We start from the raw sequence: 57187 nt of genomic DNA on the forward strand, positions 1-57187 counted from the left end.
ACTCACGCGGCGTTGCTCCATCAGACTTTCGTCCATTGTGGAAGATTCCCTACTGCTGCCTCCCGTAGGAGTCTGGGCCGTGTCTCAGTCCCAGTGTGGCCGATCACCCTCTCAGGTCGGCTATGCATCGTCGCCTTGGTGGGCCATTACCCCACCAACTAGCTAATGCACCGCAAGGCCATCCCAAGGTGACGCCGGAGCGCCTTTCATCATCAGACCATGCGGTCTGAAGAACTATTCGGTATTAGCTCCGATTTCTCGGAGTTATCCCAATCCTTGGGGCAGGTTCCTTACGTGTTACTCACCCGTCCGCCGCTCATTCCCCTCACTTCCCTCCGAAGAGTTCCGTGAGCTTCCTGCGCTCGACTTGCATGTATTAGGCACGCCGCCAGCGTTCGTCCTGAGCCAGGATCAAACTCTCCATAAAGTGTTTGACTTGCTCGTTTTTGTGACCGAAGTCACGTTGACGAAGCTTGCGCTTCATTCATTGTTTGTATCCGAAGATACGTTTTTTGCCTCATCGTTCAGTTTTCAAAGTTCGTCATTTCTTTTGCGTCGTGTTAGCGACTTCAATAGATTAACAGGTTCTTTCGATTATGTCAACCATGTTTTAGAAAAGATTTTTCAGCCCCAACAAACCGTTTATAAAAGGCGTCTCGCTGGAACATTTATTAATATACCAACAAAATTCGACAAACACAAGCATTATTTCAAAAAAACTTTACAAAGGATTTAAAAACCCTTTGTAAAGCCTTTAGAGTCTTAACATACTGATTGCGGTAAAGACGATGTTTGCCGGCCGTTCCGCCAAACGTTTCATCAAATACGTATACCAATCAACGCCATGCGGGACATAGATCACGACACGGTATCCCTCATCTACTAATTCCTTTTGCCGGTTCGGCCGCATCCCTTGAAGCATCTGAAATTCAAATTGTTCGGGTCCGATTCCCTGTCGATGCACGAAACGGATGATTTCTTGAATCATGTCTTCGTCATGTGTCGCCACCTGCGTATAACACCCTTGCAACAGGTTTTGTTTGACCAGCTGTAAATATGTCATATCAACGGTTTCTTTTCGTTCAATATAAATATCTTTTGGACCGGTATACGCCCCCTTGACGACACGAACGGTGGATTGCAAGCGTTCGAGATCAAAACGCGTTCGGTATAAATTGGCTTGCAACGCGATTCCGACATTTGAGAACCGCTGCCGCAACTGTTCAAAAACTTGGATGATCGTCTCACAAACGGCCTCTTCTTCCATATTAACCGTCACACGCATATCAAAACGTTCTGCCGTTTCTAAAATTCGGGTCATTTGTGTTACCGCGATTCGTGGATCGAGTCGTAAGCCGACTGATGTGAGTTTCAGTGAGACTTGAGCATTCAGTCCCTCCTCTGAAATCCGATGGATGACTTTAATGCATTCATTGGCGATTGCTGCCGCATCATGTTCCGATTCAATGAATTCACCTAGACAGTCAATTGTCACTGCCCGCCCGTCTCGATTTAATGTTTGAACGGTTTCAACTGTTTCGTCCAATGTCTGCCCGCCAACAAAAAATGTTCCACCTAAAGGCAAACCGACTTTTCGCGCCACCTGAATCAACCGTTTGTCTTCCGCCAAGTATTCAAAGACGGGACCTGTAATCTTTTCAATCATCGAAACACCTCCTCTTACTCCTCTTTCCCTCCCCCACAAAAAAAACGCCTTTCTTCTATATAGAAGAAAGACGTCATTACAACACGAAAACTTAGTGTAACCAGATGAAGTAAGCAAGGAATCCGAGTGACATCGCGTACATGATCGGATGGACTTCCTTCGCACGACCTTTTGCGATCATCGTGATTGGATAGAACAAGAATCCAAAGGCAATACCGGTTGCGATTGAGTACGTGAGCGGCATCATGATGACCGTCAAGAAGGCCGGAACCGCATATTCGAACTTCTTCCAATCAATCTGGAGAAGAGATGAAGCCATCAATACACCAACGATGATTAATGCCGGTGCTGTTACCGGTGCTGTAATAATCGCGAGGAGTGGCGAGAAGAACAATGCAAGTCCGAAGAATAAACCGGTTACGATCGCCGTCATTCCTGAACGACCGCCTGCTGCGACACCCGCACTTGATTCAATGTAAGAGACCGTAGTCGACGTTCCGAGAATTGAACCGGCGACCGTTGCTGTTGAATCTGCAATCAAGGCGCGACCGGCACGCGGGACTTTATTTTCTTTAATCAATCCTGCCTGGTTTGCGACCGCAACAAGTGTTCCGGCTGTGTCGAAGAAATCAACGAAGAAGAATGTCAGGATGACGACTGCCATCTGGACTGTGAAGATTTCATTAAAGTGTAAGAATGCTTGACCGAATGTCGGTGCGATGCTTGGTGGTGCTGAGACGATTTCACCGAGACTTGATGGGACCGGAATTAAACCAAAGATCATACCGGCAATGGCTGTGATAATCATTCCGAAGAAGATGGCCCCTTTAATTCCGCGTGTCATTAAGATGGCTGAGATGACTAAACCGAAGACAGCAAGTAATGTCGTTCCCTGCCCTAAGTTACCGAGCGACACGAGTGTTGCTTCGTTGGCGACAACGATACCGCCTGTTTTCAAACCGATGAAAGCAATGAATAAACCGATTCCGGCAGCTACTGCCATTTTAAGCGGTTCCGGAATCGCATTGATGATTGTTTCCCGAATACCAGACGCTGTTAACACCATGAAGACCAGACCGGATACTAAAACACCGGATAAAGCCGTTTGCCACGGGATACCCATTCCGATGACGACGCTGTAAGCGAAGAACGCATTCAGTCCCATGCCGGGTGCCAAAGCGATTGGGTAATTGGCGAGTAATCCCATCGTGACCGAACCGATGATGGCAACGAGTGCCGTGGCACCGAAGACCGCTCCCGCATCCATTCCCGCTTCTGCGAGTGTGTTCGGATTGACGAACAAGATGTAGGCCATCGCGAAGAACGTCGTCATACCGGCGATGAACTCTGTCCGCATATTCGTACCGAGTCCATTAAAATCGAAGTAACGCGCAATCGCATTCTCCTTTTGTTTCGATTGTTGCGGTTTCATCTGTGTGCTCATGATTGCCCTCTTTCCAAATAAGCCGTCTCAAGAAACGAAAAAAACGGCAGTTACCTAAGCGGTAAAAGCCGTTTCTTTAAGCGCACACCAGAATCAGTGCACGCCGTAGTAGGAACCTTTAAGGTGTTCCTGTAGAGACTTCCGGGCCATATCCCCAGAATTATACGGCATTATTTTTTGTTTTTTTAGTGGATGATTAAAATAAGAACAGACACATCGTAGCACGCTCTAAATCACCGGTCAACCATAAAAGCGAAATTTAGTCGTTCAAATAATCCGAACGTTCGGTTTTGGAAGCGTTTTTTCGATCAACTGACTTTCCCTAAGCTTTTCTGATTACGCTTATCGTTCTTTAAAATGAGCGGCGATAGCTGAAAGCGTACCGGTACTCTTCCTAAGACTATTACAAGAACTATCGCCAAAATCGGAAGGAGCAGTACTTTCCCTACGGTAAGCTCATTGAAATACGCAACGGCAACGAGTCCTTTGACGATGAATCCGTGAAGAATATAGATGGTCAACGTCTTTGTTCCAAGATGAGAAAATAAGGACGGCTTTCGCGGCAATAGTGTAAAGAACGCTACAATCATAACGCACTGTAACATATACAGAACAAGTCGTACGATTGGTCCTGTATCGGTTAATCCAATCTTGGAATACGAATTCGCTCCACTCAGCAAACCAAACTGAAAAAGGTTCGACCAAATCCACATCATCAGAGCAACGATCATCATGACACTTACAGCCACTTTACGATTCGGGAATGCTTGATAGATCGTCCAACTTTGACTCTTGAAATAATAACCGAGCACAAAAAACGGAAAGAAGACCAAAATCCGTGACAAACTGAACATCCAGCCGATCTGTTCAACGTAACCGGCAATTAAAGCAATCAGAACACTGATGACCACGATGTGTCCAACCCCAAATTTAGTGAATCGCGCCAACTGAAGAACTGCCGGCAACATTAAACTCCAAGCGAACATCGCAAACAAATACCAATAAATATAAGCTGGTTGGAAGGTCAAAAATTGATATTGATCCATTCCGATTCCTTTCATGACTGCCACAAATACGAGTTGAATGAGTACGAACAGCACGAGGTAATCCCCCAAAAGTTTTAGTCCGGTTCTGACAGTCAATTCCGCTTTTGAAAAATAACCGGAAATGAAGATGAAGGCCGGCATATGAAACAAGTAAATAAAATTAAAAACACCTTCTAGCATTCGGCTTTTCACAATAAAAGGTTCAATCAAGTGACCTAGAACCACCAAAAAAATTAATACTAATTTGGCGTGATCATAAACCGGATTTCGTCCGTTCATCGTCCTCTTCCAACTCCTCTTCTCATCTGTCCGTCTTCGGATCCTTTTTTACGTTACTAAAGTTTCCATCTAAAAACACAGGTTTCGAAAAAAAGAAATAAGAACGTTATATACACATCAAAAACGTTATATACACATTAAAGAAGAGAATAGCTGATCAGCTATTTAGTTCCATGTTTTGTTGAAAATTAACATGATCGTTAACCGAATACTTCTTTAAAATATTCCGATAACAGACCTTCGCCTTTAAATCGATCTTCTAAAACAGGTTGTATCTGCTTTAATTCATCCTTAAGTGTTCCATAGGTATTCGAGAAAGATCCTAAGTAAGAATATTTATATACAGGTTCCTCAGGATACAATTCATAAGCACGTTTTAACATAGAAATCCCCTTTTCTTCGCACTGTTCATAGTCTCCAAAGTAATACGGAAACATGGAAATCATATAACCAAAACACCAGAGAAAATCTTCCTCCGTCATAAAATGAGCCAAACCGAAAGTTGTCACTTCAGTCAACACAGACTCTAATTCATCCGTATCTATATCTGCATCTGTAATTCCCAGTGGCCCTTGTTCGACTACGACATACCAACAAAAAAAGCCAAGTCGTACAGTCTTTTTTAAGTCCATCGGATTTTGTTGCCATGCTTTTAAAAGATATTCTTTTGCTTCATTCCAATTCTCTTGATGCTCTAATCGATCAACTTCAGGCCATATCCAATCAATCATAGTGGTTCGCCACCTATTCCATTTCATTACTCACTTCATATTATATCAAGTGTCCGACACACAGCTCGATGTGTCTTATTTTCCTTCTTAGAATTTGTTGATTCAGTTTAACGTCACTCAACAGTCCCATGATTTTGGTCACGAAAAAAGCCCACCTTCATTCACAAATCATGCGAACAAAAGAGAGCTTCATTTTGAAATAACCTAATTATTACGTTCCCTCTACTATCAAATCATTCGATTCCTCAGGTTCTTTGTCTATAGATTTTTCATTCCTAATGTTCATTTGAATAGCATTAAGTATAAATAGACAAATTGTTGAAAGTAACGAGAAACCTGCTAATACAAAATAAGCTGTTGCTTGAGAAGCATTAATCATGTAATTGTAAGCATCGCCACCAACATATGCATTAACTGAGTCTTCTTCATCTGTAAATACGTATTCGTCATCCGAAGACGGATTTTCGTAAACAGTAAGTTTATGAAATCCAATTCCTAAAAAGATAATAAATGCTAATAAAAGCATAGAAATAGTAAAAACTAAATAATTTTTCATTTATACCTCCAAATATTTTTAAATTTAACTTATTATACTAAAATAAAAAATTAAATTCTACCACTTTCTGTTATTCATATCATTTTCTTTGACTAAATAAAAATACTCCCTTTTATTTGCGAAATAACACAAATAAAAGAGAGTATTTTTAGAAGTCAATAGTCGTAGGTGATAAGAAGTAAAATCAGCTCACAGCATCTAAACCATTGGTATATAAGGGTCTATAGCTACTTCCTAATTTTAAATTCCAATTTCACTCCCACTCAATCGTTGACGGTGGTTTCGACGTCACATCGTACAGGACGCGGTTGACGTTCTGAACTTCGTTGACGATCCGGACCGAAATCTTCTCGAGCACGTCCCACGGGATGCGTGCCCAGTCCGATGTCATACCGTCAATCGACGTAACGGCACGAATTCCGACTGCATAGTCGTATGTCCGCTCGTCACCCATGACACCAACTGAACGAAGTGGCGGCAAGACCGTGAAGTACTGCCAAATCTCGCGTTCAAGACCGGCTTTTTTAATCTCATCGCGGAGGATGAAATCGGATTCGCGGACGATTTCGAGCTTCTCGTCTGTGATTTCACCAAGAACACGGATTCCGAGACCCGGTCCCGGGAAAGGTTGACGCCAAACGATTTCGTCAGACAAACCAAGTTCTTTTCCGAGTGCACGGACTTCATCCTTGAACAACGTGTTGATTGGTTCAATCAACTTGAACTGCATGTCTTCCGGCAATCCACCGACATTGTGGTGTGATTTAATCGTTTGTGCTGTATCCGTTCCACTTTCGATGATATCCGTGTAGAGCGTTCCTTGCGCAAGGAAGTCCATATCCGTCAATTTCGACGCTTCTTCGTCGAAGACGTAAACGAATTCGTTTCCGATGATTTTACGTTTTTGCTCCGGATCCGAGATCCCTTTTAACTTGTTCAAGAAGCGGTCTTGCGCGTCAATCTTGATGACGTTCATGTGGAAGTGATCCGCAAATGTCTTCATGACACTTTCGGCTTCCCCTTTACGCAAGAGACCGTGGTCGACGAACATACATGTCAACTGGTCACCGATTGCCGCGTGAATGAGTGCTGCGACGACTGACGAGTCGACGCCTCCTGAAAGCGCACAAAGGACCTTTTTATCGCCGACTTCTTCTTTAATTTTTGCGATTTCGACTTCGATGAAGTTCCCCATCGACCAGTCGCCTGTACACTGACAGACTTCAAACAGGAAGTTCTTCAAGAGTTCTTTGCCGAACATCGTGTGGTTAACTTCCGGGTGATACTGGACGCCGTACATCTTCAGTTCTTCGTTTTTGATTGAAGCAATTGGGCACGAGACGTTTGTTCCATCGACGACGAAACCGTTTGGTACCGATGTGACGAGGTCACTGTGGCTCATCCAAACCGTTTGTTCGAGTGGGAGGTTCGCATACATAGGTGATGGATCATTGAGTGTCAATGTCGCTTTTCCGTACTCACGGTGTCCGGCACGTTCAACCGTTCCACCAAAGTGTTGCGACATCAATTGCATACCGTAACAAATTCCGAAAATCGGAATGCCGAGGTCAAAGATTTCCGGGTCACAGCGGTACGCGTCTTCTGCATAGACACTACGTGGTCCACCAGAGAAGATAATACCGGCTGGTGCGATGTCTTTTACTTCCGCTGCAGTGATCTTATGCGAATGCAGTTCACTGTAAACTCCGAGATCACGAATACGGCGTGTGATCAATTGATTGTACTGACCTCCAAAGTCGAGGACGAGGATCATTTCTTGGTCCAAATGTGCTTCCAAATCTATTCCCGCCTTTCCAATTTCATGCGTAACCCGATGAAAAAAGCCCACTCTTCCCCCATAGATAAATGGAAAAAGAGCAGGCCGCTTCACAAAAAAGTGTATACGAAGGGTCTGCTCCTTCATAGTCAGGTCGTTTAAGGTGACCCGGTAGAGACTCTCACGCCATATTCGCGAGTATATACAAAGGAGATGCATGTATGATTTACGTTGTTCCTATTGTAACTGTATCAATTCGAAAATATCAACCCTCTATCCGTCGAATGATATTTTCGAAATATTCACGTTTTTTATCAGCGGATAACGATTCGCCTCCGTAGACCATCCGTTCGTAGGCATCGGTCAACGGACGCATCGCATACGTTTCGTAATATCCGTCGACCTCATGCGCAAGTTCCGTCAGTGTGCGGCCGTCCTTGTAGTGGAATCCTTGTTTATCAAGGCGGCGCAATAAGAAACGGTACATCCGCTTGAATCCTTCCGGACGATGAAGCTGGTTGCGGAAGAATAAAACCGCTGCCGTCCGGATCAATGGTTTCCGGAAGAGATAGAGGAACAGCACTCCAACAATCAGACCGACAACCGGCCAAATCGGGAACGACTGTTGCTCGGTTTGCGCCGCTGTCGTCGTTTGTTCTTCATCGAGCAGATTTTCCTGCGGACGGTTCGGTGTTGCCGTTTCGGTATCCGTCTCCGTATCCCGCTGCGGATTGGCTTGTTCGGTTTCATTGTTCGTTTCCTGATCGATTGTATATTGCCCGGCTCCGTCAAAACTGACGGTCGGCTCAAGCGGTACCCAACCCGGTCCTTCGATATACACTTCGACCCACGAGTGAGCATTTTTATTGCGGACCGTATAACTCGTCACGGCTGCCCCGATGACATCGGAGTCGCCGCCCGTAAATCCTTTTACCCAACGGGCCGGCAGACCGGCAGCACGTAACAACACGGTTGCGGATGTCGAGAAATTATCACAGTAACCGAGTTTCGTCTCAAATAAAAATTGATCGACATAATCTTGATTTTCTTCCGGTACAGCGACTTCTTCCGTATTGTATTCAAAGTTTTCCTGTTCAAAATAACTTTCGATTGCCTTCGCTTTATCCCACGGACTGTCTTCATCCGCGACAATCTCTTCCGCGAGATCACGGACACGGTTCGGTAACGTATCCGGTAACTGTAAATACCGGTCCTGCTCCATCTCGGACAATGTGATCGGCTCATCCGTCTGAAGCAATTCTTCCGTAAACAACGGATACGTATATTGAATCTGATAATTTTGCTGACGCTCCGCGTCATCCAGGTACGAGACCTTTTGATTTTCCGGATCAATCAACAGATTTTGCCGTTGCTTGTCTACACTCAAACGGACGTTGTCCCCGTTATACGGCACAAACGGCAGCTCCCGTGACAGTTCAAATGTCGCCCGTTCTTCCCGTGTCTTGACATCATCTCCGAAGTGCGAGAAAAATCCCCGCGAATCGATTTCGGGTTCTGATTTCGACAGGACCCAGCCTTTGCCGGTATAGACGTCTTTTGTCTCGACACGCCAGTAACGGCTGCCTTCACTTTCGACCTGAAAGACTTCCCGATCGTCCATCTGGAACGGACCGCCCAACTGTTCGTCGTTGTTGCCGTAGCCGACTTTTTGAATCCGGCTCGACGATGTGCCCTCACTCTCGAAACCATCGGTCCAGTCATACCAGCTGTCCTGCCATGTCGCCGTGATGACCGGACTCTGAAATGCGGCAACCACTGTCGCTCCGATAATCAGCAACGCACTGAGTGGACGGACATAGGATGCTGTCGGCCGTTCACTGACTTCTGTCGCATATAACAAAAACAGCGCCAGGACGATCGGATAGATGATGAACTGTTCCCCTGAGTAATCCGTCCACGTGTCGCAGTAGGCAATGAAGCCGATGACACCGAGGGCCAGACCGAAGACAAAGCCGCGGTTTGGAAACGTCCGCCGTGCCAAATAGCCGATCAAGAAACTGATCAGTCCAATCGAGAAGGCAAATGCCGGACGTCCCGGTAATTCCCCGTTGATGACACGGTTGATGTCGCCCGCGATTTCACGGAACAGATTCCACGGTGCTTCTCCGGGAATCAAAATAAAGTAAAACGACACGAGCAGGGCGAGCAGGCTGCCGAGTAAAAACCAGCTGCGCCGCAGATGCGACAGCAGTAATGGTGTCAACAGGAGCGGCAAAAACGGAATGACACTCTCAAACGTCGTCAGTTCGAGTAACGGCGGCATGAAGCTCGCAAACAGCAATCCGGCGAGCAGATTCCAAATCAATCGTCGCATCATCCGGTCGTCCTCCTCTCTGGTGTATAGACATGAACGCTTGCTTCCTGCCGGACTTTCGAAATCCACATCTCATTGTTGGATTCGAGATCCGGTGTGATGAACAGGACGTTTCCGTTCAGCCGTAACGCTTTGGAAGAGTATTCCCACGATTCGATGAATGACCGGGTCCGGCTCGGTTGCGCCGTCATCAAGTAGTGGGTCAATTTTGCGCCTTCGAGCGGCAACGACAAGGACTGGACCCCGTGCCCGACAAGGTGAATCCGGTAGTTCAGATGGCGTTTATTCAGTTGATCCGTCGCGGCGGCCAGCATGGAAATACTTTTCTCGAAGTTCTCATCACTGACCGTTCCTTCGTCAAATACGATCGTCGTCTCGCGCTCCTGTTCCCGTTCAAACGTTTTCGTCATCAATCCTTGCCGTTTCGCGGTCGCTTTCCAGTCGATCTGGTTCATCCGGTCCCCACTGACGTATTCACGGACACCGACGACCGTAAAGGACGATTGCCGGAGATCAAGGGAGACGGGAGAAATCCCGCCGTCGCCACGGTCATCCTCGTGTGGCAGTTGAACCGCTAACCGGGCCGGTTCAACGGCGAGATATGTTTCGACCGGATAAAGTTTTTTCCGCATGAACAAGCCGAACGGATCGCGTATTTCCAGCACACATCCGGGAATTTGATACAGTCCACGGCGGATCGAAGGAATCAAATAGTCGATGTGTTCGACTTTGCGGTAATGCGCCCGCAGCGGATGCCGGATGTTCAGCGGTTCTTCGCTAAGTGCTGCCGGAACGGCTTCCGTCACGTCAACGGCACCGACGAGGAACGGATATTTCCGTCGTACTTGAAGCGACACCGGAATGTCGGTTCCGGCAATCAGCATTTTATTGGAGACTTCCCGCGTCGCAATCGCTTGTGTGACAGGCCAGATCAAAAACAGTGTCCAGTACACGGTCAATCCTGCCATGACATAAACCAGCAGCGATGCGACGTTCCCGCCGTCAATCCGGGCATATACCCATAAAGCTGTGAGTGTGATCAGCAAGACGGCGTAACGCCAACCGATTTGCCATCTTGTCATAAGGACTCCACGTCTTGCTGAATCGGTACGGCGACTTCTTTTTTCACTTGTTCGAGAACTCGTTCTGCCGTCTGTCCATGATAGCGCGCGTCCGCTGTTAAGATTAGCCGGTGCGAGAGCACGGGTGTCAACAGTTCTTTGACGTCATCCGGTAAGACGAATGACCGCCCTTCCATGTACGCCCAGGCTTGCGCCACTTTCATCAGGGCAATCGAAGACCGCGGACTGGCTCCGAGATAAAGTGATGCATGTGTCCGTGTCGCCTGGACCAGATGGACGATATATTTTTTCACCGGTTGCGAGACATGAACGTCTTTCACCGCCTCTTTCATCCGTAACAATTCGTCACGTGTGATGACGGACTCGAGCGTCTCAATCGGTTCATCCCGTTCGAACCGCGTCAATAGCTTCATTTCTTGTTGAAAGTCGGGATATCCCATCTTGACCTTAATCAAAAACCGGTCGAGTTGGGCTTCCGGAAGCGGATACGTTCCTTCGTGTTCAATCGGATTTTGAGTTGCCATGACAAAAAAGGGATTAGGAAGCGTGTGAATTTCTCCATCCACCGTTACATTCGCTTCCGCCATCCCTTCGAGTAATGCTGATTGTGTTTTCGGTGAGGTCCGGTTGATTTCATCTGCCAGGACGATGTTTCCCATCAAAGGACCCGGCCGGTATTCAAACTGACCCGTCTTTTGGTTATACATCGAAACCCCCGTCAAATCGGACGGCAGCAGATCAGGTGTGAATTGTACACGTTTAAATGTCAAACCAATCGAACGGCTGAAAGCCCGAACGAGCATCGTCTTCCCGACACCCGGTACGTCTTCGAGTAACACGTGACCTCCGGCAAGTAATGCTGCTAAAGATTGTGTAATCACATTTTCTTTTCCGATGATTACTTTTTCTACGTTGTCGATGATCGCTTGAATCTCCTTCGTATATGTTCGCATCGTCTGGCCCCTTGCTGTTTAGTAGTTGAATTTTCTGACTCTTTATATCTTCTCATATCTGTCGATGCTTTTAAAGGCATAGGGATAGTTGAATACGCACAAAAGGGGGCGCCGCTGTTCGCGACTCCCCCTTCCTGCTTTCAGGAACGATCACATATCGTAAACCGTTCTTGAGCCGTGCAATCTGCACGTAAAACACGAATCACTTCGTGTCTATTGTCATGTTGCGTCCGTCAAGTCCGGTGATCCTCTTCTTCTCGAAGCGACATGCGATCGTTCCCTATACATTGATAATCATTCATGTGCATCACCATCCTTTCATATACTGAATATTACCGATTCTATTCGAAGTTAAACCTCTTTTTTTAATTATTTTTTGAAACGGTAATAGGTCGAAGCCAAGGCAAGCGCCAAAACGGCACCTTTGATGATGTTCAGTGAATAATACGGTACCGATAACATGACGAGCCCGTTCTCAAGAATTCCGACGAGACAAGCACCAACCAGTGTCCCGAGCGCATTCGGCTTGCCTTGTCCGGCAAATGAAGAACCGATGAAGGCCGCTGCGACGGCCGGCATCAAATAACCGGATCCGGCATTGATTTGGGAGGAGCCGACTTGCGACGCCAGCAAGATTCCGCCGACAGCCGCCAGTAATCCGGCAATCAAATAAGCAACTGCCCGGTACCGGTTAACCCGAATCCCGGTCAGATGAGCCGCTTCCGGATTTCCGCCGATGATGTATAGAAAACGTCCATGCCGTGTGTGGTTCAAAAAGACATGCGTCACGGCGACGACGACGAGCATGATCAGAATAATCCACGGTGCTTGACTGATGGTTAGAAACGATTCCGGAATCATGCCGACCGTCGGTGTACCGTCGAGACGGGGCATCCCGGCACTGATTGACCCGCCACCGGTATAGGTCATCGCGACGCCTTCAAAAATGAACATCGTCGCAAGTGTGGCGAACAGATCCGGAATCTTGAACTGGACGATCAACAAAATATTAACGAGTGCGACCGCCAAGGCAATCAAGAGGGCCAGACCAATCGAGACGCCAAGCGGCAGACTGTACCACACAAAAAAAGATACGACGAGTGAACTGGCGAAGGTCGCAGTCGAGCCGACGGACAAGTCAAACCCGTTGACAGTCAACGAAACCGTTAACCCGATGGCGATGATCGTGACAATCGAGATACTTCGTAAAATGTTGACGAGGTTCGTCCCTTGTAAAAAATTCGGTGCCGTCATGGCAAAGAATAGAATAAGTGCGAGAATCGCGAGGACGATGCCCCAGTCATTCAAGAAACGCAACACCGGTTTTCCCGGTGCGGTTCGTGGTGTGTCCGGCTTTGCCGTCGGTTCGTGCAATACGTCATTCATTCTGTCGTCCTCCTGTTGCATACCACAATAATTGTTCTTCGGTCGTTTCCGCAGTGGTCGTCTCAAACACGATTTCCCCGTCATACATGACATAAATCCGGTCGGTTACAGCCAGCAGTTCATCCAGTTCACTCGACGCATAAATGACGGCTTTTTGTTCTGCAGCCAACCGGTCAATCACTTGGAAGATTTCCGCTTTCGCTCCGACATCGACACCTTTTGTCGGTTCATCCAACACTAAAACGGACGCGTCTGCCAGCAACCATTTTCCGATGGCGACTTTTTGTTGGTTGCCGCCCGATAAGTCGGCGGCACGTTGCTCGGTACTGCTGACTTTAATCGACAGTTGCTGAACGATTTTTTTTGTTGCGGTCCGCTCTTTCGTCTTTTGTACGAACCCGAACCGGTTGACGAATTGTTTGAGACTGGCTGCCGTCATGTTCTGATCAATCGGATCCGAAACTAAAATCCCTTCTTTCCGCCGTTCTTCCGGCACAAGTCCAATACCAAGCCGGACCGCATCATACGGCGAACGGACGCGGCGTGTTTCTCCGTGCAGACGAATCGATCCCGAAGTGACAGGAAGCGACCCGAAAATCGTTTTACACAATTCCGTCTTGCCAGCACCAACGAGTCCGGCAATGCCGATTACTTCTCCGGCACGGACCGTTAAGGAGACCTGGTTGAGGTGCCCGGTGACCGTGATCCGGTCGAGCTCAAGTGAGGCTACGCCTGCCGGACGCGTCTGTCGTTTCGATTGCCGCAGACGCCGGCCAAGCATCTGTTCGACGACGGTTTCTTTTGTTTGTCCGGCAAGAAGCTGCCGTGAGACCAGTTTCCCGTCACGCATGACGGAAATGGATTCACAAATCTCAAATAGTTCCTGCAGGCGGTGGGAAATGAAGATGACGCCCAGTTGTTCCGTCTCTGCCAGCTCACGAATGATGCGAAACAGTTGCTCCGTTTCCCGTCCGCTGAGCGGGGCAGTCGGCTCATCTAAAATCAGGAACCGACTCTCCTGCACCAGGGCGCGGGCAATCAAAACCAGTTGTTTTTCGGCCAGTCGCAGCTCACTGACCCGCTGCCTGACATCGATCGACGCCTTCAATTTCCGTAAAGCACGCTCGGCTATTTCTTCGTATCGCTGCCGTCTGATGAACCCTTTCAGCTGTCCGCTCGTCAGAACATCGAGACAGATATTCTCGGCGACGGTCAAATAACCGACCAGTGCCGTATCGACTTCCTGATAGACGATTTCAATCCCGGCCCGTTTCGCGGCACCCGGTGAATCAATCGTCAGCGGCAGACCGTCAAACCAAATCGTTCCGTCATATGAATCGTACGCCCCGGCCAACACTTTCATCAGCGTGGATTTACCGGCTCCGTTCGCTCCGACAAGCGCATGGATTTCCCCGCGGCGCACGGAAAAATCAACATCATCCAGCGCCTTGACGCCGGGAAATTCGATTGAAATCCCCTGCATCTCCAGTCGTTGTTCATTCACCGGACGGGTCATTTCCCGTCATTCGCTTTCCGCAGTTTTTCCATCCACGGTTCGTTGAATTTTTCGGATGTACTCCAGCCTTTGATGATCGTATCGAGATTGTACATCGTCGTGTCGGCTTTCAACGCTTTTTGCTCGACCAGTTTGGCGTCCAGGTCAAAACTGTCCGGTGTTGTTTCGCCGGCGAGCTTTTTCGCAAGCAGACGCATGTCCGTCTGCCCGATCAAATGCGGATCGACGGCACTCGTCGACACCCAATTACTGCCCTTCTCACGCATCAGATTGATGTCCTGATTCGAGACATCGATTGAAATAAGCGGAATTTCCTGTCGTTTGTTGTCTTTTAAGGATTTATACGCCCCTTTGGCGACTTCATCCCAGGCACCCCAGACGGCATCAATGCTTCCTTTCGGATACTTGGCGAGAATTGCGTTCATCTTCGTCGCGATATCGCCTTGGACATCCTGGAAGTTCGTCGGTCCGACTGTCTCGAGCGTCTTGATTTTCCCATCTGCTTCATACGTCTTGTAGATTTCCTGACGGCGGTCAAGCGGTGCAAAACCCGGACCGAACCACAGTTTGATGACTCGGACCGGCTTGTCGTCCTTCACTTTCGTCACTTCATCCAGCGAAAGCTGTGCCAGCTTGTGATCATCCTGGAATGTTTCCGTGATGCCTTTTAACGTCTGGTCTTTTTTCTTCGTCACCGTATCGAATGTGACGACCTTAATTCCTTTGTCAATCGCCGGCTTGATCATGTCGTAGGCATAATCCTCTTTTCCGTGCGAGATGATCAATCCGTCATAATCCTGCTGAACGGCTTGCGCGACGAGTTCCTTGAATTTAACGTCATTGCCTTCCGAAATGAACGTGTTGACCTGAAAACCAAGTGCTTCCCCTTCCGACCGGGCTCCGTCCAAAAACTGTTTCGTATGATCGTCGGATGCCAAATTGCGGATGACGGCAATCTTGACGTCACCCTGGACGCCTTCCGGTACACCACTGATTTTTTTCGCCGGTGTCGCTTCGCTATTGGCGCAAGCAGCCAGCAAGACCGCTGGTGCAAGTACCGCAAATGCTAATTTTTTCATCTCGATCTCCCCTGTCTGTTTAACGTATCTGTTGTCCGATTGTCTGCTCGATCGTCTCGACGGATGGATGTTCGATGACCCCGAGTTCCGTAATGATTGCCGTGATTAATTCGTGCGGTGTCACGTCAAACGCCGGATTAAAAACCGCTACTCCGGCTGGCGCCGTCACTTTTCCGGCCAGTTGCGTCACTTCACGGGCATCGCGTTCTTCAATCTCAATTTCGTCTCCCGATAAGCTCGTAAAATCAAAGGTCGAAAGTGGTGCGGCGACATAAAACGGAATCCCGAAAGCACGGGCCAGTAACGCCAGTTGGAACGTGCCGATTTTGTTCGCCGTATCGCCGTTTCGGGTAATCCGATCAGCACCAACGATGATGGCAGTTATGTTCTTTTCCTTGATCGTATGCGCGACCATGTTGTCCGTAATCAACGTCACGTCAATTCCGGCCCGTTGCAGTTCCCATGTCGTCAAACGTGCTCCCTGAAGTAACGGACGGGTTTCCGATGCATAAACGGAGAGTGGAATTCCCTGTTCTTTCGCGAGATAAAACGGAGCGAGTGCCGTCCCGTAAGCCGCTGTCGCAATCGATCCGGCATTACAAATCGTCAGAATCCGGTCACCGGACTGGAACAATTCCAGCGCATGAATACCGATTTGCCGGGATGTCTTGGCATCCGCCTCATAAAGCGCCAGTGCTTTTTGTTCCAACCGTTTTGGCAACTCGGCAAGCGTCGTGCTCGAGACGATCAGCTGATTCAGCTCATCTAGCACATTCCGCAGATTGACGGCGGTCGGTCGGGTCGAGAGTAGTTGTGCCGATACCGTCAACAAGTCTTGTTTCGCTTCAGGAAGCGACCCTGTCGTCCGAAATGCTTCCTGTACAAGGATGAAGCCGCCGAACAGGCTGATCGCCGGTGCACCACGGACTCGCAATTGTTTGATTGCGTCAATCGCTTGCGCTAAATCATGAATGATTTCATACCGTTCTTCTTCCGGGAGCCGGGTCTGATCCAAGATCGTCACCGTCCCATTTTCATAGATGATGCTTTGGACGAATTGGCTCATCGGCTGAGTTCCTCCGTCAAATCAAAGTTCCGTAAATCAGTGAACGTCTTGCATTCAGTCCGGCGTTTAATCAATGCCACTCCAAGACGTAACGCATGGCGTTTCCGCTCGAGTCGTTCCCCCGCGTCCGTGATGTTCTCAAGGTCGGCGACCGGTGCTAGTCCAATCGTCCGGCGGATCAATTCACATCCGGCAAAGCCAAGTGCGTCCTGCAAAATCGTGCTGAGGACATCGTCAACAAGCCCGTCCGCTGAACGGAACGGCTCCACCGCTTCCCGCTCCCATAATGCTTTGAACGTAGACGCAAAGGTCAGCCAAAATGTATCGATGTCTTTCACCCGTCCATTCCGTAACTCGGCATAGTTCGGATACGCGGCAAAGCAGAGATGGGCGATGAATTGTCCGACATCAAAACCAAACGGTCCGTAAAAGGCAAACTCGGGATCGATGACTTTTGTTTCATCGGCTGAAGCAAAAATACTTCCAGTATGTAAGTCCCCGTGTAATAACGCGTCGCCCTTCGTGATGAACAGAGTTTCGAGTTTCGCGACTTCGCGTTTCAGCGCTGCATCCTGCCACAACTGAGCCACTTCCGATTCCAGCCCGGCTTCAACCGCATTCGTTTCCGCGTCATAAAACGGATCCGTAAAGATTAATTTTTCCGTGATATCACAGAGATCCGGATTGTAGTAGTTCCGCGCCACTTGTTTTTTTGTGACCGGTCCAAGTGCAAAATCCGACGTGTAAAACAGTGTTCGCGCCAAGTAAGAACCGATATGTTCCGCAAGCAACGGATACTTCTCCCCTTCGAGCAAGCCGGTCCGGACAATCGTCAAGTGAGACAAATCCTCCATCACCGTAAATGCCTCTTCCTTACTTGCATGGTAGACGTGCGGGACGAACGGAACGGCGACTTTTGCAAATTCTTTTAAGGCGGACTGTTCAATCCAGGCCCGTTCAAGCGATAACGGCCAACTTTCGCCGACGACTTTCGCATACGGTAAAGCCTGTTTTAAAATCAATCGCTGATTCCCCGATTGAATCCGAAAGACAAGGTTTAAGTTCCCGTCCCCGATTTCCTCTGCCGTCACCGGTCCTTTGCCGATCAATCCGAGTGTCTGGACCCGTTCAATCGCGTCCTGTACTGTAAATGCTTGGTATCCCATTATGGTTTCCTCCTTGTTGATCACACGAAAAAACGCCTCTTTTCGTCAAAGAAAAGAGGCGCGGTAGAATACTCCGTCCTCTTATCTCTCAGACGAATGTCTGTTGGATGTAGCACCGTGCCGGATGGTCGGTTGCTGCGGCGTCTTCGGGCCAATTCCCTCTGCCAACTCACGATAAGAGTCATATGTAGTTGTCGTGTGGTTGATGTTGATTTGAATACTACGTGCGCGGTTGGTCGTCTGTCAATTCCAATTTTTAGTGAAACGGCTTAAAAAACGGAACCGTCTATAGAAGAAGTATTTTCAAAAAAATAAATTTTCAAAATATAGTTTGACAAGGGACCAATCTCGTGTAAAAATTGCAATTAGATTTCACAATTTCATCCAATTCTTATCAAGAGCAGACGGAGGGACGAGCCCTACGATGTCGCAGCAACCGACCACTTGGCACGGTGCTAATTCTTGCAGCTATTACGCTGACAGATAAGAGTCCACGCGCAATTTTTCATGGTCTCTTGTCATTGACGAGGGACCATTTTTGTATTTTTCAATAAGGGAGAGACGATTCATATGGCGTATATTACCGCAACGTACCAACTCGGGACGACCAATCAGTTGGCGAAACGAGCAGAACAAATCGCGCTCGGTCTGACGGTCGGTTCCTGGACCGATTTAAATCATTTGGAACAGCAGCAGCTGGAATCCTTCAAAGGACAGGTTGTTCATACCGAAGAACATGACGGCAAAGGTTACATCACGATCCGTTATCCGGAACACAACGTCTCACGCGACTTTTCCGCTATCTTAACGACGGTCTTCGGCAAACTGTCGCTCGACGGACAAATCAAGTTAACCGATCTACAGCTTCCCCCGTCGTTCACGAACGACTTCCCCGGTGCCAAATTCGGGATTGAAGGAATCCGTCAGTTGATTCAAGTCCATGACCGTCCCCTGTTGATGAGCATCTTTAAAGGGGTCATCGGACGAGACCTCGTCTTTTTACGGGAACAACTCGAAGCCCAGCTCGCGGGCGGCATCGATCTCGTCAAAGATGATGAGATATTGTACGACAATCCGTTGACGCCGGCACTCGACCGGGCACGGATTGGCCGGGAAGTCCTCGATGCCCATTATGAACGGACCGGCAAACGGGCGCTTTACGCGATTACGTTAAGCGGTCCCGTCTTCGGCTTGAAGGATCAAGCGAAACGTTTGATTGAAGCCGGCGCGACCGCCTTCCTGCTCAATACGTTTACATACGGACTCGACGTCCTGCGCGAGTTAGCGGCTGACCCGGACATTTCCGTTCCAATCTTCAATCATCCGGCCTTAAGCGGTGCCTTGATCGCAAGTCCCGAATACGGGATTGCGGCTCCTGTTCTGCTCGGAACGTTACCGCGACTGGCTGGTGCCGATTTGACGTTGTTCCCATCGCCGTACGGGAACGTGGCACTCGCCAAAGACTTGGCCCGCGGGATCGCCGTCGAAGCAACCCGGATCGGGGACACGAAGACAATTTTGCCGGTTCCCTCGGCCGGTATCCACCCCGGTCTCGTAGCCCAGCTCGTCCGTGATTTCGGTACCGACTCGGTCATCAATGCTGGAGGCGGCGTTCACGGTCATCCGCAAGGTGCCGCTGCCGGTGTCCTCGCATTCCGTCAGGCGCTCGACGCCGCACTGACCGGAGAATCGCTGACAAGTGCTGCGGTGCGGCAGGAAGAATTACGAATTGCCCTCGACGCTTGGGGGATCACGAAATGACAATCCGGATTTTATGTGACTTTGACGGGACCGTGACGGAACACGATAATATCATCGCCTTGATGAAGGAATTTGCCTCGCCGGCAGCGTTTGAACCGTTGAAAGAAGGTGTGCTCGACCGCTCGCTGTCGATTCAATCCGGGGTCGGACAGATGTTCCGGTTGCTCCCATCAGATCGAAAACAAGATTATGTTGATTTTTTGATTGATCGGGCTGTCATCCGTCCCGGCTTTGAGACCTTACTCGCTTTTGCTAAATTGAACGGAATCGACTTTGCCATCGTCAGCGGCGGGATCGACTTTTTTGTCGAACCGATTCTTGCCGATTTACTGACAGATGAAGCGATTTACTGTAACGGCAGTGACTTCAGTGAGGAGATAGTGCAGATTGAATGGCCGCATGCCTGTGACGCGGCCTGTACGAATCAATGCGGCTGTTGTAAAACGTCAATCGCCCGGAAGCTGAAGCAGGACGGTGACACGATCATCGCGATTGGTGACTCCGTGACGGATTTTGAACTGGCGAAACAGGCTGATCATGTCTACGCCCGTGATTATCTGATTACGCTATGCGAACAGCACGGTATTCCGTACACGCCGTTTGAAACGTTTTACGACATTGTGGATCATCTGCAGACAACGGGGGTGCATGCATGACATTTTTGAAACGATACGAAGAACTCCGAGCGATCAAGCAGGAGTTCGCTGCACGCGACTGGTTTCCCGGTACGAGCGGTAACCTCGCCATTCGGACGAACAGCAGTCCGACAGAATTTCTTGTGACGGCAAGCGGCAAAGATAAACGCCAGGACACGCCGGACGATTTCGTCCATGTTGACGCGACCGGTCAATTGATCGGCGAACAAAACGGACGTCCGTCTGCTGAGACCTTACTTCATGTCGAAGTGTTTAACCGGACGTCGGCCGGCTGCTCGCTTCACGTCCATACGGTCGACAACAATGTCATTTCGGAACTCTACGGAGACCTCGGGGAAATCCGATTTACCGGTCAGGAAATCATCAAGGCGCTTGGCCACTGGGAAGAAGATGCGGAAGTCGTCGTGCCGATTATCCCGAACCATGCGGATATCCCGACTCTTGCTGCAGTGTTTGCCAAGCATGTAAAAACGCAAAGCGGCGCCGTCCTGATTCGCAATCACGGGATTACAGTCTGGGCACCGACTGCCTTTGAAGCGAAAAAACAGTTGGAAGCCTTTGAATTTTTGTTCAGCTACACGTTAAAACTACAAACGTGCCGACAGGCGATTCATTAAAAGGAGGAATTTAAAATGGCAACAGTACTTTTCCAAAAGACAAACGAACGGTATACGGATCAAAACGAGGTGTCTTCATTCCTTGCTTCACGCGGCGTGCTATATGAACAATGGGATGTGTCGAAGCTTCCCGCAGAACTGGTCGACACCTATACGTTGACGGATGCGGACAAACAAACGATTCTCGATACGTTCCAATCGGAAATCACCGATGTCTCGGAACGTCGCGGCTATCAAACGGCCGATATCATCTCACTGTCCGATGCAACACCGAACTTGGATGAACTGCTCGTCAACTTCCAAAAGGAGCATCACCATACGGATGACGAAGTCCGGTTCATCGTCAGCGGTCACGGTGTGTTTGCGATCCAGGATGACGAAGTCGGCTATTACAACATCGAACTGAACCCCGGAGATTTGATTTCCGTTCCCGTCAATACACGTCATTACTTCACGCTCCAGGACGATCGCAAAGTCGTTGCCGTCCGGATTTTCGTGACGACGGATGGTTGGGTGCCGATTTATGAAAAAGATCCGATTGAAACAACGAACTGAGGAACATCCTGAAGACAGACGGTCCGGACCATCCGGCTGTCTGTTTTTTTCTGCTCCATTCCTATCCTACAAACATACCGCTTGTTTTCGTTTCCTCCTATATAATGAAGAAAAGACTCATTTGAATGGAGGTCACGTGTATGATGATTCGTCCTGTCCAAGAAGCTGATTTACAAGACATCCTCGCCATCTATAACGAAGGCATCGAAGACCGGATCGCGACGCTTGAAACGGATACTAAGGAATTGTCCTTTATGGAGGATTGGTATCAGGAACGAACACCCCGCTATGCCGGGTTTGTGGCGTATGAAGGAACAACGATTCTTGGTTTCATCTCACTTGACCCCTACAACCCGCGCCCCGTCTATCAATCGGTCGGTGAATTATCGGTCTACATCACCCGGACCCACCGCGGACAAGGCATCGGTCGTCAGTTGTTACAGGTCATCGAAGAACACGCGATTACGCACGGATTCCATAAGTTAATCCTGTTTACGTTTCCGTTCAATAAGATCGGTCAAAAGCTCTACATCCGGTCCGGTTTCCGGATTGTCGGAACATTTAAGGAACAGGGCATGCTCAACGGGTATTATGTCGATGTCCTGGCGATGGAAAAGTTGCTTCCGAAAACGATAGACGATCAAATATGATTAACACGGCGGCTGAATGGGAAATGAACGAACAGTGAAACATTCCCAACCCGAAAGGAAGACTGCCCGTGGATATTCAACAGATTCGTAATGCAACACTCGTCGTCACTTATGCTAACCAAGTTTTTTTAATCGATCCGTTTCTCGGTGAAAAAGGAACTTTGCCGCCGTTTGGTCAAACGCCAAACGCCGTCTCGAATCCGCTCGTCGACTTACCGGTCGATGTCTCGACATTACTTGATCCCGATGCAATTTTTGTTACCCACCTCCATGCCGATCATTTTGACGAGACGGCAAAAAAAGTCTTACCGAAACAGATTCCTCTTTATGCTCAAAATGAGTCAGATGCGGCTACGATCCGCGAAGCCGGATTCACGAACGTCTCATCGTTTGAGAACGGATTGTCACTCGGCGATATCCGCGTTTCTCATACATCGGGTCAACACGGTGTTGGCGAAATAGGCCAACGGATGGGCACCGTTTCCGGTATCGTCTTGACGCATCCCGACGAACCGACACTCTATATCACCGGTGATACGATTTGGTGTGATGATGTCGCAACTGCAATCGAGCAGCATGCACCCGACATCATCGTCGTCAACAGTGGTGCGGCACAATTCTTGACCGGAGAACCGATTACGATGTCCCAGCGCGATTTACTCGCCGTTCATCAAGCAGCTGCTGAGTCGACAATCATCGTCTCGCATCTCGAATCCGTCAATCATTGTCTTCTGCGCCGTGATATGATTGCTGATTTCTTGGCTGCCCATCATTTATCCGCTCATTTCCTCATTCCGGATGACGGCGAAACCATTTCCTTCTAAACGAAACGAAGTCCACTGTCCCGGTAGTACTCGGGATAGTGGACTTCGTTTTGTTGATCGTTAATCGTGACTTGGAATGACGAGTCCGAGTAACCGGGCAAACGTGATGGCCTGGCTTTCCGTGACGATGGCACCTGGTAAGAAGCGCGGATCAATCGTGATTCCGGATAAATCGGCTTGCCGCAGATCCAGTCCTTTTAATGCCGTCTCGACCCATTGACTTTCCGACAAATCGACTTCATGCAGCCGGAAATCGGTTGGCTTCATTTCAAAGAAATGACTTTCCCGCATCGTCGTCTGCTCCACTGCGACGTGACGTAACGCCGTCCGAATCAGTTGGGCATAATTGGCCTGACAGTTTTTGATCGTTACATGATCAACCGTATTCGATTCAAAGTGAATTCCGGTCAGGCGACAATCCTCAAAGACGACCCGGTGAAAACGACTGTCCTGGAACTGACAGCCCGTCAAGTCACATTGTTCAAACCGGACGTTCTCAAACGAGGCACGTTCAAAAACGAGACCAGCGAACGAGATGTTCCGAAAACAGACTTGATTGACATCCAGCCGTTCTGTCAACTCGATTGGGAGTGTCTCTTTTTCGTAAAGTGTTTGATACAGATACGGGTCATCGATTTCGACATCCGCAAAGGTTTCCGGTGTCAATTGGTGCGGTAACTCGGGTAATTGAATGATTTGTTTTTTCACGTACTTCCCCTTCTTTCCTTCTACGTCACTTTTCTCTTTTTTAGTGTAGCAAAGATTGACTCTTTTTTTGGTTTTTTGATTTGAGACCGACTGAGACCATGATATAGTCAAATCAAAAATAAGAACAAACGTTCTTTTATGTATCAAGGAGTGTTTCCGATGAACCCGACTATCTCTTTTCCCGATCGACGGATCTTTTGTGTCGACAGTGTTTCTTTTTATGCCAGTTGCGAATGTTGTTACCGAAACCTTCCTCCTTTGACGACGAAACTTGCTGTCGTATCAGACCTTCATCGGTCCGGATCCGTTGTTCTTGCTGCCAGTCCCGCCTTAAAACAACTTGGTATTAAGACAGCTAGTCGTCTTTATCAAATTGAACAGTTGCCTTATCGTGAACGGAAACAGATTGTGCTCGTCGAACCGCGGATGCTCGCATATATGAAAACATCAATCGAAGTACTGGATGTCTTGCATCAGTTTGCACCTCCCGACGCGATCCGGATCTATTCGATTGACGAAAACTTTATCGATATGACCGGAACGGAACGACTTTTCGGATCGGACACTGAAACGGCCCGGAAAATCCAGACGGCGATTTGGCATCAGACCGGCATTCCGGTCCGGATCGGGATTGGTCCGAACAATGTCATCGCAAAACTTGTCCTCGATTTACGGGGAAAACGCGAAGGCATTGCCCGATGCGGCTACGCCGATATTTCTCGGTTGCTGCACGATTTTCCGATTCGCAAAATGTGGGGCGTCGGACGGATGATGGAACAACACTTGTCAGTAATCGGCATCAACACCATTGGCGACCTTGCCGCAGCCCGGGTCGAAGATCTGCATGAACGGTTCGGAGTCCTTGGGGCAGAACTTTGGCACCATGCCTGGGGAATCGACAGTTCTCCGACCATCATCGATCCGATGACCTTATTTCAGACTGCACCGGATGCCAAAAGAACGATCGGACATGGCGTTACTTTAATGCGCGATTATTACCAGTACGAACAGATTCGTTTAGTTTTGGCCGAATTAGCAGGTGATGTCGCGGCACGAGTCCGGTTTTCTAATCAAGTCGGTTGGACGGTGCATCTCGGCGTTCGCTACTCCCGCCATGTCACCCGGGACGGCTTTTCGAAACAGCTCCGTCTGCCTTATCCGACAGCTGATGAACGGCTGTTGTTGCGTTACGTCCTGCAATTGTTCGAACCGAATTGGCTCGACGGTGAACCGGTCCGCTTTCTATCGGTCGCCCTCGGACAACTCACCCCGGATCAGGGAACACTTCAATTGTCCTTGTTTGAAGACAATACAAAGGTCTGGCGCAGAAAACGGTTATTAAAAGCCATCGACCATGTCAATTTACGTTACGGAAAAGGAACAATCCGGCTCGCTGTTTCCTTCCTCGATACAAGTGTCGCCAAACGCCGGCTCCGGTTCGTCGGCGGCCATCCCGGAGGTGAGCAGCATGACACGTTATCGTGACCGTGGAAACCTCAAATGGCTTCCCTTTTTGATGCCGGAACACATTCAACTGCTCAAAGCCTATTATCTCGAAAAACATCAAATCGACCTTCCTGCAATCGATGAACAATTGCAATATCCCTGGCAGTTCTTACTCGAACAAGCATTAATAGAAGGAACAGAGCTTGAAATCAAGTATTATAGTGAAAGAGGCTATGTCACGACATCCGGTTTCATCGAGCAGGTTCATCGTGAACGCGCCTATCTCGTGCTACGCGGATCATCATTGATTGAAATTCCATTCGGGCGAATCATTCGGATTGAAAACGGGTAGAAGAGACAGAAGCTGTTATGCCTCACGCACTTATCTTACGAATTGGGATTGAAAGAAGGAATGATCTGTATGATGGAATGGTTTACCGGACTTCCGGTCGTCGTGCAAGCGCTGCTTGCCGGCATGATGACTTGGGGATTAACGGCACTCGGAGCCGCACTTGTCTTCGTCTTTACAACGATTGAAAAACGGGTCATGAATATGATGCTCGGCTTTGCAGCCGGTGTTATGATTGCGGCTTCGTTTTGGTCATTGCTTGCTCCGGCAATTGAATTTACGGAAAAAGACGGCGGGATTGCCTGGTTGCCGGCCGCAATCGGCTTCCTGGCAGGCGGTTTCTTTGTCCGCCTTCTCGATTTTGTGACCCCTCACCTGCACTTATCCGCTCCACTCGAAACAGCCGAAGGTCCTTCGACCGGTCTGAAAAAGACGACATTGCTGTTTCTCGCGATTACGCTCCACAATATTCCGGAAGGACTCGCAATCGGGGTCGCTTTCGGTGCAGCCGCCTTGAACATGGACGGTGCGACCGTTGCCGGTGCCTTGACACTCGCACTTGGGATCGGGATTCAAAACATGCCGGAAGGGGCTGCCTTGTCGATTCCGCTCCGTGGAGAAGGCATGTCACGCCGGCGTGCCTTTAACTACGGACAATTGTCTGCAATCGTTGAACCGATTGCTGCCATGGTCGGTGCTGCTGCCGTCTTCTTCATTCAGCCGCTCTTGCCGTATGCCTTGGCGTTTGCTGCCGGCGCGATGATTTTCGTCGTCGTCGAAGAATTGATTCCCGAATCGCAGGCTGAAAACGGCTCAGACTTGGCAACACTTGGTCTGATGGTCGGTTTCACGGTCATGATGATTCTCGATGTGGCACTCGGATAATCCAGTATAGAATGGGACGACTCTAAAGTCAGTCTCTACAAAGAAAAGGGTGACAGATTATAATTCTGCCATCCTTTTCTCGTTTGAATTTAAATAAAAATCACTCTCTTCATGCTACTCCTACAGGAAAAAGCGCATTTTTACGCTGTCAGAGACAAACAAAACCCGCTTTCCTGCCTGAATGAGGCGGGAAAACGGGTTTGTGTCTCGCCTGAGGAACGGGCATGAAAAGATGAGTGACTCCTATCTGAGTCAGCCCCATCCATTCTTATTTCCGTAAAATCCGCATTGCATTTAAGACCGCGAGGACCGTCACACCGACATCGGCAAAAACGGCTTCCCACATCGTCGCAACACCAAAGGCACCAAGCAATAAGAAGATTCCTTTGACACCCAGTGCAAACGTGATGTTCTGATAGACGATCCGGCGTGTCGCCCGGGCAATCCGAATCGCTTCGACCAGTTGTTTCGGTTCATCCGTCATCAGGACGACATCCGCTGCTTCAATCGCGACATCACTTCCAAGTCCACCCATCGCAATCCCGACATCCGCCCGCGTCAATACCGGAGCGTCATTGATTCCGTCACCGACAAAAGCGACACGTCCTTTTGCTTGATCTAAGATCGCTTCGAGTTGTTCCACTTTTTGATCCGGCAACAGTTCTGCCTTTACTTGCGTTATCCCGATTTGCTGTCCGATCCGTTCCGCCGTTTCCCGACGGTCCCCGGTCAACATGATTGTTTGGCGAATCCCGAGTGTTTTTAGTTCGCGTAAGGCTTCTATCGTCGTATTTTTAATACGGTCGGCAATCCGGATATATCCAAGGTAGCTGTCGTTTCGGGCAACATGCACATAAGTCCCGTCTTCGGTCTGATCGAGTGGCGTCAAGCCGATTTCTTTGAACCACCGGGCATTTCCCGCCTGAATCTGATCCGTGCCGAACCGTCCGACGACGCCGGAACCGGCTACTTCCTGATAGTCTTGAACAGCGGTCGAAACAGAACCGCGCAGAGCGTACATCCGCTGAATCGATTTGGCAATCGGATGATTGGAATGTTGCTCAACGGTCGCTGCGACACGAAGCAATTCGTCTTCTGATCCATGCACGGCCTTCAGCTCGACGACTTCAAAAACACCTTCCGTCAATGTTCCCGTTTTATCGAAGACGACCGTATCCAGTTGTTGTAACGCTTCGAGATGATTTCCGCCTTTGACAAGAATACCGCGTTTGGAAGCGGCACCGATCCCGCTAAAGAAGCCCAGCGGAATCGAAATGACGAGCGCACAGGGACAACTGATGACAAGAAATACCAGTGCCCGGTAAATCCAGTCGTTCCACGTTGCTCCGTTCATGACAAGCGGAGGAACTATGGCAAGAAGTGTTGCAACCACGACGACAATCGGGGTGTAGACCCGTGCAAATCGTGTGATGAATTTTTCCGTCGGCGCTTTATGACGTGACGCATTTTCGACTAAATCGAGAATTTTAGCGACGGTCGACTCACTGTACCGTCGATCGACCTGGATCAACAGATGACCATCCGTATTGATCGTCCCGGCTAAAATCGGTTCGGTCGGACGGACACGCCGCGGGACTGATTCTCCGGTCAATGCAGTTGTATCGATGAATGCTTCTCCTTTCAGAACGGTTCCATCCAGTGGAACCTTCTCCCCTGCCCGGACAAGAATCCGTTGACCGATGTTCACCTGTTCCGGATTCACACGTCGTCCATCCTCAAGCGTCGCGACATCTGGCCGGATATCCATCAACGCAGCAATCGATTTTCGGGATTGGTCGACGGCACGATGCTGGAAAAACTCTCCGACTTGATAAAACAACATCACGGCGACTGCTTCCGGATACTCTCCGATCAAAAAGGCACCGGCTGTCGCAATGACCATCAGGAAGTTTTCATCAAACACTTGTCCGTGCCGGATATTCCGGACGGCGGTTCGAAGAACATCCCAACCGATTAGAAAGTAGGCAATTGCGAAAAATAGAAGGTCAATTGATCCCGGAACGAAAAAAGCACTGATGAACGATATCATCCCGATACTGTACTGTAATTTTTTCGTCCGGTTCAAAAATGGACCGTGGTCGTGCGAATGGCTGTGGTCATGGTCTTCCTGTTGATGCGGATCAACTGCTTCTGCGGATGCTGTCCGGACCAGACGGACATCCGGTTCAAGTTGCTGAATCCGTTCGACGACCGCTTGATACGTATCGTCGGATACAGCGTCCTTTTCATACGTCAGATAGAGTTTCTGACCGGCAAAATCCAAATCAGCCTGTTCGACGCCGGTTACGTTCGCGACACCCCGCTCTACCTTCGCCGCGCAGTTGGCACAATCAATTCCTGTAATTTGCAGACGTTCTGTTTTTGCTTCCATTCTCTCACCTCATTCAAACGATAGTTTGATTATAAGGATAGTTTACGCTCTTTTTGATTTTTCAACAAGTCACTTTTGTCTCAGACTTGCGCCCGATATTTTGATTAGTTCTATCTCAGAAGAATAAAACATGATATGTTTTTAATTAGAAAAATATAGAAGGAGAATAACATGACTATCATTGAATTACTTAAAGCACTTTTACTCGGTTTCGTCGAAGGCATGACGGAATTCGCTCCTGTATCTTCGACCGGACATATGATCATCGTCGATGATATGTGGCTCCAAACGACAGATTTTTTAGGTAAGTATTCAGCCAATACCTTTAAAATCGTCATCCAGCTCGGTTCGATTTTAGCCGTCATCGTCGTCTTTTGGAAACGGCTGTTCAGCTTAATCGGTCTTTACAAAATTGAAGGCGAACACGATGCGTCGGGTACACACAAATTAAAGTTACGCCACGTCCTGATCGGTTTACTTCCGGCAGCCGTTCTCGGTCTGTTGTTCGAAGACTTCATCGATGAAAACCTCTTCTCGATCGATACCGTCATCATCGGTCTTGCAGCCGGCGCTATCTTGATGATTGCGGCTGATAAATTAGGACCAAAAGAACCGAAAACAACGACGCTTGATCAAATTTCGTACCGCCAAGCAGCCCTTGTCGGTCTGTTCCAGTGCATCTCGCTTTGGCCGGGATTCTCACGGTCCGGTTCGACGATTTCCGGAGGGGTCTTCCTCGGGATGAATCACCGGACGGCAGCAGACTTTACGTTCATCATGGCTGTTCCAATCATGTTTGGTGCAAGTGCACTGTCGCTCGTCAAGAACTGGGAGTATATCAATGTCGGAGACCTTGGTTTTTATGCAGTCGGCTTCATCGCTTCGTTCGGTTTTGCGCTACTGTCGATTCGTTTCTTCCTGAAACTGATCAACAAAATCAAACTCGTTCCGTTTGCAATTTACCGCCTTGTTTTAGCAGCCATTCTTGCAGTCGTCGTTTACATGTAACCTTAAAATCATCAGCCATTCGCTGATGGTTTTTTTATTTCTTGAAACTTATTGCGACAGATTAGGGTATAGATAGTTGAGATACAGAAAAAAGGAGTGGTCATCGGTATGGCTCGTAGAAATCGTGGAGGTTCCAAGTTACCTCTCATCATCGGGATTGCAGTCGTCGTCCTGATTGCCTTTTTAGCAATCGGACAATACAACAGTCTCGTCAATGTGGAAGAAGATGTTTCAAATAAGTGGTCGCAAGTCGATAACCAAATCAAACGCCGGGCGGATTTAATTCCGAATCTCGTCGAAACCGTCAAAGGTGTCGCCGGTCAGGAACAAAAAGTCTACGGTGATATCGCTGAGGCGCAAGCAGGTCTTGCCCGTGCCGCGTCAACCGAACAACGGATTGAAGCCGATCAACAGGTCACGTCTTCGCTTCGCGGATTGATTGCCTTGCAAACGACGTATCCGGAACTGAAATCAAGTGAACGCTTCCAATCGTTGATGGATACACTTGAAGGAACGGAAAATCGTCTCGGTATTGCCCGTAAAGATTATAACGATGCCGTGACAGTCTACAATAAAAAACGTCGCAGTTTCCCAACTTCGCTTTATGCTTCGGCGTTTGGTTTCGAGAAAAAACCATATTATGAAATCTCAGAAAGTGACCGTGAAAATCCAACGGTCGACTTCAATAGTGACTCGAAATGATTTGGCGACGAACGCGCCTGCTTTTTACCGCGTTCCTCGTCTTCTTCCTTCTGACTCCGACTGCCGAAGCCGTGTCAGAACGCACGGGCGCAGCGTTCTTCATCCAAGATGATGCACAGCTGCTGACCGCGTCGGAAGAAGCGGAACTCGCTCGTCTCGGGCAAGAACTCGAACAATATACGACGGCACAGGTTGTGCTCAAGACTGTCCCTGATTTAAAAGGACAAGATTTAAGCACGTATGCCAATGAAACGTTCCGTGCTCAAGGTATCGGGCAGGCCGGAAAAGATAACGGAATTCTCGTCGTCGTAGCTCCAAACGAAAAAGACCGGAATTTCCGAATTGAAGTCGGCTATAAGCTCGAAGGCATTCTGACCGATATCACAGCCGGACGAATTCTCGACAAGTACGCTGTCCCCTACCGTGATCAAGGTGATTATGGGAAGGCAGCGTCAGAAACCTATAAAGCGGTCGTCAGTGTCGTTTCAAAAGAACAGTCGCTTGAATCGCAGGATCCGGTTAAGAAAAGTGCGGACGGCGGTTTGAGTACATGGGCAAAAGTCCTGATTGGTGCCGGTCTCGTTCTCTTATTATTCCTCGACATGAAGTTCACTGGCGGCATGTTCTTCTTTGCCATCATCAACATCTTTTCTGCCATCATGCGTGGTGGAGGCGGTGGCGGTGGGAGCCGGGGTGGCGGTGGAAGTTCCGGCGGCGGCGGCGCGGAAAGGTAAGGACTGACATGACTATTTTTTCAACTATCGTCGTATTTTACGGCATCATGACCGTCATTGGATTTGTTTCGATGTGGCGGGATAAACGTCAGGCGAAACAACGGGCCTGGCGGACACCGGAAGCGACCTTATTAACGATTGCTTTCCTTGGTGGGGCACTTGGTACACTGCTAGCGATGCAACTTGTCCGCCATAAAACCAGGACTGCTAAATTCCAACTTTTTGTCCCACTCGCGATTTTACTCCATGCGACGATCTGGATAGTATCGCTACGGTCGTAATGCTTTAGAATATGTAACAAACAGCCGATAAAAGAGACAGACTGATTCGTTATTAAACGAATTTGCCTGCCTCTTTTTTTACTTTGGTCAATGGAGAGGTAAATGGTTGATATCAGGTTTATAGATAGATTATCTTTGGGTAAAGATTTTAACTAATTTAATAAATACATCTTTTTCCCGTGTATTTGAAATAAGAGAGGTGGACACCTATTCATGTGGCATCCTTGCGCCGAATGTACAACAACAATCCGTTTTATCGAGACTGGTTCTCTACATATCCAGTCACCTGCATCCGAAGTGTTTTCCTACGCTTCTTTTGAAGAACTGGAACAATTACTGACAGCAACTTTACGAATCGCTGACTTCCCGGTAACATGTCGGCCAGTTGGATCACGTCTTACCACACCGGTTCTCGCTGCTTCTGCTTTACTGGAACAGTTACAGAACCGGCAAACGATCGATTTCATTCAAAATGGAATCATGACGAGTCATCTGCAACCGATTTTTAACATTCAGGACAACACCCTGTTTGCCAACGAAGCTCTGCTTCGGGCGGCGGATGAAAATGTCTCGATGTCACCCGGTCTGCTTTTTTCGACCGCTTCGAAGATGGGACTTCACTCGAGACTCGATCAACGGGCGCGCGAGGAAGCCATCCGCGCTACTCATTTGGTCGGCGGAACGGAAAAGACATTTATTAATTTCCTCCCCTCAACGATCTACAATCCGGAATATTGTCTGCGCCATACGTTCGAAATCGTCGAACGATACAATGTCGACCCTAGCCGACTGGTGTTCGAAGTTGTTGAGACGGAAAAAATCGAAGACGTCAATCACTTGAAACACGTTTTCGAACAGTATAAAAAACAAGGTATTCAAGTTGCACTTGACGATGTCGGTGCCGGATTCTCGACGCTTGATATGTTATCGTTGCTTCAACCGGATTACATTAAAATTGACCGTGCTTTCATCTCCCACTGTGATACGGTGGCGGAAAATGAAGCCTTCTTACGAAAAGCACGTCATCTGACAAAAGAGATGGGCATTCAAATTCTTGCAGAAGGCATCGAGCGCCAGGAGGAACTGGATCTCTGCCGTGAACTTGGATTTGACTTAGGACAAGGTTATCTTCTTGGTCGCCCTGCCCCGTATCAACAACTTGCTAAAGCACAATAACAAATCCTGCCCCGACAATCCGGGTGCAGGATTTTTTTAGCGTTTACTCAACGCGAGCAGACAGCTTGTTGATCATTTTTCATTAAAGTTTCCAAAATCGTACGGGGAGACAGGTCGGTCTCAATCAATTGACAGAGGGGTTCTTGACCAATTCGTTCCGCCAAGCTTTCTCGCTCCAACTCCGTCAAGCCGAGCTCTGTACTCGTCGTCGGTTGCTGATTGTCTCCTAAATATTGCTGTAACTCTTCGTAAGACTGCGTTTCACCAAGCAATAGTTCCTGTACCAGCAAGCCATATCCGACTTTGCTTCCATGCAGAATTGTTTTGGTTGAAGGAAACGGTGACAATGCGTTGTGGACACCATGCCCAATCGCTCCGCGTGTCGCTGCGTCACCGAATCCACCGACACTTCCGGCAAGGGGAATGACCGTCTCCACCAGATATTGAATCGATGACGGATAGTCCTTAAATTGTTCCGGACTGATCGGCGTCCGCAAAATCAGCTCTTTACAGTGTTCGGCCATCCGCAGTGCGGACTCGACAACCGGGTCATCTGCCGATGTGCCACTGAGAGCGCGTGCCTCATACCACTTGGCTAACGTATCAACGAGTCCGGCAACAAAATAATCATATGGACTGGCTGCTAAAATCCGGTGATCGAGCAATAATGCTTCGATGACGACAGGAATCGTATCGAAACGAAGATACTGCCCCCGTTCGTCGTACATGACACTAAGGGGTGTCCATGGGGCACAGTTCGAGACGATCGTCGGAATGACAATCAACGGACAATTTCGTTTAACAGCAACTTGTTTTGCCGTATCAATGACGGAACCGCCACCGAGAGCAATGATGATTTCATATGCTGCACATCGTTCTGTCAGCTCTGCTACCTGCTGATCGGTACAGTGTCCCGAAAACAACAGCTTCGGCAGTTCCGGCAAATACTGTTCGGACGACTTTAATGCCTGTTCGCCGTGAATCAGCACAGCTTTTCTTCCCCGTAACAATTCCGAAAGTCGATCGACGGCTTGTTCTTCGTGTATGTATTGTAAAACGGCTTGACGAATCATCCTGATCCCTCCCATTATTTGTTAACGCTCAGTATACGGATTTCCATGTACCAATTCAACCCCTCCTGTGATTCGATTTTCGAAAGGGAAAAGCGTAAACTGGGTAAGACAGGACTATCATTTTAAGGGGGAGTTCAAATGGAGTTTGTTACATTGAACAACGGACTGGTCATGCCGCAACTCGGGTATGGTGTGTTTAAAGTCCCGGAACAGGAAGTGTATGAAGCAGTACGGGAGGCTTTACGGGTCGGCTACCGTTCCATTGATACGGCGATGATTTATGAAAACGAAGCCGGTGTCGGACGTGCCTTAAAAGATTCGGGGATTCCACGGGAAGACATCTTTTTGACGACGAAGGTCTGGAACAAGGATCAGGGCTACGACCAGACACTTGCCGCATTTGAAACCAGTCTCCAAAAGCTCGGTGTCGATTATGTCGATTTGTACTTGATTCATTGGCCGATGCCGGACGAGGATTTGTATATCGAGACGTGGCGTGCTTTAGAACAGCTGTATCGAGACGGCAAAACGAAAGCCATCGGTGTATCGAATTTCCACATTCCGCATTTACAACGAGTACTGGAAGAGGGAACAATTGTCCCTGCCGTCAATCAAATCGAGTTGCATCCGTTTTTGAGTCAGGAAGCCATCCGCGAATTTTGTCAAACGAACGGGATTGTCGTCGAAGCGTGGAGTCCGTTGATGAAGGGACGCGATGCCTTAACGGAACCGGTCATCACGGACATCGCAGCACATCACGGCAAGACGCCGGCTCAAGTCGTTCTCCGCTGGCATCTGCAGCATGACATCATTGCGATTCCAAAATCCGTCACACCAAACCGGATTCAGGAAAACTTGGACATCTTTGATTTTGCCTTATCATCGGATGAGATGCGACAAATCGATCAGCTCAATCGGAATGAACGGACCGGATCGAATCCGGACGAAATGCATAAAAAATAAGACGAGGCTCACGTCAACGTGAACATCGTCTCATGTAAAGGGCTGACAATCATGTCAGCCTTTTTTTGTTGATTAACGATCCAAATCATTTCCATGATCTTGTTTCGCTAAATCATCGGAATAGTCCGCTGAACGGTTCGGACGGTGGATTTCGTCTTTTTTCTCGTTATTCTGTTCCTCGTGACGCGCCTTTTGTTCTTCCCACTCCGGACGTTTAAAATCATCATCCCGGCGCATCGCAATATCGGGTTCACGGTTACCGTCCAGTTTGGCGTGATTGATTGCTTTCTCGTCTTGCGGCATCTTGTCAGTGCCAGCACGGTGCAAATCAATCTCCGCGTGTTCTTCTTTAGAGTCTTTATCCACATCGAGCGGGTTGCCCGATCCAAGTTGCGCATTTGAATTGGCATCATCTGATGTATGCGTCTCTTCATAGCTGCCGTAACGTACTTTGACGTCCGGATGTGTATTGTCTGTATTTAGATGGGGATCAAACTGGATGTCCTGAACTTCCAGTAACAGAACGAATCTGCCGCCTTCCACTTCCGTTTTATGGACTTCGACTTGATCCGCTGGTAAATCGAGCGAACCAAACAAATCATTCACTTCTTGATCGCGTCCTTGATTCCCACGAATCCGGTCGATCCATGAAGGTTTTGTCGTCGCAATTTCCGCATCCATTTGACTGCGGACAAGTTGAAGGTTCGATTTCTCTTTAACGATGATATAAAAATCTTCTTCGCGATGACCTTGCTGATGCAACTCATCCATTTTCGAAATCAGCTCTTCTTCTTTATAAAACGTTCCGATATACTGTTTTGTCTTCATACCGATCCATCCCCTTATGCACGATTTTTATGACGTACTTGTCTTATAAGGAGTATTTCCTTTTTTCGGATAAAGTATGCCAACAAGTCGGCTCCGACAGGAAAAGTAATCTAAATGATATGTTTATTCTCCCGTCAGCTTTAAACCGATCGTCGCACTGAGAATTAAACCAATACAGACAATCCGCTTCCAGTCCTTTGCCTCGTTGTAAAAAATCATGCTGAGAATCGTACCGCCGGCTGCTCCAATTCCTGTCCAAACCGCATAGGCTGTTCCCATCGGTAGCCCATTCATCGCCAAGGTCAGGAATAAAAAACTGAGACCAAAACCGGCGAACATTAACAGCAGATTTTTAGCGTTTTTTTGCTGGTTAAACGTATTGATCAAGACGACACCCAGCATTTCAAACAGTCCTGCCAGAATTAAATACAACCAACTCATTGTTTTTCACCCTCCCCACTGACTAACTTCAGACCGATCACACCGATCAGCAGCACTGCAATCAACATCAACTTGATGATCGACGCGGATTGACCAAACAACAGGATGTCGGTCAACACCGTACCGGCTGTCCCCAGTCCGACGAAAACGGCATAGACGGTCCCAACCGGCAGATGATTACTGACCTTGATCAAAACAGTGAAACTGACGATGATGCTGATAATCGTCGCTCCCCACTCGAGTGGCGTCGCGGCATGTTTTAAACCGATGACCCAACCGACCTCAAAAAATGATGCCAAGATGATACTTAACCAATATTTTGTCATGTCACTTCCTCCTCACAGATGCTGGTTCAAACAAAAAAGCCCGGGAGTAAGCGTTAAAAACGCTTTACTCCCGGGCTTTTATCCCTCCGTTGCATGAGGTTCCCCTCATGTTCCTCCCTTGGTCCAGCCGAACGGAACCCTAGAGGATTACTCTTCTTTTCATTCGATACCCCGACTTTAGCACGCTTGATTTTACCTGTCAAACAGGAAAATCGCCAAAAGTAGCTAATAGGTATAGAGAGTCAACCATAGAGGAGGAGTCCATCATGCGCTATAAAATCAATGAGCAACTACGGATCCGTCGTTTCACTCCAGAAGATTTAGAAGCTGTCCATGCCTATGCCTCAAAACCCATCGTCAGTCAGTATCAATCGTGGGGACCCAACTCCGAAAGTGACAGTAAACAATTTATTCATGATGCACTTGAAAGCGAACTTGAAAATCCGCGCCGCCGGTATGTCTTCGCTGTCACCTTCCCAGATGATCGTGTCATCGGAGCCGGTGAACTGGTCATTACCGATACGGAACACAAAACGGCGGAGATCGGCTATATCCTGTCGCCGGATGAATGGGGAAACGGTTATGCGACATCCGTTGCCGCGTTTTTACTTGAATTCGGATTCGAGAAACTGGAGTTACACCGGATTACAGCAACGTGTGATCCGCGAAACGTCGCTTCCGAACGTGTCCTGCAGAAAGTCGGAATGACAAAAGAAGGACAACTTCGGGAAACGGTGTATCTCGAAGATCATTGGCGTGATTCCCTCATTTACGGCATGCTCGATTGGGAATGGCAAGTTGACCATGAAGATAATCCAAATTGAACTACTTCCATCTACGTTTCGCTTAGAGATGGGAGTATTCAGATAAACCAGACCGGTGCCTCTCACAAAGGAGGGACCGGTTTTTGCGTTTCCACGCTTCTTGTATCATTTGGGTGATGATTGACTTTTTTTGATATCTTTTTACACCATTAAAAATGAACATGGTAAACTTAGTTTTAATTGGATCAAAAATTAATTTTCTATAGAAATGGAGTTTTATATACGATGCCTCTTTCAAAAAAATGGTTCACGACACTTGCCGCTTCCGTCATGCTGTTCAGTTCTTTCCCGATCAATACGCTTGCAGAGGGTAATGTTTCGCAAACAGTCGCCGATGAGCAAACGGAAGTTGCGACCGGCAAACAGTTTACCCAAACCGATACTCCGGTCTTCGAAACGACTGAAAGTACAGAAGCGGTCGCTACCCTGCCCGCAGCAACTGAAGTCGAGACGTTTGGAGTCGAAGGTCTCTTCACGCGGATTTTGCTGGATGGAGTCTATCGCTTTGTGAAGACAGACCAATTGGCGGATACCCCTACCTATCCGAAAATCGACAGTCAGTATACGAATAAGGTTACAGTCCTTTATTCAACGGCGGATTCATCAACAGCGACAGCTCAGACATTCGCTCAAAATAAAAAGATTGATACATATGGTCAGGTCGGGCTCTTCACCCGCATCAAACAGGATACCGGCTATCTGTTCATCCTGACGGCGGATTTGAGTCCAACTCCTGTTTATTCGGCGACAGGAGAACGGTTCGTCCAACAAAAAACATCTGTTTATCCAACCGCTGATGCAATCGGAACACCGCTTACCACGTTGAAACAAAATGATTCCATCAAGACGTTCGGGACGTCAGGTGACTTCACCCGGATCGAGTTGAACGGCTCATATGCTTTCGTCTTAACGGCTCACCTTGGAACGAAACCAGTCGTCGCGTATGCAGCAACCGGCAAAAAGTATATTCAACAGCTTGCGACTGTCTACCCAACCGCTGCGACGACCGGGAAACCGCTTGGAACATTGTCACAAAATCAATTAGTCGATATCTACGGCGTATCCGGTGCCTATACACGCGTCCGGTTAAATGACGTCTACGGATTCGTCTTGACAACCCAGTTAGGAGATGTGGAGTTTTTTGCGCAAACAGCCCGGCTGTATGTCCAGTCCCCTACTCCGATCCGCCAAGCGCCAAACATGTCCAGTCCCGTCTTAAAAGAGCACCAGACGAATACCTTACTGACCGTATACGGAACGAGCGGCGCGTACAGCCGGATTTTATTCCGTGGACAATACGCGTACGTCTTGACGAGTACGCTCGCTCCTTTAAAGGTCTATCCACAGACGGCCCGTTTATATGTGCAGACACCGACGGCGATCCGTTCAGCACCTGACACTTCAAGCTCCGTCTTAACACAGCACCAGACGAACACCCTGCTGACGGTCTATGGAACGAGCGGTGCGTACAGCCGGATTTTGTTCCGCGGACAATATGCGTACGTCTTAACGAATACGCTCGCCACAACAAAAGTTTATGCAAAGACAGGCCTCCGGTATGCGAGTAAACCGACATCGATTTTTAAAGACACGACGGCAAAAACGATTGTCCGCACTATGAAACGAGCAGAACAGATTGACATCTATGGAACAAGCGGCTCGTACACACGGGTCAAAACCGGATCGGTATATGGCTACGTCAAGACAACGGATCTCGTGACGAAAAAGCCGGATTTGTATGATATCACCGGAATCCGTTATGTGCTCGATGATAAAGTGGTCGTTCATCCAAAGGCCAGTCTGACGGGAAAAATCGGTACACTCAAAAAGAATACCCAGCTGTCGGTTTACGGCAAAAGCGGCTACTACACCCGGGTCAAGATCGGGACGACGTTTGGCTTTGTCGACTCGAGCAGACTCGGCTTAAACAAACCGGTCGCACCGTCTAAAGTCGGAACGGTCTTTTATGTTCATTTTGATCAGACCCCGCTGTTTTCAGCTGATGTCGCGTACAGCCGTCCTGCCGGCTACTTAAGCAAAGGAACAAAGTTGATTGGTCTGAAGGCGATTGACGATGATTTCTGGCACGTCCGCCTGCCGAACGGGACGACAGGTTATGTCATCAATCCCTACATCGGAACGACAAAACCGGATATGCGCTACACCCAACAAACAATTAACCGTCAAAAAATCTACACAGTCAAAACAACGACGTCTTATTTTGCGACACCGGTCAGTCCGAAAAGTTCCGGGTTGATCGAGCAGGGAAAACGGGTCTATCCCCGGTACCGGGTCGGCAATTTTTATGTCATTCAGTCCGGCTGGTCCCCTGTCTATCTGCCGGTCAGTGCCGTCACCGTAAAAACGGATACACGGATTGCACAGAAAAACACATCGCGCGGTGAAAAGTTGATTCAAGCAGCGGCCAAACACTTAGGAACACCGTATACATGGGGTTCGCAAACAGCAGCCAACGGCGGGTTTGATTGTTCCGGACTGATTCATTACGCTACGAATGAAGCCGGGAAATACGGCGGGCGGACGAATGTCAGCGGCTACTGGTACGGTGCATTCTTTACGAATCGCCGGACGACGATCAGCAGTGGGAAACGGTCGGATATCGTCTTCTTCGAAAATACGTACACAGATGGACCATCACATATCGGTATCATGCTCGACAATGAATATTTCATTCATGCCGGCGGCTCACAGCTGCAAATCAACTCGATTTATGAACCACGCTGGCGGGAACACTTCCTCGGCTTTAAATCGATGTAAAAACGAAAAGAGGCGTATGGAATCCGAGAGGATCCCATACGCCCTTCTTTCCTTGTTTCAGAATGTCATCTCGACGTATTTCGTCACTTGACGGTCCTCAAGGTATAATTCGATTTGTTCGCGATAGGCTTTATAGTGGTCCGATGCAATGTGGGCCTCAAGTGCTGCCTCATCTTGGTAGACTTCATAGAGCATGAACTGATGTTCATTTTCAATTGATTGATGTAATGTATAACGCAAGCAACCCGGCTCGTTTTGCGCTGCTTTGTAGACCGTACTTAGAATCGGAAAGACTTGATCTGCTAACCCTGCTTTGACTGTAAGAACGGCATTGACGATGATTTCACCCATATGTTGATTCCTCCTCTAATTGATTACCTCTATCTGTACCCGTTTTTACTCAAGACATACCGAAAAGGATGATTTCGATGCAAGAAAATTTATTTACTGCTCTTGATCACTACGAATCCGAGATGATTCGTTTACGCCGTGACTTTCACCGCCATCCGGAACTATCGTTTCAAGAAGTCCGGACGCCTGCTAAAATCGCTGCTTTTTACGATGGACTCGGTATTCCTTACCGTACAAACGTCGGTGGCAACGGCATCGTCGCCACGCTGACCGGCACTCGTCCCGGAAAAACAATCGCCGTTCGGGCCGATTTTGACGCGTTGCCGTTACAGGAAGAAACAGAATTGTCGTTTCGTTCAATCCATCCCGGTGTCATGCATGCTTGCGGACACGACGGGCATACCGCCATCGTTCTTGGACTCGCCGCTGCTTTTCAGGGCATTCAAGATGAATTAACAGGAACTGTCGTCTTTATCCATCAACACGGCGAAGAAGTCTTTCCAGGTGGTGCCATTCAAATGATCGAGGACGGCTGTCTCGACGGCGTTGATGCGATTTTCGGTACTCACCTCGAAAACGAGCTGCCAGTCGGCTCAATCGGTTATCACAGCGGTCATACGTTATGTGCCATCGATGAATTTGAAATCGTCGTTCATGGTCAAGGCGGTCATGCCCAAGCCCCGCACCGGACGCAGGACGCGCTCGTCGCCGGTGCACAGCTTGTCTGTAATCTTCAGCACCTCGTCAGCCGACGTGTTGACCCGTTCGAACCGGCAATCGTTGCGATCGGTTCTTTCCATGCCGGAACAGCACCAAACATCGTGACCGGTGAAGCCCGGATTGTCGGAGAGATCCGGACGTTCAACGAACAACTCCGTCATCAGTTGCGTCAACAGGTGGATCTCGTCGCCCGGACGACCTGCGCCGGCATCGGCGCTGATTATTCGATTGATTTCACGACCGGTTATCCGTCGCTTTGGAATCATCCGGATGAAACACAGCTCGTCCGGGAAGCGGCCAGCTTTTTACCCGAAGCACAGGTTCGTGAGATGAAACCGATGATGGCAGCGGATGATTTTGCCTATTACCTCGAGCAGATCCCGGGCAGTTACTTCTTCACCGGATCTGCGAAAACAGATGGCCGAACAATCTACCCACAACACCATCCGAAGTACGAAATCGATGAGCGGGCCTTACTGATTGGGGCGAAAACATTAGGAGCCACGGTTCTTCGCGCTCTACAAACATAAGGATTGACTTTCCACTTTTATGAATGGTATTATCATCCCAATGATAACGAACTTACATCAACTTCATATAACACTTATCAAGAGTGGACCGAGAGATCTGGATCGATGACGTCCCAGCAACCTGCGCACAGCAAGGTGCTACGACCAGCAAAGCGAAAGCTTTGGTTGATAAAAAGCGGCGACTCCTTTTGCAACCAAGCAAAGGAGTCGTTTTCGTTTTCTCGCTGTCAGAAATGAGAGCACTACGGTTCAAGGAACCAAGGGAAAGGGAGAGATGACATGGAAAAAGCAACATTTGCAGGAGGATGTTTCTGGTGCATGGTGACACCATTTGAGGAATTACCGGGGATTCACAGTATCGTATCCGGTTATACAGGAGGACACGTCGACAACCCGACATATGAGCAGGTCAAAACAGGAACGACCGGACATTCCGAAGTCGTCGAGATTACATTTGATCCGGCACTGTTTTCGTACGAACGGTTACTCGAACTGTACTGGCCGCAGACGGATCCGACCGATGCCGGCGGACAATTCCAGGACCGCGGTACACAGTATGCACCGGCGATTTTTTATCATACGGAAGAACAGCGACTTGCAGCGATTGCATCACGTGATGCATTAGCCGCGACAAACCGTTTCAAACAACCAATCGTCACACGGATCGAACCGGCACATGCCTTCTATCCGGCGGAAGAGTACCATCAAAACTTCCACAAAAAAAATCCGGCGCACTACAAAAAAGACCGGAAAGCTTCCGGTCGCGACGCCTTTATTGATGTCGCCTGGAAAGAAGAAGTATCCGTCTGATTCAGCTTCAAAAAGAGGTCACCCTTTCACGCACTTTACTAGTAGAAGTGGCGTGAAAGAAATGATCTCTTTTTTTAATACCTTTTTTTCTTCAGGAAATGGCTTTAATGTCTTTCTCTTCCTCCACATCCTCCACGACTTGATACCGTTTCAAGACAAAAATGCCACTCAGCATGACGACCAGGCCGATGATCTGACCGAACGACAAATCGACTTTCGGTAAACCGAACCAGCCAAAGACGTCGACACAGAGCGCAAAACTGAGTTGCGAAATCAAGACGACGGAAATCGCAATTGACGGCCCCAGCAGTTGAATGCCGCGCATGACACAAAACACGACGCCGACGCCGACGAACCCGCCAAACAAATAAAGCGGTTTGACCTCGGTAAGTGCCGAGATCTCCCCGCCCCGAAAGAAGACCAGTGCAAGCAACGAACCGAGCAATCCTACCAAAAAGACTAACGTCGTCGTCGCCCAGGCACCAAACGCATGACTCATCCGTGCATTCAAAACCGTTTGCAAACTGATCATCATCCCTGCGACGATAGCACAAAACATACCTAATCCCATTCTATTTCCTCCTCACAAGTTCGACTCAGGCAAACGAAAAGATCAAGACGCCCGTCAACATCAAACCGATACCGATCCACTGTCCTTTATTACTGCTCTTTTTAATGACTCCAAACCAGCCGTTCAAATCAATCACAAAAGCGCACAAAATCTGTGCGACGAGCAACAGCGACATCGCCCATGTCATCCCGAGCAATTGAATCGACGTCAGTTCCGTGACGACGACTAAGACGCCGAGTAATCCGCCGCTTGCATACACAAGTGGCAACGTGCGAAACCCGCCGATTTTCCGGTCCCGAACAAATCCGTAGATCAACAAACAGCCGATTAAACCGACGAAATGGACAATGGTCACGGATAACCACGGACCTACCGCGTCACCGAGACGGGCATTAAAGATGCCTTGCAGCGCGATGAACAGTCCGCTAAATAAAGCAAAAATGATTCCTTGCATCTTCATCCTCCTTTTTCTCTAGTTATGAGTAGACCCTATTCTGCCATCTTTTTAAAGGACAAATGTCCTGAAATCAAAAAAAGCCGACCTCATCGGTCAGCTACGCTTGCATTCAAGCTACTGAAGTGCCCGGTACGTCCGTTCGATCCGTCCAAAGGCATCGTCCATCATCCGGTTAAACAGTTCCGCAACGGTCGGAACATCATCAATCAAACCGGAAATGAGACCGGCATTGACATATCCTGCTGTTTCGTCGCCTTCGAGTGCCCCTTTGATATGAAACGATTCGTTCGTCTGTTCCTGAAAGGCAACGAGTGATGTCGGCTGCAGCGCAGCGACATACGGCCCGTTCAACACCCGCCGGACTTGTCCGATTTCTCGGCCAATGATTCGTGTCTCGAGGTCATCTGCCTGCACAAGATGTCTTTTATAGTGCTCATGTACACGAGATTCTTGTGTCGCAATCAACCGGGTTCCGAGTTGCACCCCTTCTGCTCCGAGCATCCAGGCAGCCGCAAGACCACGCCCGTCGCCGATACCACCGGCGGCAAGGACGGGGATCGTGACATGATCCGTGATTTGCGGAATCAAGGTCATCGTCGTCAACTCAAGTGGTGAATTGATACCTGCGGCTTCGACTCCTTCCGCTACCAGCACATCCACTCCGGCCTGCTCGGCTTTAATCGCTTGTTTAACGGACGCGACGACACCAATCGTCTGGATTTCCGCCTCCCGTAACTTCGATAAAAAAGGAGCCGGATTACCGGCTGACAAGGACACGACCGGAATGCGTTCCTCAATTGCTAACTCAATCAACTGTTCGGTATGAGGTGAGACCCGGATGGCGATATTCAAAGCAAAAGGACGCGACGTCAACCGGCGTGTCGCTTCAATCAATCGTTTGACTTCAGCAGGCGTCATCGTCCCGCATCCAATCGTTCCGAGTCCCCCGGCATTCGAGACCGCTGCCGTCAGTTCGGCATGGCTGATGTTTCCCATACCACCCTGAATGATCGGCACATCGATCTGTAATTTGGTACATAGACGAGACATGGTCTCCCTCCGTTTCCGTTGTTAAGAATGGTATACTAAGTAAGACTGAATTTTAATTCATTTCCAGAAAAGAGGCGTTTTCATGAATATCCCGTACCGCGATATCTCCCCAAGCTTAGCAGCACATGTTTTTGTCGCCCCCGGTGCTTTTTTGATCGGTGACGTGACAGTCGGCGAAGAATCGACGATTTGGTTCAATGCCGTCCTGCGTGGTGATGAAGGTCCGATTACAATCGGCAAACGTTGCAGTATCCAGGATAATGCGACCATCCATCTCTACGAAGGTGCACCGGTCATTGTCGAAGATGAAGTGACGGTTGGTCACAATGCCATCTTGCACGGTTGTAAAATCGGTCGTCGCTCGATTGTCGGTATGGGGGCCACTGTTCTCGATCATGCTGAAATCGGGGAAGAATGTATCATCGGTGCCAACACATTAATCCCGTCCGGCAAAAAATTCCCGCCTCGTTCGCTCATCATCGGATCACCGGGCAAGGTCGTGCGTGAACTCACGGCAGCGGACCTCGAGATGATTCAAGAATCCATCGATTCATATGTCGATAAAGGATACGCTTTCCGGAAACAACTTGCCGAGAATTGATTCCCGGCATAAAAACGCTCATCTCGCTTCTTCGGGATGAGCGTTTTTGTTTATCGTTCTGCGAATAACGGATGTTCCGATGCATCATAATCAGCACTTTTTTGGGTCACATCATGTGTTTCACGGAAGATGGATTCAAAAAACCGACTCGCCGGTTCTGCGAGCAAGCGGTAGTATTGTTCAAACAATAAGGCCGCATGATGACCGCTCCACTCATCCGGTAACAACTCTTGCGGCAGACCGGGATCGGTGAATAAAAATTTCCGGTATTCATGGACAAGGGTCGTCCGTTCGACAAAACACTGCTCCTCGTCCATCTCGCCAAGCTGAATCCGGCTTTGATGGACGATATAACGCCGGCTGTATTCGGCGATGAACCGTTCATACCGTTCTTGCAGTTCGTCCAGGGGAAAAGCGCGTTCGACCAGCGATTGATCCGGTTGCGGTCCATGGTATTCGCCGACGAAAAAATCGACATACTCGGTGATACCGTAGGCGTCAATCAACCGTTCCGCTTCTTTTTCAAGAGGGTTCGGTGAAATCCAGACGCCGTTCGATAAATTACCGAAACCACTCCACGACAACTCTTTCCGTAATTCATCGCGGATTTGCCGTTTGTCTTCCGGAATTGTATACATCAAGGTCCGCCATTTTCCGTCCCAGACATGAGGCGTCGACTTGTAGATTCGTCGAGCGGCTTCTTCCATCCGCTCGACACCACGCGGGGTCAACGAATAAAAACTTTTCGTCCCTTGTTTTTGTGACGTCAACCAACCTTGTTTGACCATCCGGGAAACGGCAACCCGGACAGCCTGTTCATTATGGCCGAATTCTTTGAGCAGACGAATCAGACTGCCGACCCAGATTTGATTGCCGTAATGACGGATGTAATCTCCGTATACTGTAAAAATCATCGATTGTGTATTCGCACTCATGTCATTCACTCTCTCTTTAATATAACGTTTTTTTGTGTACCGTTAGTATACGTGTTATTTCAGAAGACGACCATCCTCATTTCCCTTGAAACTGCGGTGTCCGTTTTTCAGCGAAGGCACGTAACGCCTCCAACCGGTCTTCTGTCGGGATGACCACTTCGTAAGCCGTCGTCTCAATTTCCAATCCTTCCGCGAGCGTATGATCCAGTCCTTGATCAATCGCCATTTTCGCCTGCCGGATCGCGACCGGTCCGTTTTGTAGCATCTCGTCAGCGAAAGCCAGACAGACTTCCATCAATTCTTCCCCCGTCGAGACGACACGCGAGACGATTCCATACTGTTCAGCGGTCTCCGCATCAATTTTCTTAGCGGTGAAAATCAATTCCTTCGCCCGGGTCTCTCCAATCAACCGCGGCAACCGTTGCGTCCCGCCGGCACCGGGAATGATGCCGAAGCTCGTTTCTGTCAATCCGACCAGTGCGCCTTTGACGATCACCCGGAAATCACAGGCGAGCATCCATTCGAAGCCGCCACCGAGCGCATGACCATTGACCGCAGCAATCGTCGGTTGCGGAAGACGCGCGATATCGGTGAAGACGTCACGAATCGCTTCAACGTTTCGTCGTACTTCCGTTTCGTTTAACGTCATCCGTTCCTTCAAGTCAGCACCGGCGCTGAACGCCTTACCTGTTCCGGTAAAGACGGCAACCCGGATAGTCGGATCGTGACGGACAGTCGTGACCAGCTGTTGCAGCTCGACCAGCGTCGGATAATCAAAACAATTCATCCGTTCCGGCCGGTCAATCCGAATGATGGCGACATAGCCCACTCGTTCCAAATGAATCATGCGAGTCCCTCCCGTTCGACCACGAGAGCAATGCCTTGTCCGACCCCGACACACATCGTCGCGAGACCATATGTCTGATTCGTACGGCACATCTCGTGGATTAATGTCGTTAAAATCCGTGCCCCGCTTGCGCCCAGTGGATGACCAAACGCGATGGCTCCTCCGTTGACGTTGACTTTTTCCGGCGGTAATCCGAGTTCTTTCATACAGGCGACACTTTGTGCTGCAAAGGCTTCGTTGAGTTCAATCAAATCCAGTTGCTCCATCGTCAATTTTGCTCGTTCCAGCGCTTTCCGCGTCGCATCGACTGGTCCGATTCCCATGACAGCGGGTTCGACGCCGGCAACGGCACTGGCCCGATAATAGGCAAGCGGCGTCAATCCGAGACGTTCCGCCGTTTCTTCACTCATCAATAACAAGGCGGCTGCCCCATCGTTGACACCGGAAGCATTTCCTGCCGTGACGGTGCCATTCGGAAACAGGCTTTTGAGCGTTCCGAGTTTTTCCCGGCTGGTGTCGGGACGCGGGTGCTCATCCGTATTAACTTCGACGATTTGCCCTTTTCGTGTCGTATACTGCACCGGAATAAGTTCGGTTTGAAAACGATGTGTCTCCATCGCCTGTTTGGCCCGTTGCTGACTCAAATAGGCAAAATCATCCTGTGCTTCCCGAGAAATCCCGTAACGGACGGCGACATGTTCCGCCGTCTCCGGCATCGAGTCCGTTCCGTATTTGGCATTTAGTTTTTCATTGACGAATCGCCAGCCAATCGTTGTGTCATAGATCGTCGTGTTCCCGCGGGCGAAACCCGTTTCCGTTTTTCCCATGACGAGCGGTGCCCGGGTCATGCTTTCCGTTCCGCCGGCAATATAGATGTCCCCTTCGTTCATCGCGATTGCCCGGGCCGCCGCAATGACGGCATCAAGTCCGGAACCGCACAGCCGGTTGACCGTTGTTCCGGCGACTTCGACCGGTAGACCGGCAAGCAAGCCGGACATCCGGGCGACATTCCGGTTGTCTTCCCCTGCTTGATTGGCATTTCCAAAAATCACTTCTTCGATTTGCTTCGGATCGACATCCGGATTCCGGTCAATGAGCGCTTGAATGACACATGCCCCTAAATCATCCGGACGGACATCTTTCAAGGCTCCGTTATACCGGCCAATCGGTGTACGGACGGCATCAATGATCGCCACACGTCTCATCGTGTCTTCACCCCGCTGTCGGAATACTCATAGACACCGCGCCCAGTTTTCCGTCCGAGACGTCCTGCTTTGACATACTGTTCAAGCAGTGGTGCCGGACGATATTTTTCACCCAGTTTTTCATGAAGATAACGCAAATTGTTGAGACGGGTATCGAGCCCGACAAGATCGCCAAGTTCAAACGGTCCCATCGGATAGTTCAGTCCGAGCTTGATCGCTTTATCGATTTCTTCCGGTGTTCCGAGTCCTTCCTGTAACATATAAAAAGCCTCGTTTCCGACGAGTGCACTGATTCGTGACGTGACGAACCCGGGAAACTCCTTGATGACGACCGTCTCTTTCCCCATTTGTTGCGCAACGGTTTCGCATATCATTACCGTTTCGTCAGATGTTTCAAGACCCCGTACCAGTTCGACGAGTGGCATCCGATGCACCGGATTAAAGAAGTGCATCGCCATGACCCGTTCCGGACGCTTCGTAAAGGATGCAATCTCGGTCGGACTCATCGTCGACGTATTGGTCGCAAAAACACAATCGGCCGGCGCAGAGCGGTCCAGTGTCTCAAACACTGTCCGTTTGATCTCGAGCCGTTCCGGAACGGCCTCAATCACAAGATCCGCTCCTTTGGCAGCTTCCCCTAAATCCGTTGCATAACGTAAACGCCCGAACAGTTGCTCGACTTCTTCCGTCGTCATTTTCCCGCGGATGATGGCTTTATCGGCAATTCTTTCTAATTCCTGTTGCGCGGACGTCAGCAACTGTTGCTCGACGTCCACCAATGTCACGTCAAATCCGCTCGCCGCTGCCACGTAAGCAATTCCTCTTCCCATGACCCCCGACCCTACGACAACCATCTGTTGAACCATCATCTGATTTTCCCCCTTTAAAAAAGCGTGCGGACGAACGTCCGCACGCTTGGTTTTTACAGTCCGAACGGATTAAGTGGACGACTGCCGTAATACGACAGGATACTTTTCGTTTCCGTATATAAATCAAGTGTTTCGATACACAGTTCACGACCGAAACCAGATTGTTTGTATCCGCCAAACGGTGTTCCCGGGAAGGCCGAAAATGGACAGTTGATCATGACGATACCGGCTTTGATTTGATTGGCAATCCGTGTCGCGCGTGCCCCGTCTTTTGTCCAAATCGCTGACCCGAGCCCGAATTCCGTATCGTTCGCAAGACGGACAGCTTCTTTTTCATCCTTGAACTTCATCACGACGACGACCGGTCCGAAGATTTCTTCCTGGACAACTTTCATCTCGTGTGTGACATCGGCAATGATGGTTGGTGCATACCAGAAACCTTCTTCAAAACCGGCTACTTTCTCGACTTGACCCCCAGTCAAAATCGTTGCCCCGTCCGCTTTCGCCGACTGGACATAGCCGTCGATGACATCGAGCTGTTGTTGATCGATGATTGCCCCGACGTGTGTGCCCTTGTCAAATGGATTCCCGAGCACCAGTTGTTTCGTTTTTGCGACGAATTGTTCCATGAACGTTTCGTAAATATCTTCATGGACGTACAGGCGCGACCGCGCTTCACACGACTGACCACTGTTGTAAAAGATGCCGAACAGCGAACCGTCGACAGCTGCCGTGATATCGGCATCCTCAAACACGAGGTTCGGTGATTTGCCGCCGAGTTCCAATGTGACGCGTTTTAAGCTTTCCGATGCCCGCCCCATGATGTCTTTTCCGACTGGTGTCGAACCGGTAAAGGCGACTTTATCGACATTCGGGTGTTCCACCAAGTGGTTGCCGATTTCGCGGCCCGATCCCGGAATGACGTTGACGACACCCGCCGGTACACCGGCTTCCAGACAAATCTCGCCAAGGATAATGGCTGTCAAAGGTGTCAGGGTCGCCGGTTTAACGACGACCGAACAACCGACCGCAATCGCTGGTGCGACTTTCCAAGCCGCCATCATCAACGGATAGTTCCACGGAATGATTTGGGCGCAGACGCCGACCGGTTCTTTTTCTGTGTAGTTATGGAACTGCCCCGGCACATTATTGACGGTACCACGGTGACCGACGATCGCACCGGCATAAAATTCAAAGTCTTCAATTGCTTGCGTGATTTGCCCTTGTGCTGCGGCAAGTGATTTTCCCGTATCGAGAATCTCGAGTTCCACGAGTTCATTGAATCGTGAACGCATGATGCCGGCGATTTTGTTCAAAACTTGCGCCCGGCGACCGACCGGCCACATTTTCCATTTCCCGTGATCAAACGCTTCTCGTGCCGCCTGTACCGCACGATCGGCATCGGCTTTTGAAGCTTTCGCGACTTCCGCAATGACTTCGCCCGTTGCCGGATTATAGGTCTTGAATGTCTCCCCTGATGCCCCTTCGACTTGCTCGCCGTTGATGACCAGATGATAAACGGAACGTTTCATCTCGATTGTTTTTTCATGTACCGTTGACATAGCTCCCACTCCTTTTAGTTTCCTTTGAATGTCGGTTGACGTTTGTCTAGAAAGGCTTGCATACCTTCCGTCTGATCACTCGTGCCGAATAGTAAGTAGAAATTTCTTCGTTCATGGTCCATGCCGTCTTGCAGTGACAGATCGCCTGCCTTATCGACGGCATCTTTGATCAGTCGCACGGACATCACGGGTTGTGCCGCAATCCGTCCGGCAACCGCCAAAACGTCTGCTTCGAGTTGGTCCGCTTCCACGATCCGGTTGATGATTCCGAGATGGTGTGCTTCCGACGCCGGCATCCGGTCCCCCGTCCACAACCACTCGAGTGCCCGGGTCCGCCCGATCCGTTTCGTCAATCGTTGGGTCCCGCCAGCTCCCGGCATGACACCGAGTCCAACCTCCGGAAACGCGAACTGGGTCTCGGGTGTCGCATAGATCAAGTCGCAGGCCAGGGCCAGTTCAAATCCGCCGCCGAGTACAAATCCGTGGACAGCTGCAATCAGCGGTTTATGCAGCCGGCTGATCCGGTCCCAATCAGCAAACGGATCAAGAAGTTCCATCGAAATCGGTGTCGCGTCGACCATCTCATCGATGTCTGCTCCGGCTGAAAAGGACTTTCCTTCACCGTTCAGGACGATGACTGCGACCGCCTCATCCTGATCGAATCGTTCCATCGCTTCGACGATTTCCCGAATCATCGTCCGGTTCAGGGCATTGTAACGTTCCGGCCGATTCAGTCGAATCCGGCCGATTCGCCCCTCGATACTTGTCTTAACGTACTGTGGCGTCGGCATGGACTTCCTCACCAATCATTAACGTCACGAGATCTCCTGCAAAGCCCATCAAATCTTTACCGGATGCCTTTCCTTCAAGCGAACGCATGCCGGCTTTCATCGTTTCATGGCTTTCGTAGACCATTTCGCACATCAGATAATATTTACCGTCTCCGCCCATTGGTGAACCGACGATCTTCGTGACCGTCATCTGTTGCAGACCGGGAATCTTTGCCGTCAGTGGACCGTGGACGTTGAAGTAATGCTCGTCAAACTGTTCCTTGTTCTCCGGATGTGTATAAAGCGCGATTAGTTTTACCATGATGATTACCTTCCTTCACATGAGAGTAGAGACGGGTTTCATCGCCTCGAATGGATTTTTGCATGATTTACAATATAAAATGCTGCGACAAGCCGTCGGACCAAACAGATTTTCAATCGAGACGAACGTCGATCCACAGTACGGGCAGTCGATTTCCCAACGACCGTCGACGACTCGTGGCGGAGCGATTCCAAAGGACTTCAGACCGGCAATCCCTTGTTCCGTGATCCGGTCCGATGTCCAAGGCGGATCAAACAGGAAGACGACGTCGACCGTATTGACCCGAGGTACTTGTAACAATGCGGATTCGGTGTTTTTTTGGATGATATCAAGCGCCGGACATCCTAAAAATGTCGGGAGTAATGTAACCCGGACATCATATCCGAACGGTGTCTCTGTCCAGTCCGTCGCTTCGACCATCCCGAGATCGAGAATACTGACCGCATCGATTTCCGGATCCTTGACCGTATCAAGTGCCTGCCGAATCTCCTGTTCTAAACTTGTCGTCATCTGCCGTTCCCCCTTCACCATACCGCTGACTGATCGAGTAGATACACTTCCCCGAGAGTCGATAAGGCATCGTTCAAATCAGAAGAATGTTCTCCGTTTCGTCCGTTATATGCCATTTTCATTTCCGGCAGCGTGACGTTCAGATCGACGAGGACCGGCGTCAGCGCCTGATACCAGCGATCCAGTAAAATCCCCTGTCCTTCAATCAAGCGCATCTCATCAATCGTTTCTGACGCTTCCCCGTAATCAAACAGATCACCGAAGTCAGCCAGCACCCGTTCAAGAGCCGCATCCATTTTCTGACGGGCTGTTTCTGTCGATTGATACAACTGGGTGAACCACGTCTGCCAGTGCAACAGATGGTAATACAACTCCATGTTGACCTTGACGGCGAGTGCTGCGAGTGGCGTATAACTGCTTTTTTTCAACGAATCGACCCGTACCTTTTTCGCGAGTGTATAACAATAATTGCGCACGACGGCATACGCCCAGTCATATTCGGGATTCTCCATATAGTATCCCGGTCCGTTGACCCGTTCGACGAGGACGGAGTTTTTTCGTTCATGGGCGAGTCGTACGTGAGCCAGAGCATCGGCCTTTCCTTCACCGATTTCTTCGAGCAGCTGATAGTACATCGCTGCATGTCCCATCGAATCCTGAGCAATCGAGGACGATGCGACATCTTCTTCGATATGCGGGGCGAGTCCGAGCCACTCCGATCCCCGGTACGCGTATAAAAAGTCGTCATCCGCCAGTTGATAGAGCAGTGAGGCCAAAGCCAACCGTTCTGTTTCCGTCATTTGGAATCGCCTCCTTGCCAGGACATGATTTCTTTTTCGTCGAGCATTTGTTGCTCATAATGACGCCATTTTTTCTTCAGGTAGCCGTACCCTTTCGTCGTTCGGTAATCTTTGTTGTCGAGCCGTTGCAACATCTGCTTTTCATCGGGTGTCATCCCCCGGATATCTTCCCGCTTGACGACCCAGATGTCGACGACCGGCTCGCGGCGCATGAAGTTTTCCTGCGCCATCATTAAGGCCATCTCTTTATTCGGTGCCAGTAGACTGAACTGATGTGTAAAGGCAGCATTCGGCGTCCGTTTACTGAACACCTCGAACTCTTGATAAAACGTTTCCGTCATGGTGGTTCCTCCTTCAGCCGATCGTCTCAGCAAGTGCCTCGCGCACCCACGCATTGTTTTGATACGAAGTTTGACGTAAGGCGAGTCGTTCCTTCGAACGGGGACCGCCGCCTTGAATGATTTTCTTGAATTCCGTCCAGTCCGGCTGGGCGTAAATCCATTGTGCTGTTTCCTCATCAAACCGTAATGTCGGATCCGGAATGACGAGACCAAGCGAGCGGATCCGGGGCACGTATTTCGTAAAGAAGTTTTGACGCAGTTCTTCGTTCGTCTTCGTCCGGATTTTATAAGCGATTGTCACGTCTTGTTTGGACGTCCCTGTCGTCTCTTTTGACGCCGGTCCGAAGAACATCAACAGAGATTCCCACCACTCGTCAAGTGATTCCTGAATCATCGCTTTTTGTTCCGGTGTCCCTTCGGCTAGTGCCATGATGATGGATTCACCGTGCTGGGCATGAAACACTTCTTCCGCACAAATCCGTTGCAACGCCCGTGCATATGGTCCGTAGGAAGCCCCGAGCATGTTCGTCTGGGTAATGATTGCTGCTCCATCGACGAGCCAGCCGATCGTCCCGGCATCTGCCCAGGAACGGGTCGGCATGTGGAAGACGTTATGGAATTTGAGACGTCCCGTAAACAAGTCGTCCATTAAGTCTGCCCGCGTTTTTCCGTACGGTTTCATCAAGTCCTCGACGACCCGCAGCAGGAGTTGGCCGTGCCCCATCTCATCCTGGACTTTTGCCATGATGCCGAGCTTCCGGCGTAACGACGGTGCTTTTGGTACCCATTCTTTTTCTGGTAAAGCGCCCATGATTTCACTGATCCCGTGCATCGAAATCAACTTGATCAGCGTGTCGCGATAAAAATCAGGCATCCAGTCGTCAGCTTCGATTTTTTCCCCGTTTTCGATTCGTTCTTTAAATCGTTCCAATTTTTCTTCTTCGGTCATAACCGGTGGTTCAAAAAGATGCGTTGCATCGTACATGTCAGTTCCTCCTCTGCTTAAACAAACTTCTTCTCAGACTCTGTGCGACGGTCAATGATCCGGACGGCCTTGCCTTCAGACCGCGGAAGTCCATATGGCGGGTGACAAATCAGATCCACTGATATCAGACATTCTGTTTTCATGGCATGGCAGATGACCCGCTTAATATCTTCAGCAACTGTCCCCACTTCGAGCTCGATGTGCAATTCCAGTGCTTCAAGCCCGGCCCGTTGAATCCGGTGAATTTGATAGTGCGGTGTGACACCCGGTTGTTGCAGCAACACCCGTTCAATCTCGGACGGGAAGACATTGACGCCACGGATGATCATCATGTCATCCGTCCGCCCTTTGACCCGCGACATCCGGGTCGTCGTCCGGCCGCAGCCACATACTTTTGTTGTGACGGATGCCAAGTCTCCGGTACGATACCGAATTATTGGAAGCGCTTTCTTTTTTAAACTTGTAAAAACGAGTTCCCCGACCATTCCTTCTGGTAGCGGTTCCCCCGTTACGGGATCAATGACTTCTGTGATGAACAAATCATCCATCAGATGCAATCCGTCCTGTTCCTGACACTCCATCGCGACACCGGGCCCCATGATTTCGCTAAGACCGTAGATGTCAAACGCCCGGATCCCCCACTTGTCTTCGAGGGTTTGCCGTAATTCTTCCGACCACGGCTCGGCTCCGAAAATCCCGTACTGCAGGCTGCTCGTCTTCGGATTTAGACCCTTTTCTTCCATCCGTTCCGCGAGATGCAACATATAAGAAGGTGTTCCGCAAATTCCACGCGGCTGAAAATCTTCGATCAATGTGATCTGTCGGTCCGTATTGCCGCCGGACACGGGGACAATCGTCATGCCGAGTTGTTCGGCTCCGCTGTGCAGACCCAGTCCGCCGGTGAATAATCCGTAACCGTAAGCATTGTGCAACAAGTCGGTTTTTTGCGCGCCGATGGCGACCAGACCACGTGCGACAGCTTTCGACCAATCATCCAGATCGCTTTGTGTATAACCGACGACGGTTGGCTTTCCGCTTGTTCCGGAGGAAGCATGGATCCGGACCGCTTCCTGTGGCGGAACCGCAAACAAGCCAAATGGATACTGTTCCCGCAAATCACTTTTGTATGTGAACGGTAACTTTTGAATATCCGCCATCGTTTGTAATGCATCCGGATCGAGCCCCCGTTCCATGAAGCGGGTCTGATAAAACGGAACATGTTCCATCACATGACGAACGGTCTCACGTAAACTTGCAAGCTGTAAGCGGGATCGTTCTTCCGCTTCCATCGTTTCCAGGATTTCGTTATACAAGTGGCACCCCTTCCCGCGTCTATATAACACAATAAATAAACGTTCGTTTTAAAATGGTTATATCATTAAACTACGATACGTTCACAATGTTGTCAATCCTTCATTTTGTTAAAAGCTCCCAACTTTCTTGATACTGGTCCTTATTTCTATCAAAAGTCTGAATAAAGACCCTTCCTATAGAGAAAGTCAGAAAACGATATTTCTTTTTGGAAAATATTCCTGAAAATGTTTGCTCATTTTGTAACTGATTGATAAAATATCGTGTGACAAGTGTTATACTATTTTTGGTAAGACCAGCTGTGGTCACAGGCAAGGGGGAATTGGTGTGAAAAACGGTTTATCGCTCGGAGATTCTGCTGTCATCGAAGCGATCGTAACAGAAGAAATGTTCGCTCAGTTTGAAGGTGTGGTTGTCCATCCGGCCTATTCAACCGTATCGATGGTCTATCATATGGAATGGGCCGCTCGAAAACTCATCCTCCCCTACCTGGAAGAAGAGGAAGAAGGAGTCGGTGGTGCAGTTTCCTTGAAACATTTAGGAATGGCAACACTTGGATCAAACATCCGGATCGAAGCCACCGTCATCGAACTCACACCTGACCGCGTATTGGCAAAAGTAGAAGTCAGACACGGCGACCGTGTCATCGGTCTCGGGGAAGTCAAACAAATCATCTTAACTAAGCAGCTGATTCAGGACAAGTTAATGCCGCGTGTTTTCTAAAGATTAAAATGAAAGCGCTTACTATACGTCAGGAGGATGTTTACTATGAATATGTTGAACCCATCCACGGATCCATCACCATCAATCATGGAGAAAATTTCCGGTCACGAACAAGTCGTTTTTTGTAACGATCCGGTGTCCGGTTTGCAGGCGATCATCGCCATTCACGATACGACACTCGGACCCGCCCTAGGTGGTTGCCGAATGGCACCGTATTCGACTGTCGACGAAGCACTCGATGATGTCTTGCGGCTGTCACGTGGCATGACGTATAAATGTGCAGCAGCTGACGTCGATTTCGGCGGCGGGAAAGCCGTCATCATCGGTAATCCGGCGACGGATAAAACACCCGAATTGTTCCGGGCCTTCGGACGCTTCGTCGACTCACTCGGCGGACGTTTCTATACCGGGACGGACATGGGCACGACGATGGACGATTTCGTCCATGCCAGCCGGGAAACGTCACGGATCGTCGGAATTCCGGAAGCCTTCGGCGGTAGTGGGGATTCATCAATTCCTACGGCGGAAGGCGTCATTTACGGATTACGGGCAACGGTCGAAACGTTATACGGATCGGATGATTTAAGCCGGGCCAGTTACGCTGTCCAAGGACTGGGAAAGGTCGGCTATAAAGTCGCAGAACAGTTATTGTCTGCCGGTGCCAACCTGTACGTGTCCGATTTGAGCGAATCCGTTCTCGCTTCTCTCGTCGAGCAAGCGGAAAAAACACCTGGAACGGTTCGTGTCATTTCCGCTCATGAAATTCATCTGACGGATGCCGACATCTTTGTCCCTTGTGCCTATGGTGGTGTCATCCAATCGACGAACATCGGACAGCTCCAGTGTAAGGCAATCTGT

The 57187-nt window shown here is 49.2% G+C and carries 58 protein-coding genes and 5 riboswitches (1 of these 63 running past the window's edge); of the genes, 22 read left to right on the plus strand and 36 right to left on the minus strand.

Annotation, left to right across the window (positions count from 1 at the left end; translation table 11 throughout):
* Nucleotides 1-754 precede the first annotated feature (754 nt).
* From P402_RS0114355 to mtnK, 14 genes are all read right to left on the minus strand, one after another.
* Entirely contained in the window at nucleotides 755-1666 is a 912-nt protein-coding gene (locus P402_RS0114355; RefSeq protein ID WP_034770053.1) for a proline dehydrogenase family protein, read from the minus strand.
* Between the two features lie 91 nt (nucleotides 1667-1757).
* Nucleotides 1758-3062 carry an NCS2 family permease gene (locus P402_RS0114360; protein WP_026829315.1) on the minus strand — a complete coding sequence of 435 codons (1305 nt, stop codon included), beginning with the start codon at nucleotides 3060-3062 and terminating at the stop codon, nucleotides 1758-1760.
* Nucleotides 3063-3196: 134 nt separating this feature from the next.
* Nucleotides 3197-3298, minus strand: a riboswitch (purine riboswitch).
* A 120-nt stretch (nucleotides 3299-3418) separates the two neighbouring features.
* Nucleotides 3419-4435 carry an acyltransferase family protein gene (locus P402_RS16570; protein WP_081776659.1) on the minus strand — a complete coding sequence of 339 codons (1017 nt, stop codon included), beginning with the start codon at nucleotides 4433-4435 and terminating at the stop codon, nucleotides 3419-3421.
* Between the two features lie 200 nt (nucleotides 4436-4635).
* Complete coding sequence (locus P402_RS0114370) at nucleotides 4636-5166, minus strand: hypothetical protein (RefSeq protein ID WP_026829316.1); 531 nt, start codon at nucleotides 5164-5166, stop codon at nucleotides 4636-4638.
* A 211-nt stretch (nucleotides 5167-5377) separates the two neighbouring features.
* Nucleotides 5378-5722, minus strand: coding sequence for a hypothetical protein (locus tag P402_RS16575; protein ID WP_051524890.1), 345 nt, complete (start codon nucleotides 5720-5722; stop codon nucleotides 5378-5380).
* Between the two features lie 253 nt (nucleotides 5723-5975).
* Nucleotides 5976-7496 carry a glutamine-hydrolyzing GMP synthase gene (guaA, locus tag P402_RS0114380; protein WP_034770322.1) on the minus strand — a complete coding sequence of 507 codons (1521 nt, stop codon included), beginning with the start codon at nucleotides 7494-7496 and terminating at the stop codon, nucleotides 5976-5978.
* 129 nt (nucleotides 7497-7625) lie between these two features.
* Nucleotides 7626-7727: riboswitch (purine riboswitch) on the minus strand.
* 37 nt (nucleotides 7728-7764) lie between these two features.
* Complete coding sequence (locus P402_RS0114385) at nucleotides 7765-9837, minus strand: transglutaminase TgpA family protein (protein WP_026829318.1); 2073 nt, start codon at nucleotides 9835-9837, stop codon at nucleotides 7765-7767.
* On the minus strand, nucleotides 9834-10916 hold the full coding sequence (locus P402_RS0114390; protein WP_026829319.1) for a DUF58 domain-containing protein: 1083 nt from the start codon (nucleotides 10914-10916) through the stop codon (nucleotides 9834-9836). The genes P402_RS0114385 and P402_RS0114390 overlap by 4 nt, the downstream gene beginning before the upstream one ends.
* Nucleotides 10913-11869, minus strand: coding sequence for an AAA family ATPase (locus P402_RS0114395; protein WP_026829320.1), 957 nt, complete (start codon nucleotides 11867-11869; stop codon nucleotides 10913-10915). The genes P402_RS0114390 and P402_RS0114395 overlap by 4 nt, the downstream gene beginning before the upstream one ends.
* Nucleotides 11870-12238: 369 nt before the next feature.
* The gene (locus P402_RS0114400) at nucleotides 12239-13255 is read right to left on the minus strand and encodes an ABC transporter permease (RefSeq protein ID WP_026829321.1); all 1017 of its coding nucleotides are present in this window, start codon (nucleotides 13253-13255) and stop codon (nucleotides 12239-12241) included.
* Nucleotides 13248-14771 (minus strand): sugar ABC transporter ATP-binding protein, encoded by a 1524-nt coding sequence (locus P402_RS0114405; RefSeq protein WP_026829322.1) that lies wholly within the window; start codon nucleotides 14769-14771, stop codon nucleotides 13248-13250. Before P402_RS0114405 ends, P402_RS0114400 begins: the two co-directional genes overlap by 8 nt.
* On the minus strand, nucleotides 14768-15850 hold the full coding sequence (locus P402_RS0114410; protein WP_026829323.1) for a sugar ABC transporter substrate-binding protein: 1083 nt from the start codon (nucleotides 15848-15850) through the stop codon (nucleotides 14768-14770). The genes P402_RS0114405 and P402_RS0114410 overlap by 4 nt, the downstream gene beginning before the upstream one ends.
* 19 nt (nucleotides 15851-15869) lie before the next feature.
* Nucleotides 15870-16916, minus strand: coding sequence for an S-methyl-5-thioribose-1-phosphate isomerase (gene mtnA, locus P402_RS0114415; protein ID WP_026829324.1), 1047 nt, complete (start codon nucleotides 16914-16916; stop codon nucleotides 15870-15872).
* Nucleotides 16913-18082, minus strand: a complete 1170-nt coding sequence (mtnK, locus tag P402_RS0114420) for an S-methyl-5-thioribose kinase (RefSeq protein WP_026829325.1) — start codon at nucleotides 18080-18082, stop codon at nucleotides 16913-16915. Before mtnK ends, mtnA begins: the two co-directional genes overlap by 4 nt.
* 78 nt (nucleotides 18083-18160) lie before the next feature.
* Nucleotides 18161-18263: riboswitch (SAM riboswitch) on the minus strand.
* 207 nt (nucleotides 18264-18470) lie between these two features.
* A riboswitch (SAM riboswitch) is annotated at nucleotides 18471-18572 on the plus strand.
* An 80-nt stretch (nucleotides 18573-18652) separates the two neighbouring features.
* Here mtnK and P402_RS0114425 point away from each other — a divergent pair.
* From P402_RS0114425 to P402_RS0114450, 6 genes are all read left to right on the plus strand, one after another.
* Nucleotides 18653-19843, plus strand: a complete 1191-nt coding sequence (locus P402_RS0114425; protein WP_026829326.1) for a 2,3-diketo-5-methylthiopentyl-1-phosphate enolase — start codon at nucleotides 18653-18655, stop codon at nucleotides 19841-19843.
* Nucleotides 19840-20499: a 2-hydroxy-3-keto-5-methylthiopentenyl-1-phosphate phosphatase gene (locus P402_RS0114430; RefSeq protein WP_026829327.1), complete on the plus strand. Its 660-nt coding sequence runs from the start codon at nucleotides 19840-19842 to the stop codon at nucleotides 20497-20499. Before P402_RS0114425 ends, P402_RS0114430 begins: the two co-directional genes overlap by 4 nt.
* Entirely contained in the window at nucleotides 20496-21116 is a 621-nt protein-coding gene (locus tag P402_RS0114435; RefSeq protein WP_026829328.1) for a methylthioribulose 1-phosphate dehydratase, read from the plus strand. Before P402_RS0114430 ends, P402_RS0114435 begins: the two co-directional genes overlap by 4 nt.
* Before the next feature lie 15 nt (nucleotides 21117-21131).
* Nucleotides 21132-21671 (plus strand): 1,2-dihydroxy-3-keto-5-methylthiopentene dioxygenase, encoded by a 540-nt coding sequence (locus P402_RS0114440; protein ID WP_026829329.1) that lies wholly within the window; start codon nucleotides 21132-21134, stop codon nucleotides 21669-21671.
* Nucleotides 21672-21811: 140 nt separating this feature from the next.
* Entirely contained in the window at nucleotides 21812-22321 is a 510-nt protein-coding gene (locus P402_RS0114445) for an arsinothricin resistance N-acetyltransferase ArsN1 family A (RefSeq protein ID WP_026829330.1), read from the plus strand.
* Nucleotides 22322-22389: 68 nt separating this feature from the next.
* Entirely contained in the window at nucleotides 22390-23145 is a 756-nt protein-coding gene (locus tag P402_RS0114450; protein WP_026829331.1) for an MBL fold metallo-hydrolase, read from the plus strand.
* A gap of 60 nt (nucleotides 23146-23205) precedes the next feature.
* Here P402_RS0114450 and P402_RS0114455 read toward each other — a convergent pair whose 3' ends face one another.
* Complete coding sequence (locus P402_RS0114455) at nucleotides 23206-23853, minus strand: pentapeptide repeat-containing protein (RefSeq protein WP_026829332.1); 648 nt, start codon at nucleotides 23851-23853, stop codon at nucleotides 23206-23208.
* A 159-nt stretch (nucleotides 23854-24012) separates the two neighbouring features.
* Between P402_RS0114455 and P402_RS0114460 the strand changes: the two genes are divergently transcribed.
* The 3 genes from P402_RS0114460 (at nucleotide 24013) to P402_RS0114470 (ending at nucleotide 26533) form a co-directional block, all read left to right on the plus strand.
* Nucleotides 24013-25338, plus strand: a complete 1326-nt coding sequence (locus tag P402_RS0114460) for a Y-family DNA polymerase (RefSeq protein WP_034770068.1) — start codon at nucleotides 24013-24015, stop codon at nucleotides 25336-25338.
* Nucleotides 25322-25651 carry a YolD-like family protein gene (locus P402_RS0114465; protein WP_026829334.1) on the plus strand — a complete coding sequence of 110 codons (330 nt, stop codon included), beginning with the start codon at nucleotides 25322-25324 and terminating at the stop codon, nucleotides 25649-25651. The genes P402_RS0114460 and P402_RS0114465 overlap by 17 nt, the downstream gene beginning before the upstream one ends.
* Before the next feature lie 69 nt (nucleotides 25652-25720).
* Nucleotides 25721-26533, plus strand: coding sequence for a ZIP family metal transporter (locus P402_RS0114470; protein ID WP_034770070.1), 813 nt, complete (start codon nucleotides 25721-25723; stop codon nucleotides 26531-26533).
* A 268-nt stretch (nucleotides 26534-26801) separates the two neighbouring features.
* Here P402_RS0114470 and P402_RS0114475 read toward each other — a convergent pair whose 3' ends face one another.
* Nucleotides 26802-28925, minus strand: coding sequence for a heavy metal translocating P-type ATPase (locus P402_RS0114475; RefSeq protein WP_026829336.1), 2124 nt, complete (start codon nucleotides 28923-28925; stop codon nucleotides 26802-26804).
* Nucleotides 28926-29096: 171 nt separating this feature from the next.
* Between P402_RS0114475 and P402_RS0114480 the strand changes: the two genes are divergently transcribed.
* The 5 genes from P402_RS0114480 to P402_RS0114500 all read left to right on the plus strand — a co-directional run bounded on the left by P402_RS0114480 (nucleotide 29097) and on the right by P402_RS0114500 (nucleotide 32826).
* Complete coding sequence (locus P402_RS0114480; RefSeq protein ID WP_026829337.1) at nucleotides 29097-29933, plus strand: undecaprenyl-diphosphate phosphatase; 837 nt, start codon at nucleotides 29097-29099, stop codon at nucleotides 29931-29933.
* Between the two features lie 108 nt (nucleotides 29934-30041).
* A complete protein-coding gene (locus P402_RS0114485) occupies nucleotides 30042-30635 on the plus strand; it encodes a LemA family protein (RefSeq protein ID WP_012369324.1) in 594 nt (197 codons plus the stop codon).
* Complete coding sequence (locus tag P402_RS0114490) at nucleotides 30632-31369, plus strand: TPM domain-containing protein (RefSeq protein WP_026829338.1); 738 nt, start codon at nucleotides 30632-30634, stop codon at nucleotides 31367-31369. Before P402_RS0114485 ends, P402_RS0114490 begins: the two co-directional genes overlap by 4 nt.
* 8 nt (nucleotides 31370-31377) lie before the next feature.
* Nucleotides 31378-31650: a DUF1294 domain-containing protein gene (locus tag P402_RS0114495; protein WP_026829339.1), complete on the plus strand. Its 273-nt coding sequence runs from the start codon at nucleotides 31378-31380 to the stop codon at nucleotides 31648-31650.
* A gap of 213 nt (nucleotides 31651-31863) precedes the next feature.
* The gene (locus P402_RS0114500) at nucleotides 31864-32826 is read left to right on the plus strand and encodes an EAL domain-containing protein (protein WP_026829340.1); all 963 of its coding nucleotides are present in this window, start codon (nucleotides 31864-31866) and stop codon (nucleotides 32824-32826) included.
* A 47-nt stretch (nucleotides 32827-32873) separates the two neighbouring features.
* On the opposite strand, the gene P402_RS0114505 is transcribed toward P402_RS0114500, so the two are convergent.
* On the minus strand, nucleotides 32874-33899 hold the full coding sequence (locus P402_RS0114505) for an iron-containing alcohol dehydrogenase family protein (RefSeq protein WP_026829341.1): 1026 nt from the start codon (nucleotides 33897-33899) through the stop codon (nucleotides 32874-32876).
* Nucleotides 33900-34037: 138 nt separating this feature from the next.
* Between P402_RS0114505 and P402_RS0114510 the strand changes: the two genes are divergently transcribed.
* Nucleotides 34038-34862 (plus strand): aldo/keto reductase, encoded by an 825-nt coding sequence (locus P402_RS0114510; RefSeq protein WP_026829342.1) that lies wholly within the window; start codon nucleotides 34038-34040, stop codon nucleotides 34860-34862.
* Between the two features lie 72 nt (nucleotides 34863-34934).
* On the opposite strand, the gene P402_RS0114515 is transcribed toward P402_RS0114510, so the two are convergent.
* From P402_RS0114515 to P402_RS0114525, 3 genes are all read right to left on the minus strand, one after another.
* A complete protein-coding gene (locus P402_RS0114515) occupies nucleotides 34935-35690 on the minus strand; it encodes a general stress protein (protein ID WP_034770071.1) in 756 nt (251 codons plus the stop codon).
* Nucleotides 35691-35813: 123 nt separating this feature from the next.
* Nucleotides 35814-36131, minus strand: coding sequence for a DMT family transporter (locus P402_RS0114520; protein ID WP_026829344.1), 318 nt, complete (start codon nucleotides 36129-36131; stop codon nucleotides 35814-35816).
* Nucleotides 36128-36457, minus strand: coding sequence for a DMT family transporter (locus P402_RS0114525; protein WP_026829345.1), 330 nt, complete (start codon nucleotides 36455-36457; stop codon nucleotides 36128-36130). Before P402_RS0114525 ends, P402_RS0114520 begins: the two co-directional genes overlap by 4 nt.
* 266 nt (nucleotides 36458-36723) lie before the next feature.
* Between P402_RS0114525 and P402_RS0114530 the strand changes: the two genes are divergently transcribed.
* Entirely contained in the window at nucleotides 36724-37281 is a 558-nt protein-coding gene (locus P402_RS0114530; protein WP_026829346.1) for a GNAT family N-acetyltransferase, read from the plus strand.
* A 225-nt stretch (nucleotides 37282-37506) separates the two neighbouring features.
* Complete coding sequence (locus tag P402_RS16580) at nucleotides 37507-40059, plus strand: SH3 domain-containing C40 family peptidase (RefSeq protein ID WP_235188889.1); 2553 nt, start codon at nucleotides 37507-37509, stop codon at nucleotides 40057-40059.
* Nucleotides 40060-40116: 57 nt separating this feature from the next.
* Here the strand turns inward: P402_RS16580 and P402_RS0114540 are convergent, their stop codons facing one another.
* A complete protein-coding gene (locus P402_RS0114540) occupies nucleotides 40117-40410 on the minus strand; it encodes a putative quinol monooxygenase (RefSeq protein WP_026829347.1) in 294 nt (97 codons plus the stop codon).
* Nucleotides 40411-40487: 77 nt separating this feature from the next.
* On the opposite strand from P402_RS0114540, the gene P402_RS0114545 reads away from it, so the two are divergent.
* Together P402_RS0114545 and msrA are read left to right on the plus strand one after the other, a co-directional pair.
* Nucleotides 40488-41660, plus strand: coding sequence for a M20 metallopeptidase family protein (locus tag P402_RS0114545; RefSeq protein ID WP_026829348.1), 1173 nt, complete (start codon nucleotides 40488-40490; stop codon nucleotides 41658-41660).
* Nucleotides 41661-41731: 71 nt separating this feature from the next.
* Nucleotides 41732-41835, plus strand: a riboswitch (SAM riboswitch).
* Nucleotides 41836-41939: 104 nt separating this feature from the next.
* A complete protein-coding gene (gene msrA, locus P402_RS0114550; protein ID WP_026829349.1) occupies nucleotides 41940-42470 on the plus strand; it encodes a peptide-methionine (S)-S-oxide reductase MsrA in 531 nt (176 codons plus the stop codon).
* A gap of 91 nt (nucleotides 42471-42561) precedes the next feature.
* Here msrA and P402_RS0114555 read toward each other — a convergent pair whose 3' ends face one another.
* The 3 genes from P402_RS0114555 to P402_RS0114565 all read right to left on the minus strand — a co-directional run bounded on the left by P402_RS0114555 (nucleotide 42562) and on the right by P402_RS0114565 (nucleotide 44548).
* The gene (locus P402_RS0114555) at nucleotides 42562-43041 is read right to left on the minus strand and encodes a DMT family transporter (RefSeq protein WP_026829350.1); all 480 of its coding nucleotides are present in this window, start codon (nucleotides 43039-43041) and stop codon (nucleotides 42562-42564) included.
* A 25-nt stretch (nucleotides 43042-43066) separates the two neighbouring features.
* Nucleotides 43067-43495: a DMT family transporter gene (locus P402_RS0114560; protein WP_026829351.1), complete on the minus strand. Its 429-nt coding sequence runs from the start codon at nucleotides 43493-43495 to the stop codon at nucleotides 43067-43069.
* A 117-nt stretch (nucleotides 43496-43612) separates the two neighbouring features.
* Complete coding sequence (locus P402_RS0114565) at nucleotides 43613-44548, minus strand: NAD(P)H-dependent flavin oxidoreductase (protein ID WP_026829352.1); 936 nt, start codon at nucleotides 44546-44548, stop codon at nucleotides 43613-43615.
* Between the two features lie 82 nt (nucleotides 44549-44630).
* Here P402_RS0114565 and P402_RS0114570 point away from each other — a divergent pair, with 82 nt between their 5' ends.
* A complete protein-coding gene (locus P402_RS0114570) occupies nucleotides 44631-45149 on the plus strand; it encodes a gamma carbonic anhydrase family protein (protein ID WP_026829353.1) in 519 nt (172 codons plus the stop codon).
* A gap of 50 nt (nucleotides 45150-45199) precedes the next feature.
* Here the strand turns inward: P402_RS0114570 and paaX are convergent, their stop codons facing one another.
* The 12 genes from paaX to P402_RS0114630 form a co-directional block, all read right to left on the minus strand.
* Entirely contained in the window at nucleotides 45200-46084 is an 885-nt protein-coding gene (gene paaX, locus P402_RS0114575) for a phenylacetic acid degradation operon negative regulatory protein PaaX (RefSeq protein ID WP_026829354.1), read from the minus strand.
* Between the two features lie 76 nt (nucleotides 46085-46160).
* A complete protein-coding gene (locus tag P402_RS0114580; protein WP_026829355.1) occupies nucleotides 46161-46931 on the minus strand; it encodes an enoyl-CoA hydratase-related protein in 771 nt (256 codons plus the stop codon).
* On the minus strand, nucleotides 46928-48136 hold the full coding sequence (locus tag P402_RS0114585; RefSeq protein WP_026829356.1) for an acetyl-CoA C-acyltransferase: 1209 nt from the start codon (nucleotides 48134-48136) through the stop codon (nucleotides 46928-46930). Before P402_RS0114585 ends, P402_RS0114580 begins: the two co-directional genes overlap by 4 nt.
* Nucleotides 48133-49002: a 3-hydroxyacyl-CoA dehydrogenase gene (locus P402_RS0114590; protein WP_026829357.1), complete on the minus strand. Its 870-nt coding sequence runs from the start codon at nucleotides 49000-49002 to the stop codon at nucleotides 48133-48135. The genes P402_RS0114585 and P402_RS0114590 overlap by 4 nt, the downstream gene beginning before the upstream one ends.
* 56 nt (nucleotides 49003-49058) lie before the next feature.
* Nucleotides 49059-50567, minus strand: a complete 1509-nt coding sequence (locus tag P402_RS0114595; protein WP_026829358.1) for an aldehyde dehydrogenase family protein — start codon at nucleotides 50565-50567, stop codon at nucleotides 49059-49061.
* A 14-nt stretch (nucleotides 50568-50581) separates the two neighbouring features.
* Nucleotides 50582-51358 (minus strand): enoyl-CoA hydratase/isomerase family protein, encoded by a 777-nt coding sequence (locus P402_RS0114600; RefSeq protein WP_026829359.1) that lies wholly within the window; start codon nucleotides 51356-51358, stop codon nucleotides 50582-50584.
* A complete protein-coding gene (locus P402_RS0114605; RefSeq protein ID WP_012369301.1) occupies nucleotides 51336-51659 on the minus strand; it encodes an EthD family reductase in 324 nt (107 codons plus the stop codon). The genes P402_RS0114600 and P402_RS0114605 overlap by 23 nt, the downstream gene beginning before the upstream one ends.
* A gap of 15 nt (nucleotides 51660-51674) precedes the next feature.
* Nucleotides 51675-52169, minus strand: a complete 495-nt coding sequence (paaD, locus tag P402_RS0114610) for a 1,2-phenylacetyl-CoA epoxidase subunit PaaD (protein WP_026829360.1) — start codon at nucleotides 52167-52169, stop codon at nucleotides 51675-51677.
* 14 nt (nucleotides 52170-52183) lie between these two features.
* Nucleotides 52184-52969: a 1,2-phenylacetyl-CoA epoxidase subunit PaaC gene (gene paaC / locus P402_RS0114615; protein WP_026829361.1), complete on the minus strand. Its 786-nt coding sequence runs from the start codon at nucleotides 52967-52969 to the stop codon at nucleotides 52184-52186.
* Nucleotides 52966-53310 (minus strand): 1,2-phenylacetyl-CoA epoxidase subunit PaaB, encoded by a 345-nt coding sequence (paaB, locus tag P402_RS0114620; RefSeq protein WP_026829362.1) that lies wholly within the window; start codon nucleotides 53308-53310, stop codon nucleotides 52966-52968. Before paaB ends, paaC begins: the two co-directional genes overlap by 4 nt.
* Nucleotides 53311-53323: 13 nt before the next feature.
* Nucleotides 53324-54295 (minus strand): 1,2-phenylacetyl-CoA epoxidase subunit PaaA, encoded by a 972-nt coding sequence (gene paaA / locus P402_RS0114625; RefSeq protein WP_034770076.1) that lies wholly within the window; start codon nucleotides 54293-54295, stop codon nucleotides 53324-53326.
* A gap of 17 nt (nucleotides 54296-54312) precedes the next feature.
* Nucleotides 54313-55608 (minus strand): phenylacetate--CoA ligase, encoded by a 1296-nt coding sequence (locus P402_RS0114630; RefSeq protein WP_081776660.1) that lies wholly within the window; start codon nucleotides 55606-55608, stop codon nucleotides 54313-54315.
* Between the two features lie 325 nt (nucleotides 55609-55933).
* On the opposite strand from P402_RS0114630, the gene P402_RS0114635 reads away from it, so the two are divergent.
* Nucleotides 55934-56329, plus strand: coding sequence for a thioesterase family protein (locus tag P402_RS0114635; protein WP_026829365.1), 396 nt, complete (start codon nucleotides 55934-55936; stop codon nucleotides 56327-56329).
* Between the two features lie 45 nt (nucleotides 56330-56374).
* Nucleotides 56375-57187: the 5' portion of a Glu/Leu/Phe/Val family dehydrogenase gene (locus tag P402_RS0114640; RefSeq protein WP_026829366.1), read on the plus strand. Its footprint extends 330 nt past the window's final position; only the first 813 of its 1143 coding nucleotides appear in the window; its start codon is at nucleotides 56375-56377; its stop codon lies off the right edge, out of view.

The sequence above is a fragment of the Exiguobacterium sibiricum 7-3 genome (assembly GCF_000620865.1).
Lineage (GTDB): Bacteria > Bacillota > Bacilli > Exiguobacteriales > Exiguobacteriaceae > Exiguobacterium_A > Exiguobacterium_A sibiricum_A.

Excerpts from the sequence above, each read along its gene's own strand:
- P402_RS0114355 (WP_034770053.1), bottom strand. The coding sequence starts at position 1,666 with ATGATTGAAAAGATTACAGGTCCCGTCTTTGAATACTTGGCGGAAGAC.
- P402_RS16570 (WP_081776659.1), bottom strand. The coding sequence starts at position 4,435 with ATGAACGGACGAAATCCGGTTTATGATCACGCCAAATTAGTATTAATT.
- P402_RS0114370 (WP_026829316.1), bottom strand. The coding sequence starts at position 5,166 with ATGATTGATTGGATATGGCCTGAAGTTGATCGATTAGAGCATCAAGAG.
- P402_RS16575 (WP_051524890.1), bottom strand. The coding sequence starts at position 5,722 with ATGAAAAATTATTTAGTTTTTACTATTTCTATGCTTTTATTAGCATTT.
- guaA (WP_034770322.1), bottom strand. The coding sequence starts at position 7,496 with ATGATCCTCGTCCTCGACTTTGGAGGTCAGTACAATCAATTGATCACA.
- P402_RS0114385 (WP_026829318.1), bottom strand. The coding sequence starts at position 9,837 with ATGATGCGACGATTGATTTGGAATCTGCTCGCCGGATTGCTGTTTGCG.
- P402_RS0114390 (WP_026829319.1), bottom strand. The coding sequence starts at position 10,916 with ATGACAAGATGGCAAATCGGTTGGCGTTACGCCGTCTTGCTGATCACA.
- P402_RS0114395 (WP_026829320.1), bottom strand. The coding sequence starts at position 11,869 with ATGCGAACATATACGAAGGAGATTCAAGCGATCATCGACAACGTAGAA.
- P402_RS0114400 (WP_026829321.1), bottom strand. The coding sequence starts at position 13,255 with ATGAATGACGTATTGCACGAACCGACGGCAAAGCCGGACACACCACGA.
- P402_RS0114405 (WP_026829322.1), bottom strand. The coding sequence starts at position 14,771 with ATGACCCGTCCGGTGAATGAACAACGACTGGAGATGCAGGGGATTTCA.
- P402_RS0114410 (WP_026829323.1), bottom strand. The coding sequence starts at position 15,850 with ATGAAAAAATTAGCATTTGCGGTACTTGCACCAGCGGTCTTGCTGGCT.
- mtnA (WP_026829324.1), bottom strand. The coding sequence starts at position 16,916 with ATGAGCCAATTCGTCCAAAGCATCATCTATGAAAATGGGACGGTGACG.
- mtnK (WP_026829325.1), bottom strand. The coding sequence starts at position 18,082 with ATGGGATACCAAGCATTTACAGTACAGGACGCGATTGAACGGGTCCAG.
- P402_RS0114425 (WP_026829326.1), top strand. The coding sequence starts at position 18,653 with ATGGCGTATATTACCGCAACGTACCAACTCGGGACGACCAATCAGTTG.
- P402_RS0114430 (WP_026829327.1), top strand. The coding sequence starts at position 19,840 with ATGACAATCCGGATTTTATGTGACTTTGACGGGACCGTGACGGAACAC.
- P402_RS0114435 (WP_026829328.1), top strand. The coding sequence starts at position 20,496 with ATGACATTTTTGAAACGATACGAAGAACTCCGAGCGATCAAGCAGGAG.
- P402_RS0114440 (WP_026829329.1), top strand. The coding sequence starts at position 21,132 with ATGGCAACAGTACTTTTCCAAAAGACAAACGAACGGTATACGGATCAA.
- P402_RS0114445 (WP_026829330.1), top strand. The coding sequence starts at position 21,812 with ATGATGATTCGTCCTGTCCAAGAAGCTGATTTACAAGACATCCTCGCC.
- P402_RS0114460 (WP_034770068.1), top strand. The coding sequence starts at position 24,013 with ATGAACCCGACTATCTCTTTTCCCGATCGACGGATCTTTTGTGTCGAC.
- P402_RS0114465 (WP_026829334.1), top strand. The coding sequence starts at position 25,322 with ATGACACGTTATCGTGACCGTGGAAACCTCAAATGGCTTCCCTTTTTG.
- P402_RS0114470 (WP_034770070.1), top strand. The coding sequence starts at position 25,721 with ATGATGGAATGGTTTACCGGACTTCCGGTCGTCGTGCAAGCGCTGCTT.
- P402_RS0114475 (WP_026829336.1), bottom strand. The coding sequence starts at position 28,925 with ATGGAAGCAAAAACAGAACGTCTGCAAATTACAGGAATTGATTGTGCC.
- P402_RS0114480 (WP_026829337.1), top strand. The coding sequence starts at position 29,097 with ATGACTATCATTGAATTACTTAAAGCACTTTTACTCGGTTTCGTCGAA.
- P402_RS0114485 (WP_012369324.1), top strand. The coding sequence starts at position 30,042 with ATGGCTCGTAGAAATCGTGGAGGTTCCAAGTTACCTCTCATCATCGGG.
- P402_RS0114490 (WP_026829338.1), top strand. The coding sequence starts at position 30,632 with ATGATTTGGCGACGAACGCGCCTGCTTTTTACCGCGTTCCTCGTCTTC.
- P402_RS0114495 (WP_026829339.1), top strand. The coding sequence starts at position 31,378 with ATGACTATTTTTTCAACTATCGTCGTATTTTACGGCATCATGACCGTC.
- P402_RS0114500 (WP_026829340.1), top strand. The coding sequence starts at position 31,864 with ATGTGGCATCCTTGCGCCGAATGTACAACAACAATCCGTTTTATCGAG.
- P402_RS0114505 (WP_026829341.1), bottom strand. The coding sequence starts at position 33,899 with ATGATTCGTCAAGCCGTTTTACAATACATACACGAAGAACAAGCCGTC.
- P402_RS0114510 (WP_026829342.1), top strand. The coding sequence starts at position 34,038 with ATGGAGTTTGTTACATTGAACAACGGACTGGTCATGCCGCAACTCGGG.
- P402_RS0114515 (WP_034770071.1), bottom strand. The coding sequence starts at position 35,690 with ATGAAGACAAAACAGTATATCGGAACGTTTTATAAAGAAGAAGAGCTG.
- P402_RS0114520 (WP_026829344.1), bottom strand. The coding sequence starts at position 36,131 with ATGAGTTGGTTGTATTTAATTCTGGCAGGACTGTTTGAAATGCTGGGT.
- P402_RS0114525 (WP_026829345.1), bottom strand. The coding sequence starts at position 36,457 with ATGACAAAATATTGGTTAAGTATCATCTTGGCATCATTTTTTGAGGTC.
- P402_RS0114530 (WP_026829346.1), top strand. The coding sequence starts at position 36,724 with ATGCGCTATAAAATCAATGAGCAACTACGGATCCGTCGTTTCACTCCA.
- P402_RS16580 (WP_235188889.1), top strand. The coding sequence starts at position 37,507 with ATGCCTCTTTCAAAAAAATGGTTCACGACACTTGCCGCTTCCGTCATG.
- P402_RS0114540 (WP_026829347.1), bottom strand. The coding sequence starts at position 40,410 with ATGGGTGAAATCATCGTCAATGCCGTTCTTACAGTCAAAGCAGGGTTA.
- P402_RS0114545 (WP_026829348.1), top strand. The coding sequence starts at position 40,488 with ATGCAAGAAAATTTATTTACTGCTCTTGATCACTACGAATCCGAGATG.
- msrA (WP_026829349.1), top strand. The coding sequence starts at position 41,940 with ATGGAAAAAGCAACATTTGCAGGAGGATGTTTCTGGTGCATGGTGACA.
- P402_RS0114555 (WP_026829350.1), bottom strand. The coding sequence starts at position 43,041 with ATGGGATTAGGTATGTTTTGTGCTATCGTCGCAGGGATGATGATCAGT.
- P402_RS0114560 (WP_026829351.1), bottom strand. The coding sequence starts at position 43,495 with ATGCAAGGAATCATTTTTGCTTTATTTAGCGGACTGTTCATCGCGCTG.
- P402_RS0114565 (WP_026829352.1), bottom strand. The coding sequence starts at position 44,548 with ATGTCTCGTCTATGTACCAAATTACAGATCGATGTGCCGATCATTCAG.
- P402_RS0114570 (WP_026829353.1), top strand. The coding sequence starts at position 44,631 with ATGAATATCCCGTACCGCGATATCTCCCCAAGCTTAGCAGCACATGTT.
- paaX (WP_026829354.1), bottom strand. The coding sequence starts at position 46,084 with ATGAGTGCGAATACACAATCGATGATTTTTACAGTATACGGAGATTAC.
- P402_RS0114580 (WP_026829355.1), bottom strand. The coding sequence starts at position 46,931 with ATGATTCATTTGGAACGAGTGGGCTATGTCGCCATCATTCGGATTGAC.
- P402_RS0114585 (WP_026829356.1), bottom strand. The coding sequence starts at position 48,136 with ATGAGACGTGTGGCGATCATTGATGCCGTCCGTACACCGATTGGCCGG.
- P402_RS0114590 (WP_026829357.1), bottom strand. The coding sequence starts at position 49,002 with ATGGTTCAACAGATGGTTGTCGTAGGGTCGGGGGTCATGGGAAGAGGA.
- P402_RS0114595 (WP_026829358.1), bottom strand. The coding sequence starts at position 50,567 with ATGTCAACGGTACATGAAAAAACAATCGAGATGAAACGTTCCGTTTAT.
- P402_RS0114600 (WP_026829359.1), bottom strand. The coding sequence starts at position 51,358 with ATGCCGACGCCACAGTACGTTAAGACAAGTATCGAGGGGCGAATCGGC.
- P402_RS0114605 (WP_012369301.1), bottom strand. The coding sequence starts at position 51,659 with ATGGTAAAACTAATCGCGCTTTATACACATCCGGAGAACAAGGAACAG.
- paaD (WP_026829360.1), bottom strand. The coding sequence starts at position 52,169 with ATGACGACAAGTTTAGAACAGGAGATTCGGCAGGCACTTGATACGGTC.
- paaC (WP_026829361.1), bottom strand. The coding sequence starts at position 52,969 with ATGACGGAAACAGAACGGTTGGCTTTGGCCTCACTGCTCTATCAACTG.
- paaB (WP_026829362.1), bottom strand. The coding sequence starts at position 53,310 with ATGACGGAAACGTTTTATCAAGAGTTCGAGGTGTTCAGTAAACGGACG.
- paaA (WP_034770076.1), bottom strand. The coding sequence starts at position 54,295 with ATGTACGATGCAACGCATCTTTTTGAACCACCGGTTATGACCGAAGAA.